Origin of the sequence: Corynebacterium efficiens YS-314 (assembly GCF_000011305.1) — a bacterium.
Classification (GTDB): domain Bacteria; phylum Actinomycetota; class Actinomycetes; order Mycobacteriales; family Mycobacteriaceae; genus Corynebacterium; species Corynebacterium efficiens.
This window is the reverse complement of sequence record NC_004369.1, coordinates 689,500-746,118: the sequence shown is the minus strand read 5'-3', so window position 1 is coordinate 746,118 and position 56,619 is coordinate 689,500. Positions and strand designations below refer to the sequence as shown.

The window sequence follows — 56,619 nt, the reverse complement described above, 5'->3', positions numbered from 1 at the left end:
TTGTTGTTCTCATTGCGTTCCAGGTTGGAGATCGCATTGCGGCTCATGTTGACGATCTCCGCGAGCTCCTCCTGGCTGTAGCCGCGGATCTTGCGGATTTCGCGCACGCGGGCACCCAGGGTGTGGCCGTAACTCGGCCAGTGGAGCTGTTCTCTTCCCTCATACACGCGCCCCAGAATGCCCACTGCGATGGGAATCCACCGCCAACTATAGTGGGCAGAAAAAAGGGGGTTACAGTTCGATGTTACGGGGGCCGTAGAGGCGGTCACCGGCATCACCCAGGCCGGGGACGATGTAGGCATCCTCATTGAGTTCAGGATCGATGGCCGCGGTGACCAGACGGCACGGCAGGCCGGAGTTCTTCAGCGCATCCACACCCGGCTGCGCGGAGACCATGCAGATGGCGGTGATGTCGGTCGCGCCACGCTCGGCCAGCAGACGGATCGCGTGCAGGAGGGAACCCCCGGTGGCCAGCATCGGATCGACGAGGAAGACCGGCTGATCGCTGAGGTCCTCGGGTAGGGCCTCCAGGTACGGGACAGGCTCGTGGGTCTCCTCATCGCGGGCCAGACCGATGAAACCGACCTGGGCATCCGGGATCATGGACAGGGCGGGGTCGATCATGCCGAGTCCAGCGCGGATGATGGGCACGATGATCGGGGGTTTCTCCAGGCGGGTGCCCTCGGCGACGGCGACGGGGGTCTGGGTGTCGAAATGCTCCACGGCGAGATCACGGGAGGCCTCATAGATGAGCATGGCGCCGAGATCGGAGGCGGCGGCACGAAAGGCCGCGTTGTCACTACGCTCATCGCGCATGAGGGTCAGCCGGCTTGCGACGAGGGGATGATTGACGATGGTGATGTCCATGCCCATCATGTTAGGGCATGCGTGGGGGTGGCCAATCCCGTCGAAAAGCATCTCCGGACCGCAACGGGACCACCCTGGGACGATGTGGTACTACTTTCCCACAGCGTGGGAAACACCGGTGTTTCCCCGCCGGTGGGAACCTCTCGGGCGTTTGCGCAGTCCTACCGGACATGAGAATGGATATCGATCACGCCCGCCTACTCGCCCACACGATCCTCCACCAGGAGTTCACACCGGTGGCCGGTTCCCCACCACCGGATGACAGCCCCGGGGAGGGCACCTCCGGTTTCCATGGTGTGGTGGCAAAAGCCCTGGCCACCTACACCGACAACGCCTCCACCCTGACACAGACCACCCGTTCGATGGCCGACAGTGCCCTGCACACCCTCACCGTGGTGGGGTCCATCGATGCCGGACTCGCCGGTGATTTCCACCGGTTGGCGGGACGGCGAACATGATTGATCTCACCACCGCGGTGCGCCTCATCCTGGGACATGCGCCCGCCCCGGCACCTGAGGTGATCTTGCCCACCCTCCCTGATCTCAACCCGATCCTCGACCTGGCCACGGAGCTGGGTACCTCCCCCGCCGCCCTGCTCACCCTCGCCGACGAGCTGGAGGCGCAACGCACGGTGATCATGGGCGCCCTGGGTGATGCCGCACCCCATCTGGAGGCAGCCCGCCTCGACCTGCACCACCTGGCCACCGACCTCCTGCATCAGGTGCCACCGCTGCTGGTGCAGTCCTGGTCCCCCAACCCCGGTGTCGCCCTGTCCGCCCGGACGCAGCTGATGGCCCTGCCCGGGATCTTCATCGACGCCGCCGCCATCCGGGCACTTGAGCTGGTCAGCGCGCTCCACCCGGTGGTCACCCGCCTGGAGAAGAAGGTGGTGGCACTCCGGGCCGGGGAGATCGGGATGGTGCAGGCACCGGAGCTGCCCGGGTCAGCCGCCGTGGCGCAGACGATCCCGGGACCGTCTGCGGGCTCACCTGCAGACGCGCCGGAGGGGATCCCCGACGAACCCGCGGCTCCCCCAGTGCCCACGGCGCACAGCACGGGATCCAGCATGGATTCCGTGGCCGTCGGGGAACGCGCGGTGGCGGCGGCCCGGAGCATGATCGGGACACCGTACGTGTGGGGTGGCACCACCCCGGACGGATTCGACTGCAGTGGCCTGACCCAGTGGGCGTGGCGGGAAGCCGGGGTGGAGATTCCCCGTACCGCGGACCAGCAGGCGGTGGGCCGCTCTGTCGCCTATGAGGAGCTACAACCCGGGGATCTGCTCATCTGGGACGGGCACGCCGCGATGTACGCCGGTGACGGCCAGATCATCGAGGCGGGCAACCCCGTGCAGACCAACCCGGTGCGGACCTCCAACATGGGTATGGCCTTCCACGGCTTCTACCGGCCGACCGGTTAACCCCAGCGGACTGCGGTTTCACTCCTATCAGTAGAGATAGGTGACGGAGAAATATCGCAACGGCTAGGATTTAGCAGCATGGCTGAAAAAGGAATCGTTCCCGTTAGACTCTCCCTCACTGAAGGTGACTTCTATACTCTCTGGGCTCCCAGTTGGAGGGAGCACGGCAGTGAGTGGCAGGCGTTTCTCGGTGCGAATGAGGAGCTGTATGTCTTCACCTCCCCGGAGGAACTGCTCGTCTTCCTCGAATCCGATTCCCGCCACGATCTGACCTCGCACCCCGACTGGGCATCCTTCAACGCGGGTGACGCGGCCCGCGTGGTCCCGGACGACAATGAGCAGCACGACATCGTCGGCGCCCCCGCTCTGCTGGCCGAGCGCCCCTCCTATGTCAATGTCAAGACCATCTCCCGCGTCTTCGCGGTGGTGCGCAGCCTGGGCAACGTCACCTCCGCCATGCCGGTCAGTGGTTTCTTCTCCTCCCATTCCGTGCTGGGCAATGTGGACCGCGGTGCCGACCACTTCTCCGGCCCCAATGGTCTCGGTGAGTGGTCCGCGATCGGTCGTGCGGTCCTGACCAACTGGAACAACGTGGTGGACGCGCTCGACGAGGCCGTCACCGTCAAGGAGGTGGACAAGGTCTTCGTCGATGATGCCGCCACCCGGATCCGCGAGGCCCAGGCCGCCCGTGAGGCCGCCCGCGAGGCGGAGGAGCAGATCGCGAAGGAGGAGGCCGAGAAGGTTGACCCCTATGACACCTCCGCATGGGGCCTGGCCGGCATCGACCCGATCAAGATCAGCATCGACGGTCGTTCCGTCTACACCCTGCGCACCTACATCGAGGGCCAGCCGGTGTTCCTGGGTAAGTTCGGGGAGATCTTCACCTTCAACAGTCAGAAGGCCCTGCTGCGCTGGCTGGTTGAACACGACGACCATGATCTGGCGCGAGCGTCCACCTGGCCGGATCTCATGCTGGGTGTCAACGCCGGTGAGACCGAGCTGCTGGTCCACCGCGACAATGTCTACTCCTTCAACGGCCTCGCCCAGGACATCAACACCTCCGTGGATGCCGTGGACACCAAACAGATGGGCCGTGCCTATGAGCTCATGGCCGACGCCGCCGACTGGGCCGGTGATGATTCCATGAACTCCTACTTCCTGGCCAACCCCCGGATGCAGGATTACATCTCCTACATGCTCGGTTCCGGCGACACCGCCGGTTATGTCCCACACGCCCCCTTCAACGATCACTCCAAGTCCTGGCGTGAACTGGAAGACATGCTGACCAAGCGTTTCTCCAAGTTCTGAACTGACTGTTCATCCGCCCGACGCCCCGCGGCGGGACCACATTAAGGTCCTGTCATGGGGCGTCGGTACTATTTAGTCCCCATGAGGACAACCCTTGTGGCGGTTACCACCGCACTCACCATCGCCCTGTCGCCCATCCTCAGCGCAGCCACCGCCCAGGACACCCTCCCACCGGAGCCCCCGCAGCCGGCGGTGACCGCGGAGAACGCCGAAACCCTGGAGGAACAACAGGACGACGGCCAACCCACCACCCGGGAGCGGGCACCGGACACCGATGACTGCCCCCACCTGGAGTCCCCCGCCACCGCACGCACCACCTCCGAGGCGGTCGTACCCGGTGGTCGGGCACCGGTCCTCCTGCCGGTCCCAGAGGTACCCGCCGGTGGCCCGCTCATGGCCAACTGCGGTGTCATCGCCCCGGAGGGTTTCACCCTGCCGGAGAATCAGACGGCATCCGCATGGATGGTCTTCGATCTGGATTCCGGGGAGATCCTCGCCGCGAAGGATCCCCACGGCCGGTACCGTCCCGCCAGCATCATCAAGGCGCTCATCGGGCTGATCGCCATCGAGCAACTCGACCCGACACAGAAGGTGACCGGTACCTGGGATGCCGCCAACATCGAGGGCTCCCGGGTCGGTGTCGGCGAGGGTGGTGAGTACACCGTCGATGAGCTCCTGCACGGTCTGCTGCTGGCCAGTGGCAATGATGCCGCCTATCTGCTGGCGCAGGAACTCGGTGGTGATGAGGCCACACTGGAGATGGTCAATGAGCGGGCCCGTGAGATCGGCACCGAGGACACCTTCGTGGCCACCTACTCCGGCCTGGATGCGCCGGGGATGTCCACCTCCGCCTATGACATGGCCCTGATCTACCAGCACGCATGGAAAAATCCCCGTTTCGCCCAGATCGTGGACACCGAGTTCATCGACTTCCCGGGCTGGGGCGACAACGAGGGATTCCAGGTGTGGAACGACAACGGCCTGTTCATGAACGACCCGGACGGCATCGGCGGCAAGACGGGGTACACCGACGACGCGAACCACACCTTCGTCGGTGCGCTCAACCGGGAGGGACGCCGCATCGGGGCTGTCATCCTGGACACCACCATCGACAAGGGACGCCCCTGGGAGCAGGCCAGGGAGCTTATCGACGCCTCCCTCATCACCCTCCCGGGCGCGGGTGTGGGGCAGCTCGGGCAGCCGGGCGGGGAGCAGAACACCACCCCCACGCAACGCCCCGAACCCCCAGTCTCCCCCGCCCCGCAGGCGCAGGACGGTGGGGATGGTCAGGACACCACCGCCCTGGATATCGCGCGGGTGGCGCTGCCGATCAGCACCATCGTGGTGCTGCTGCTGGCCGCGCTGGTGTGGACCTTCGGACGCAGGCGCCGGGGGTAGCCCCTACCCCTGTTTCTTCACCACCTCGGCGTTGGCCAACTTGTCGTGGCCACCGCGCATGTTGTTCTCCTCATTGATCTGGCTGCCGTAGTAACCGGCCATCACCAGGGAGACAATGCCGGCCGGGGGCACCAGGTTGAGGAACTTCCACCAGTTGCGCTTCAGGGAGGCCTGGGCGGACAGGCGGGAATGGGTGTCCACATCGCGGACCTCATAACCGAAGAACTTCTTGGCTGGTGTGGCACCCATGATGGTCTCGAAACCCACCACATAGGCGATCATCACCAGGGCCGTGATGATCCACCCGCCGAAGGAGTTCATCCCCAGGATCCCCACGATGATGCCCGAGGCCATGGACGCGAGGATGAAATCCAACCAGGCCATACCCAGGCGCGCACCGGCGGTGGGGCGTTGCACGTTCGCGGTGTACCCGGTGCTGAAGGGTGCCACCTGGGAGGCACTGAATGCCGAGGACCCCGCCATTGAACTGTGGACCTGCTGGTCAAAGGGGTTGAAGGCGGGTGAGGAGTACTCCGCGGTGGGCTGGCCGAACTGGTACCCGAAGGTGGTGTCCGGTTCCGGCTGCGGGGCAGGCTGTGGGGTCTGGTAGCCCTGATGTGTCTGGTGGAATGACTGCTGCGGCGGCGCATCCGGGATGGTGCCGAAGTTGCCGAGGTGCTGGATCTGATCCCAGGTCAGGGGTGTGCCGGAGTCCAGTTTTTCGTCGTAAAGCGCCCGCTTGGTGGGGTCGTTGAGCACCGAGAACGCCATCACAGTCTGGGTGCGGCGGGGATCATCGGGAAGCACACCCATCTGCTCCAAACGCAGATCCCGGGCGGACAGGACAATCCCGAGCGCATCACAATCATCACTGCGATCGAGATCAAACGCTGTGTACAGGTTGGGCAGATTTGTGTTCATACCTTCTACTCTATGCAACAGGGCATCCCCCGGGAATCGGGGAATGCCCTGAAATGTCCACCCAACCTGCACATCCGGGTTGTCACTTCCTCCGCAGCAGCGCGAGCGCACCGGCTGCGGCGGCACCCACGGCCACACCGATGCCGACGTTGCGGGCGGATTCCACCGGCGGGGCCTCGGGGGAGATCTCATTGCGCACCCGGATCACCGCGGGTTCCGGTGCAGGGACCTCGGCCAGTCGCATGGATTCCTCACTGGTGGCGGCCCAGGCGGAGCAGTACATCAGGATGCGCCACACCAGGTAGAGCACCACCATGATGCCGATGATCGGACCGAAGGTGGCACCCGCCGGGTTGGCCAGCGCATTGGAGGCCAACACCGAGGCCAGCTGCTTGACCACCTCGAAGGCCAGCGCACCGAGCAGCGCACCCTGGATGGCGGACTTCAGCGGCACCTTGGTGCGGGGCAGGAATTTGATCAGCCAGAAGAACACCAGGAAGTTGGCCAGGAAACCGACCAGCAGTGCCACCGCCCAGGTGATCACGCTGATGCCGGGGATGTCCCCGAGCCCCACCCATTCCAGCAGGGTGGTGGTCAGACCGGAGGCACCGATCGCGGTGATGCCGAAGGCGATGGACAGCGCGAGGAGCAACAGGATCAGACCGAGCAGGTCATTGAGCTTCTTGAGCACGAAGTTGCCGTCGGTGGGGTCCAGTGACCACATGCGGCTGACACCGAAACGGAGGTTGCTCATCCACCCCAGTCCCGACCACAGGGCTGTCAGACCACCGATGCCCAGCACCGCGCCACGCTGGGCGATCGCGCTTTCCAGGACACTGTTGACGGTGTCACCGACCTCACCGTCGAAGGCCCCGGCGATCGCGTCCTGAACCCTGGTCAGCAGATCCGGGTTGCCGGCGAGGACGAAACCGAGGATCGCGAAACCGAGCATCGCGATGGGGAACACGGACAGCACGGAGAAGTATGTGATGCCCGCGGACAGTTGATTGCCGCCCTTGGAGCTGAACCGCTCCTGCATGCGCATGATGTGGTCGAACCATTCGTGCTTGTCCCGCATCTTGTCGACGAAGCCGGGATCGTCCTCGTTGATGCGCTCGATGCCGAAATCATCGGTGTGGCGTTCGTCGGGCGAGGTTCTTGTGGCCATGAGGGGGTCGATCCTCCGAAGGTCTCAGGGAGATTCCCGAGGGGCTGCCTCGGGCGATTCTCGGCGGGCGGTGTGAACAGGTACCCCCAAGGATAGGAAAATCCGGCCACCGAGGCTCGTCGCGTGGCCGGATTGTAATAATCAGGCGGTCACCAGCAGCGCCGGCACACCTGGGTTGCTACCTGGAACGTGGTGCCAGGAAACCGATCTTGTCGTAGACCTCTGCCAGCACCTTGGTGGCGATCTCCCCGGCGCGCTCCGCGCCGATGGCCAGGACCCGTTCCAGCTCGGCGCGGTCGCTCATGTACTCGTCGTACTTGGCCCGCAGCGGGGTGGTAAACGCCTCGAGCGCATCCGCGGTGTCGGTCTTGAGCGCGCCGTAGCCCTTGCCCTCGTACCCGGCCACGAGCTTGTCGACGCTCTCCCCCGTCAGCGCGGACTGGATGACCAGCAGATTGGACACACCCGGCTTGTTCGCCACGTCGAAGGCGATGACCCCGTCATTGTCGGTGACGGCGGACTTGATGCGCTTGGAGGAGACCTTCGGATCATCGAGCAGGTTGATCAGACCCTTGGGGTTCTCACCGGACTTGGACATCTTCGCCGTCGGGTTCTGCAGGTCGTAGATCTTGGAGGCACCCTCCGGGATGAACCCCTCCGGCACCTCGAAGACCGTGCCGAAGCGGTTGTTGAAACGCTCCGCCAGGGTGCGGGTCAGTTCCAGGTGCTGGCGCTGATCCTCACCGACCGGCACCAGCTGGGGGCGGTAGAGGAGGATGTCGGCGGCCATGAGCATGGGGTAGGTGAACAGGCCGGCGGAGGTGCGCTCGGCACCCTGCTTGGTGGATTTGTCCTTGAACTGGGTCATGCGGGATGCTTCACCGAAACCCGTCAGGCAGGTCAGGACCCAGGACAGCTCGGCATGGGCCGGGATGTGGGACTGCACAAACAGGGTGGACCGCTCCGGGTCGATCCCCAGCGCCAGCAGCTGGGCGGCACCGGAGACGGTGCGGGCGCGCAGCTCCTCCGGGTTCTGATCCACGGTGATGGCATGCAGGTCCGGGATGAAGTAGAACGCGTCATAGGAATTCTGCAGGTCAATCCACTGTTTGACGGCACCCAGGTAGTTACCCAGGTGGTAGGAATCAGCGGTGGGCTGGATTCCGGAGAGGACGCGGGCGGGGGTCTGTGCGGTGTGATCATTATCCTGCGAAGTCATGGTTAGACAGTCTAGTCACCCGCAGGTGACAGACTGGGGTGAGGCGAGGTTAGCTGCGGCGGGGAAGCCGTCGATGCGCCTGGATTTTAAGATGACCTTTCCTCGACGGTCACCCGAAAGTTTGGGATTTTGCTCATCCGGTTGACTAAGCTGGTCGGGTACTCTTTTAAACGTAATTTTCATTAAGGGATGTAGTGTCGCGAACTCACAGCAGGTTGACCACGCCGGTCGTGATCATCGGCTCACTCATTCTGCTCGTGGTCTCCTTCGTGATCTCCCTCATGATGGGCCCGGTCACCGTACCGCTGTCCGATCTCGCCTCCTCCCCCGTGGTCACCGAGATCCGTGCCCCGCGCATCATCATCGCCGCCCTCGTCGGTGCCGCCCTGGCGGTGTCCGGGGCGATCATGCAGACGGTGTTCCACAACCCGTTGGCCGATCCCGGCATCGTGGGTGTCTCCTCGGGAGCCGCGGTCGCAGCGGTGTTGGCGATTGTCACCGGCGCCAGTTTCTTCGGTGAATGGACTATCCCCTTCGCGGCGTTCATCGGTGCCATCATCACGGTGGCGGTGGTCTATCTCATCGCCAGTTCCCGGGCGATGGACGGCCGGGGGGCTGATCCCGCCACGCTCGTGCTGGTCGGCCTGGCGATCACCGCCTTCCTGGGTGCGGTGATCTCCGCGGCCACCGCCAACGCCCCGCAGGATTCCGAGTTGCGGTCGGTGACCTTCTGGCTCAACGGTGATCTGGTGTCCCGGACCTGGGACCATGTGGGGGTCTCGGTGATCCCCATCATCGTGGGTCTGATCCTGGCGGTGGGTGCCTCGCGGGACCTCAACCTCCTGCTGCTCGGGGAGTCCACCGCGCAGACCTCCGGCCTGAATGTCGGACGCGCCCGCATCTTCCTGCTGGCCCTGGCGGCATTGCTCACCGCCACGGCGGTGGCGGTGTCCGGCACCATCACCTTCGTGGGTCTGGTGGTCCCCCACCTCATCCGCATCGTCATCGGCGCGGACCACCGGGCGCTGCTGCCCGCCGCGGCGATCCTGGGTGCCACGTTTGTCATCGTGGCCGACACCGTCGCGCGCATGCTCTTCTCCCCCATCGTCCTGCAGACCGGCGTGGTGGTGGCCTTCATCGGCTCCCCGATCTTCCTCTACCTGCTGCTGACGGTGCGCAAACGCAGGGGGTTGGGCCTGTGAGCGTGGATATCGCCGTGGAACATCTCGATGTCACCTTCCCCACCCACCATGCCGTGCGTGATGTGTCCTTCCGGGCACCCGCCGGTCGGGTCACCGCCCTGATCGGTCCGAACGGTGCCGGCAAGTCGACCGCCCTCAATGCCATCGCCGGCCTGGTCCCCAGTACCGGGAAGGTGCTGATCGGAGGGGTGGATGTGATGTCGCAAAGCACCCCGGAGCGCGCACGGCAGATGTCGCTGGTGCCGCAGAACACCGAGCTGCGGATCGGGTTCGCGGCGCGCGACGTGGTCGCGATGGGCCGCTACCCGCACCGGAAACGGTTCACGGCCGAGTCCGAGGAGGACCGTAGCGCCACCGAGGAGGCGCTCGCCGCCATCAACGCCCTCGACATCGCGGACCACCCCGTCAACGAACTCTCCGGCGGGCAACGCCAGCTCATCCACATCGGACGCGCCCTGGCGCAGGACACCGCCGTGATGCTTCTCGACGAACCCGTCTCCGCCCTCGACCTGCGCCACCAGGTGGAAGTGCTGCAACTGCTGCGCACCCGCGCGGCAGCCGGCACCACCGTGGTCGTGGTCCTCCACGACCTCAACCACGTTGCGCGGTGGTGCGATCACGCCGTGCTCCTGCACCGGGGTGAGCTCGCGGCCGCCGGCAGCGTGGCCGAGGTGCTGCAACCCGGCACCCTCTCCGATGTCTACGGGCTGCCCATCGCCGTGGACAGTGACCCCCTGACCGGCAGCCTGCGTGTGACACCGCTGCCCACCCACCCCGATCCACTGCTGTAACAAGATTGAAGGATGATCCCCCAGTGAAGAAGACCATCGGTACACCCGTGAAGTTCACCACCTCCCTGCTCGCGGCGGTGCTGTGCGCACCACTGGTGCTGACCGCATGCTCCCCAGCGGAGGAGAACCCCTCCGGTGGCGGGACAGGCACTGCCACGGCATCGGCCGACGTGGATGACGCTGAGGCGGCCTACCCCCGCACCGTCACCATCGACGACCAGGAGATCACCCTGGAATCCGAACCCACCCGCATCGCGGTGGTCACCCCCGAGGCGGCCTCCCTCGTGCTGCCCCTGGCCGGTCCGGAACGGGTGGTGCTCACCTCGGAGATGAACCCCGAGGACGAGGACCTCTACGCACTGGCCGAACAGGTCCCGACGAAGGTCAAACCGGGTGGTTCCGTGGACCCTGAGCAGGTCATGGCCGCTGATCCCGATCTGGTGATCATCAGTGCCCGGTTCGACACCGAGCAGGACACCATCGACATCCTCGAGGGTTTCGGGGTGCCGGTGGTCAACTTCGACATCGATGGGTGGAACGGTATCGACTCGATCATCACCCACATGACCTACGTGGGTGAACTCGTCGGTGCGGAGGAGGAGGCCGCCCGGGCCATCGCCGAGATCGAGGAGACCCGCGCCGAGGTCGAGCAGCCGGAGGAGGCACCGCGGGTGCTCGCCCTGATGCAGCGTGGCCCACGCCAGATGATCATGCCGGAATCGTCCATGATAAGTGGTCTGATCCGGGAGGCCGGTGGCATCCCCGTGGTGGATTCCCTCGGTGCGACCGGCACCGTCACCGCCGACCCCGAGCAGGTGGTGGCCATGAACCCGGACATCATCATCATCCAGGACTACCTGGGCCGTGGCCGGGAAGACTTCGCCGACCTGCTGAACAATCCGGCACTGGCGGAGGTGCCGGCGATTGCAGAGGACAAGGTCTTCTACGCCGACACCCGCACCACCGGTTTCACCGCCGGCACCGACATCACCCAGGGCCTGCTGGAGGTCTCGGAGATGATCCGCGCCTAGAGCGTCCGACCGGCCGGTTGACCGGCCGGTTGACCGGCCGGTTGACCAGCCCGCCTGAGGGCACGGACAAGGGAGGAAAAACAGTGGTGCCGCACCCTTTCCCATAGTTGGGAAGAGTGCGGCACCACTGTTTCAACCTCTCACCCGCACCGGAGCGGGGAGCCGGCCGCATTTAGAGCTTGCGGGAGGTCGGGGAATGGATGTCCAGGGCCACGCTGATACCCCACACGATGATGCCGCCACCGAGAGCGATGATCAGCGCTGCGACGATCGCCATCACGGCGTATCCAACCGCTGCCGCGTACCAGATACCTGCGGCCAGAATGACGGCGCCCAGGATGAGAAGAATGAATGCCTTGCCCATGTGCAATCCTTACGTTGTATTCCAACCGGGCCGAGTGCCCCACAGTTGATATAACTCAAAAAAGTTCCGGCTAACACCCTACCCTGTCCTATCAATAACAGAGAAAATCAGGGGTTTTCTTTCATAATCGACCCCCGGGGCCGGTGGCCTACTTCTTCCAGTTCCAGAAACGCCAGATCCGGTTGGTGGGATCACGCTGGACCTCACGCTCCTGGTACTCAAACACCGGCAGGGACCAGCCCCGCCACAGGGCGAGCAGTCGGGCGGTGAAGGCCACCAGCACGGATACGATCACCGTGGTGTTCTCCCCCACACCGAGGTACATCATGAGGAAGTACACGCAGGTGGCCAGCAGGGCGATGGAGGCGTAGAGCTCCTTCTGGAACACCAGTGGGATACGGTCGCACAACAGGTCACGCAGCACGCCGCCGAAGACACCGGTGAGCACGGAGGCGACCACCGCGATGATGAAGCCGTACCCCATCTCCAGGGCGATCTGCGTGCCGATCACGGCGAACGCTGACAATCCCACGGCATCGAGCACCAGGAACAGCACCCGGAAGTGCTGCATCAGGTAGGAGATGGACACCGTCAGGATGGCGGCCCCGATGATCAGCAACAGGAAGTGCGGTTTCTCCACCCACACCAGGGGGTAGTGTCCCAGCAGCATGTCGCGGATCGAACCACCACCGATGGCGGTCACGCAGGCGATGACCGAGACACCGAAGAGATCCATCTTCTGACGCCCCGCAGCCAGGGCACCGGTCATCCCTTCCGCGGTGATGCCGATCACCCAGAGAATTGTCAGCAGCATATTATGAGTAAATCACATTGAGGGGTGAATGATCCGACCATCGCAGATCATAGGCGGCCGCCTTGTCCACCCAGCTGCGCTCGGCGCGCTCACACATGGACTTCGTGGCGGCCTGGTAGTCGATGCGCCACCCGGCGTTCGTGTCGAAGGCCTTACCGCGGTAGGTCCACCAGGTGTACGGGCCGTCGCCCTCCGGCTGCAGGCGGCGTGCGACGTCGAACCACGCCGGGTCGGGGTTTGCTTCACGACGCCCCGCCGTCCCCACATAGTCCACCGCCCCGAAGAAGTCTCCCCCGCCGACCACCTGGGACTGCTCATCCGGGAAGCACCCGAAGACGGAATCCATCCAGGCACGTTCATCGGGCAGGAAACCGGATTTCTTCTGGTTGGTCTTCCAGTTCTTCAGGTCCTCACGACGGTGGCAGATATTCCAGTCGCCACCGATGACCATGTGCGGATGGGTGGCGGCACGCTCGGCGAGCACCTCGGAGAACTCGTCGAGGAAGTGGTATTTCTCATCCTGTTTGTCCGTCCCGGCGGAACCGGACGGCAGGTACAGCGAGGCGACGGTCACGGGCACCCCGAGCGTGGTGTCGGCGATGCTGGCCTGGATGTAGCGGCCGGAGTCGAGGAAGGAACCGAAACCGATGGAGACGTCGCTGAGCGCGTGGCGGGAGAGGATACCCACCCCGGCCCTGCCCTTCGCGGCGGCCGGGGCGCCGACATAATGCCACCCGGCCTCCAGCGCCGGCTGGAGGGCCTTCTCGGTGTCCTTCTCGCTGGCGCGGACCTCCTGGAGGAGGACCACATCACTGCCGGATTCCTCCAGCCACGGGATGAACCCGAGGTTGGTCTCGCTGCGTTCCTTCACGGCCGCCCTGATGCCGTTGACGTTGACGGTGGTGATCTGAAAACTCATGTTCTCAACCCTAACCCGCCAGCGGGGACCCTCCCCCATCCGCACCCCGCGGGCGGTTATGTCCGCCGGCGCAGCCACACCATGGGGAACCAGATGCCGATGGCGGCCGTGGCCAGGAGCGCGCCGGCCAGGGCGGGTGCGCTGTAGGAGTATCCGGCGGCGATCACGGCACCACCCATGGAGGCGCCCACCGCGTTGCCGATATTGAGGGCGGAGTGGTTGAGGGAGGCCGCCAGGGTCTGTGCCCGGCCGGCGACATCCATGAGGCGGACCTGCAGGGACGGCACCAGGGTGGAACCGAAGAAACCGACCAGACCGAAGTTGATGGTGCCGGCCACCGGGTGGTGGGAGGTGAAGTAGAAACCGATGAGCACCACCACGATGCAGATGAGCGCGAGCAGGATGCCGCGGTCGACATTCCAGTCCGCCAGTCGGCCACCGACATAGTTGCCGATGACCATGCCCACGCCGTAGGCCATGAGCACCACCCAGATCAGGGAGTCCGGCATCCCGGCCTGTTCAGTCATGGTCCAGGAGATGTAGGTGTACACGGCGAACATGCCGCCGAAACCGACGGAGCCGATGGCCAGCGTCAGCCACACCTGGCCCTTCTTCAACGCGCCGAGTTCGGTCAGGGGGCTGGTGGCGGCCATCCGGGACATGTGCGGCATGAGGAACCACAGCGACACCAGGGTCACCACGCCGATGGCGGTGACCAGCCCGTAGGCCGCATGCCATCCGAGGCTGGTGCCCAGCAGCTGTGCGGCGGGCACACCGATGACGGTGGCCACCGACAGGCCCATGCCCACGAATGCCACGGCCCGGCCGCGCTGACCCTCCGGTGCCATGGAGGCGGCCGAGAGTCCCGCCACGGAGAAGTACGCACCGTGCGGCAGACCGGCGAGGAAACGCGCCACGAGCAGCATCGTGTAGGAGGAGTCGAATATCGACAGTGCATTGCCCACGACGAACGCCGCCATGAGGATGAGCAGCAGGCGACGCCGGGGAATGCGCCCGGTGAAGGCGGTGATCAGGGGTGCACCGATCACCACACCGAGAGCGTAGAGGGTGATGATCAGACCGGCCTGGTCCTCCGTGATGGGGAAATCCTGGGCGATCATCGACAGCAACCCCATGGAGACGAACTCGGTGACACCGATGCCGAAACCGCCCAGGGCGAGGGCGGTCATGACGATGTAGCGGCGCGTGGAGGAGATCTCCGTCTGGCGGGGCACCCGGCGACGCTGGAGGCGCGGACCGGTACCACCACCGGCGGGTTCTGTGTGGGCGACCACCGTGACGGGGGAGTTTCCTGAGTCGTGCATGGAGGACACACTAACGGACGCGGTGGGGATTCTCTCCATCACCGCTGGTGGCTGTGGGCATCCCACCGGCCGAAATCAAATGTGACCTGCATCATTTAAAGTTCGCACACCTATCGTGTTAATGTTGGACACCCTAACCTAAGTAAGGCTCCACTAAGCAATGAAAGTGACCCTTGGACCATGCGACGATCACGCGGCATCACCGGCCTTCTGGCCGTAACCCTCACCCTGACACTGGCGGCCTGCGCAGATTCCGGCCCCCAGACCAGCGCCCCGGACAACACCCCGCAGTCGGCCGAGTCCAGCGACGGGACCTTCCCTGTCACCATCGAGCACGCCTTCGGCGAGACCACCATCCCGGCGCGCCCCGAACGCGTGGCCACCGTGGCCTGGAGCAACCATGAGGTGCCGCTGGCCCTGGGTGTCACCCCCGTCGGCTTCGAGAAGGCCACCTGGGGTGACGATGACGGCGACGGCGTCCTGCCGTGGGTTGCGGAGCAGCTCGCGGTCCTGGGCGCACCCGAACCGGTGCTTTTCGACGCCACCGACAGCCTCCCCTTCGAATCGATCGCCAACACGCAACCCGATGTCATCCTGGCGGCCTATTCCGGTCTGACCCAGGAGGACTATGACCAGCTCTCCCAGATCGCACCGGTGGTGGCCTACCCGGAGCAGCCCTGGGGCACCACGCTGGAGGATCAGATCCTCATGAACGCCACCGCCCTCGGGTTGGAGAACGAGGGGGAACAGCTCGTCGCAAAGCTTGACGGCGAGGTGGCCGCCGCGATGGACGCGCACCCACAGCTGCGGGAGACCACCCCGGTGTTCGCCTTCTTCGACGAGTCGGACCTGTCGCAGATCGGTGTGTATACCGCGCTGGATCCGCGGATGGGTTTCCTGCTGGACGCGGGCATGCGGCAGGCTTCCATCCTGGAGGAGTACGCCGGGTCCGACAGTTTCTATGAGCAGATCTCCGCCGAGAACCCCGAGGCCTTCGATGATGTGGACCTGCTCATCACCTACGGTTCCGGGGATGCCGCCGTCAACGCCGCGCTCCTGGCGAAACTGCAGGCTGATCCCCTGCTGTCCCGCATCCCCGCCATTGCGCAGGGCCGGGTGGTGTTCCTGGGTGAGAACCCCATCGCGGCCGCCGCGACCCCGTCGCCCCTGTCGATCCCCTGGGGTATCGACGAGTACTTCGCCACCCTCGCCGGGGGACTCGGCTAACCCACCATGACCACCGTCATCCTCTCCCGACGCCCGCTCCCCCTGATCATCCTGGGCGCGCTCCTGGTTGCCGCGTGCATCTGCTCACTGATGTTCGGCGTGCGGTCCATCGGCGCCGGTGACGCCCTGCACTCCCTGGCCGGACACACCGCCACCGCCGGGGAGGCCGCAGCCGCCAAACGGATTCCACGGACCGTGCTCGGTATCCTGACCGGTGCGGCGCTGGCGGTGTCGGGCACCACCCTGCAGGCCGTCACCCGCAACCCGTTGGCCGATCCCGGGATCTTCGGTGTGCTCTCCGGTGCATCACTGGCCGTGGTCACCGGCATCGCCTTCTTCGGCCTGTCCGCGGCGGTACCCACCATGATGGTGGCGGTCACCGGTGCGGCGCTGGCGGCGGTCTTCGTCTACACCGTGGGTTCCATCGGTGGTGCCACACCCCTCAAACTCGCCCTCGCCGGTGCCGCCACCGCCGCCGCACTGTCCTCCCTGGTCAGCGCGGTGCTGCTGCCCCGCCTGGAGGTGATGGACAGTTTCCGGTTCTGGCAGATCGGTGGGATCGGCGGCGCGGACTGGGAACGCATCACCCTCGCCGCCCCGGCGCTGGCTGTCGGTTTCCTCATCTGCTTCGCGTGCGCCCGCGGACTCAATGCCCTGGCCCTGGGGGATGATATCGCCGCCGGCCTGGGCGAGAGCGTCTGGCGCACCCGGCTGGTGGCCTCCGCCGGGGCGGTGCTCCTGTGTGGTGTGGCCACCGCACTGGCCGGCCCGATCGCGTTTGTCGGCCTGATCATCCCGCATCTGTGCCGCCTGGCCATCGGCACCGACCACCGGTGGCTCATCCCCGTCACCGCCGTGGCCGGTGCGGTTCTCCTGCTGCTGGCCGACACCGTCGGACGCGTGCTCACCCGCCCCGAGGAGGTCGCCGTGGGCATCATCATGCCGCTGCTGGGGGCACCGTTGTTCATCTGGATCATCCGTCGGCAGAAGGTGAGGCAGCTGTGACCACCACGATGCGGATCACTGGGTTGCGTCGACAAGCACGGACCCGGCGCGCGGCCACCACCACCGCCCTGGCACTGCTGGTGATGGCCGTGTTCTGCGCCAGCCTGATCTGGGGTGAGGTCATCTACTCCCCCACCCAGGTGTGGCAGGTCCTGTCAGGTGAGCAGGTGGCCGGTGCCAGCTACGCGGTGGGCACCCTGCGTCTGCCGCGGGCCGTGCTGGGATTGGCCGCCGGGTTGGCCTTCGGGGCGGCGGGTGTGGTCTTCCAGACCCTGCTGCGCAACCAGCTGGCCTCCCCGGACATCATCGGTATCTCCTCCGGTGCCTCGGCGGCCGGGGTGATCTGCATTGTCTTCCTCGGGTTGGGACAGACCATGGTCTCGGTGGTGTCACTGATCGCGGCGCTGGGGGTCGCGGTGCTGATCTATGTGCTGTCCCACCGCGGCGGGTTCTCCGGGGCGCGGTTGATCCTCATCGGCATCGGGATGGCCGCCATGCTCAACTCCCTGGTGACGTATTCCCTGTCCAGGGCCGACACGTGGGATCTGCCCACCGCCACCCGGTGGCTGACCGGTTCGCTCAACGGGGCGACCTGGGAACGGACCCTGCCCCTGGGGGTCACCGTCGCGGTGCTGCTGCCGGTCCTGCTCGCCGCACAGCGCAACATCATACTCCTGCGTCTGGGGGATGCCACCGCCACCGGCCTGGGGGTCAATGTCACCGCCACCCGGGTCATCGTCATCATCGCGGCGGTCGCACTCATCGCCGTGGCCACCGCGGCCTGCGGTCCGATCGCGTTCGTGGCGTTTGTCTCCGGACCGCTGGCCCTCCGGTTGCTGGGTCCGGGCGCCCCACCGGTCCTGCCCGCGGCGCTGGTCGGGGCACTGGTGGTGCTCACCGCGGATCTGGCCGGTCAGTACCTGCTGGGCACCCGCTATCCGGTGGGTGTGATCACCGGCGCACTCGGCGCCCCATTCCTTATATATATGCTCATCCGTTCCAACCGGGAGGCGGGATAATCCCATGACCATCCACCACACCCTCAGCGCGAGCGGGATCACCCTGGGTTATGGCGAGCGCATCATCGCCCGTGACCTCACCCTTGATCTCCCGCCGGGCCGGATCACCTCCATCGTCGGCCCCAACGGCTGCGGGAAGTCCACCACGCTGCATGCCCTGTGCCGACTCCTGCAACCGGTCGCCGGCACAGTCCAGCTCGACGGGGCGGCGCTGTCCAGCTACCGGGGTAAGGCACTCGCCCGGGTGCTCGGTCTGCTGCCCCAGTCCCCCACCGCCCCGGAGGGCATCACCGTCACGGAGCTGGTCGGCCGGGGTCGGCATCCCCACCAGGGGATGATGGGTCGCTGGAGCAACCGGGATCATGAGGCGGTGGCCCACGCCCTGGATATCACCAGCACGGCGGATCTCGCAGACCGCTGTGTTGATGAGCTCTCCGGGGGTCAACGTCAACGCGTGTGGATCGCCATGGTCCTGGCTCAGGAACCGGACATCCTGCTGTTGGATGAACCGACCACCTACCTGGATATCGCCAACCAGCTCGAGGTGCTGGATCTGCTCACCGACCTCAACACCCGGCTGGGCACCACCATCGTCATGGTGCTGCATGACCTCGGCCTGGCCGCCCGCTACTCCGATCACCTCATCGCCATGCACGCAGGCGCCATCTACGCCACCGGTACCCCTGCGGAGGTGGTCACCCCCGAGACCATGCGGGAGGTCTTCGGCATCCGGGCGCAGGTGATCCCGGATCCGGTCTCCGGCGCACCCCTGGTGCTCCCCCTCGGCAGGCACCACACCACCACTGGAACGGTCACATCATGAACACCACCACCCGGACCCGTCCCACCCACGCACCGGTGCGTGCCGCGGTGGTGGGCGTCGACAAGCTCTCGGCACACTTCACCCGCATCACCTTCACCGCGCCCGGGGTGGGCACGCCCGGCACCCCGATCTATGACCAGCGCATCAAGCTGATCTTCCCCGTCCCTGGCCACCCGTTGCCGGACCTGACCAGGGACTGGTACGCCAGCTGGTGCGCGCTGCCGGAGGACACCCGTGGTGTTATGCGCACCTACTCCATCCGCGCGCTGGACCTGGGTACCGAACCCGCGCGCCTCACCGTCGATTTCGTCTTGCACCCGGATCCCGGGCCGGCGGCGGCTTGGGCGGAGCAGGCGGCACCGGGGCAGGAGATCATCCTCGTCGCACCGCAACGGGGCGCGGATCCCTCCGGCATCGAATTCGCCCCCGGGGCGGCCACGGATGTCGTGCTCGCCGGGGATGAGACCGCGGCACCCGCCATCGCGCGGATCCTCGAGGACCTCGGGCCCGACATCACGGGGGTCGCCTTCATCGAGATCCCCACCCCGGATGACCTCTTACCTATCGACGCACCGCCCGGCATGGAGGTGCGTTGGCTGCCCCGCGCCGGTGCCGCCCACGGCACGCTGCTCACCCCCGCCGTCCTCGGGCACCTCGGGGTGGTGCTTGTCGACGACGAACCCCCCACCGCCGAACCAGCCGCCGATCTGGTGTGGGAGACACCCGGGTTCTCCTCCCTGGGTGAACAGGTGCCACAACCCCGTCCCAACAGGCACACCTACCACTGGATCGCCGGGGAGAGCAGCATGGTCACACGCCTGCGGCGTGCCCTGGTGAAGGATCACGGCCTGGACAGATCGCAGGTGGCATTCATGGGTTATTGGAGGCAGGGAGTGGCCATGAGGGGTTGATATCGCTTCCCTGAGGGTCCGCAGGCGTGCCTCACCCTGTATTCTTGATAGTTGAACAAAAGAGCCCACATAACAAGGAGACTCATGGCTAAGATCATCTGGACCCGCACCGACGAAGCACCGCTGCTCGCGACCTACTCGCTGAAGCCGGTCGTCGAGGCTTTCGCCGCCACCGCGGGCATCGAGGTGGAGACCCGCGATATCTCTCTCGCCGGTCGCATCCTCGCACAGTTCGCGGACCAGCTCCCCGAGGAGCAGAAGGTCTCCGACGCCCTCGCCGAGCTCGGCGAACTGGCTAAGACCCCCGAAGCCAACATCATCAAGCTTCCCAACATCTCCGCATCCGTACCGCAGCTCAAGGCTGCCGTAAAGGAACTGCAGGAACAGGGCTACGACCTGCCCGAGTACGAGGATGCCAAGGACCGCTACGCCGCTGTCATCGGCTCCAACGTCAACCCGGTCCTGCGCGAGGGCAACTCCGACCGCCGCGCACCGGTGGCCGTGAAGAACTTCGTGAAGAAGTTCCCCCACCGCATGGGCGAGTGGTCCGCCGACTCCAAGACCAACGTTGCCACCATGGGTGCCGACGACTTCCGCAGCAATGAGAAGTCCGTGATCATGGACGAGGCCGACACCGTGGTGATCAAGCATGTCGCCGCCGACGGCACCGAGACCGTGCTCAAGGACAGCCTCCCCCTGCTCAAGGGTGAGGTCATCGACGGCACCTTCATCTCCGCCAAGGCACTGGACGCCTTCCTGCTCGACCAGGTCAAACGCGCCAAGGAGGAGGGCATCCTCTTCTCCGCCCACATGAAGGCCACCATGATGAAGGTCTCCGACCCGATCATCTTCGGCCACATCGTCCGCGCCTACTTCGCCGATGTCTACGCACAGTACGGTGAGCAGCTGCTCGCCGCCGGCCTCAACGGTGAGAACGGTCTCGCCGCCATCTACGCCGGCCTGGACAAGCTGGACAACGGTGCCGAGATCAAGGCAGCCTTCGACAAGGGCCTGGAAGAGGGCCCCGACCTGGCCATGGTGAACTCCGCCAAGGGCATCACCAACCTGCATGTGCCCTCCGATGTCATCATCGACGCCTCCATGCCCGCCATGATCCGCACCTCCGGCAAGATGTGGAACAAGGACGACCAGACCCAGGATGCCCTGGCTGTCATCCCGGACTCCTCCTACGCCGGTGTCTACCAGACCGTCATCGAGGACTGCCGCAAGAATGGCGCCTTCGATCCGACCACCATGGGCACCGTCCCCAACGTCGGTCTGATGGCACAGAAGGCCGAGGAGTACGGCTCCCACGACAAGACCTTCCGTATCGAGGCCGACGGCAAGGTACAGGTCGTCGCCTCCAACGGTGATGTCCTCATCGAGCACGACGTGGAGAAGGGCGACATCTGGCGCGCCTGCCAGACCAAGGACGCCCCGATCCAGGACTGGGTCAAGCTGGCTGTCAACCGCGCACGTCTCTCCGGCATGCCCGCTGTGTTCTGGCTGGATCCCGCCCGCGCACACGACCGCAACCTGACCACACTGGTGGAGAAGTACCTGGCAGACCACGACACCGAGGGCCTGGACATCCAGATCCTCTCCCCCGTCGAGGCCACCCAGCACGCCATCGACCGCATCCGCCGCGGCGAGGACACCATCTCCGTCACCGGTAACGTCCTGCGTGACTACAACACCGACCTCTTCCCGATCCTCGAGCTGGGCACCTCCGCCAAGATGCTCTCCGTCGTGCCACTGATGGCCGGCGGTGGACTCTTCGAGACCGGTGCCGGTGGCTCCGCCCCGAAGCACGTCCAGCAGGTCATCGAGGAAAACCACCTGCGCTGGGATTCCCTCGGTGAGTTCCTGGCCCTGGCCGAGTCCTTCCGCCACGAGCTCAACACCCGCAACAACACCAAGGCCGGTGTCCTCGCCGATGCCCTGGACCGTGCGACCGAGAAGCTCCTCAACGAGGAGAAGTCCCCGTCCCGCAAGGTCGGCGAGATCGACAACCGTGGTTCCCACTTCTGGCTGGCCACCTACTGGGCCGATGAACTGGCCAACCAGACCGAGGACGCCGAGCTGGCTGAGACCTTCGCCCCTGTCGCCGAGGCCCTGAACAACCAGGCTGCCGACATCGACGCAGCACTCATCGGTGAGCAGGGCAAGCCTGTCGACCTGGGTGGCTACTACGCACCCTCCGATGAGAAGACCTCCGCGATCATGCGCCCGGTGGCCGCATTCAACGAGATCATCGACTCCCTGAAGAAGTAACCCCTTCTCCGGAGCCGACAGCCGACGGCCACGCTCCCCCGCCCACGGGGGATCGTGGCCGTCGGCCGTTTCTGGCACTGGAGTGAACACTTCGGTGATAATGGTGAGATGAACAGCCCCCGTGTCCCCGCCATCCTGTCCGCCGTTTCCGCCGTGGGTCTGATCGCTGCGCTGGGCACCCCCGTTGCCGTCGCAGACACCATCACCGCGGACACCGACCGGGAAACCTGCGTGGCCAGCCAGAATGACAACTCCAGCGTGATCAGGTTCTGGGATGACCTGGAGGCCGATGTCCGTGAGCAGCGCCTGACCGAACTGGATGCACAGGACCCCGGCCTCAAGAACGACATCGAGGCCTTCATCGCCGAGGACCCGGTAGCCCCCTCCGCAGCCGATCTCCAGAGACGGCTGGATGCAATCGACGCCGGTGAGGGCCTGGCCATGCTGCTACCTGAATCCCGCACCGACCCCGAGGTGGTGGACCTGCAGAACCGGCAGCGGTTCCAGACCGACTACACCTATGACGAGGCCCAGCAGATCATCGCCGACATCCCCGAGGACCCGGCGGCCAATGTGCAGCACCAACTCGACCAGGCCGCGGACGCCGGTACCCGACTTGCTGAGATCCGTGCCGAGGTGTTCTCCGAGCGCACCGGCGATTACAACCAGACGCAGTTCGAACTGCGCGAGGATTTCCAGGCTTGCGTGGATGCGATCGATGATGCCCGCCCCATCCCGCTGCAGTACCTGATCCTGGGTGGTGCCATTGTCCTGACCCTGGTGGCGCTGGGTGTCCGGGCGTGGGGTAATTCCCGGAAAACCACCCGGCACGGAGGCTGATCCGGGGAGCGGCTGACAAAAAGTGTTGTTTTGTGCTCAGGAGGGGGTTGACAATGCCTGTTTCTGACGCAGAACAACACTTTTTGTCAACAACCCCCATCAATACGAACCACCCCGGCACCTCAACGGGGGAGGGTCGGGGTGGTTGTGCGTCGATAAGCGTACGACAAGCTCAGCAGCAGCGGGCGCGCCGGTACCTACGTTCGGTGGGCACAGGATCACCTGGGTGGTGGGTGACTTTTCTGCCGGTTTCCCACCCACCGGGAGGTCAGTGACGTTAGTGTGGACCGGGACATCATCTGTCGTGGTGTCCGCGGATTTGAGGGTCACTAACGCCGAAAGTTGTCCGTCCACCCACCCCATGCGGGGGCCGAACCGCTCGGTCTATTGCACTAGACCGAGCGGTTCATTAGGGTAGCGGGTATTGCCTTTCCGGCACCACCGACGTGGGGCGCCCCGGGCTTACCGACGAACAACCACCCCCGATACTTCAACAGAGGATGAAAAGACATGGCACCGAAATACGACAACTCCGATGTCTCCGGCTGGGGCTTTGAGACCCGTTCCATCCACGCCGGTCAGCCGGTGGATTCCGACACCGGGTCCCGCAACCTGCCGATCCACCTCACCACGGCCTTCGTCTTCGACTCCGCCGAGCACGCCAAGCAGCGTTTCGCCCTGGAGGACCTCGGCCCGGTGTATACCCGCCTGACCAACCCGACCGTTGAGGCCGTGGAGAACCGCATCAACAACCTCGAGGGCGGCGCCCACACCGTCTTCTTCGCCTCCGGCCAGGCCGCGACCACCGCAGCCATCCTCAACCTCGGTGGCGCAGGTTCCCATGTGGTGACCTCACCGCGTCTCTACGGTGGCACCGAGACCCTCTTCCTGGTCACTCTCAAGCGCCTGGGCATTGAGTTCACCTTCGTGGAGAATCCGGATGATCCCGAGTCCTGGCAGGCTGCGGTGCGCGACAACACCATCGCCTTCTTCGGTGAGACCTTCGCCAACCCGCAGGCCGATGTCCTGGACATCCCAGCTGTCTCCGAGGTCGCACACCGCAACCAGGTGCCCCTGATCGTCGACAACACCATCGCCACCGCCGCCCTGGTCCGCCCGATCGAACTGGGTGCGGACATCGTCGTCGCCTCCCTGACCAAGTTCTACACCGGCAACGGTTCCGCCCTCGGCGGTGCGCTTGTCGACGGCGGCAAGTTCGACTGGACCGTCGAGCGTGACGGCAAGCCCGTCTTCCCCGACTTCGTCACCCCGGACCCCGCCTACCACGGCCTGAAGTACGCCGACCTGGGCGCCCCGGCCTTCGGCCTCAAGGCCCGCGTCGGCCTGCTCCGCGACACCGGTGCCGCCCCCTCCCCCTTCAACGCGTGGGTCACCAACCAGGGCCTGGATACCCTCTCCCTGCGCCTGGAGCGACACAACGAAAACGCCATCAAGGTCGCCGAGTTCCTCAACAACCACGAGAAGGTGACCAAGGTGCACTTCGCCGGCCTGCCGGATTCCCCGTGGTACGCCACCAAGGAGAAGCTGGGCCTGAAGTACACCGGTTCCGTGCTCACCTTCGAGCTCGCCGGCGGCAAGGACGAGGCCTGGGCCTTCATCGACGCACTCAAGCTGCACTCCAACCTGGCCAACATCGGTGATGTGCGCTCCCTGGTGGTCCACCCGGCCACCACCACCCACTCCCAGTCGGATGAGGCCGGCCTGGCCCGCGCCGGTATCACCCAGGGCACCGTGCGCCTGTCGGTGGGTATCGAGAACGTCGAGGACATCATCGCCGACCTCGAGCGTGGTTTCGCAGCCATCTAGGTTGTCCGCGGTTTGACTGATGCCCTGCCGGTGGGGACGCGTTGTCGCGCGCGCCCCACAGGCGGGGCATCGCTACATTCAGTCCCACCCCGCGGGAGTCCTGCATGAAAGACCACCGGAAACTGGCCTAGACAGAGCTGTCCATATAAACTTGGCCCGAGTTCCCACCCCCGGGGCTCCCACCCAGCGAACCTCAACGATGCTCCCACAGTCTGAACAGGCGGAATTCCCGATGCCACAACTTGCCCCCGAAGGTCAGCTCGCCACGCAGCAGATCGGTGACATCCGGACGGAAGCCGGTGCCCTCATCCCGGATGTCACCATCGCCTACCACCGCTGGGGCGAATATGAGGAGAACGCCGACGGGTCAACCAACGTGGTCCTCATTGAACATGCCCTGACCGGTGATTCCAATGCCGCCGACTGGTGGTGTGACCTGGTGGGACCGGGCAAGGCGATCGACACGGACCTCTACTGCGTGATCTGCACCAATGTGCTGGGTGGCTGCAACGGATCCACCGGCCCCTCCTCCCAGCACCCGGACGGCGGGTTCTGGGGCAGCCGTTTCCCCGCCACCGACATCCGGGACCAGGTCAAGGCGGAGAAACAGTTCCTCGATGCCATCGGCATCACCCGGGTCAAGGCGGTGCTCGGCGGGTCCATGGGTGGTGCCCGGACCCTGGAATGGGCAGCCATGTTCCCGGATGTGGTGGATGCGGCCGCGGTCCTGGCGGTGTCCGCCCGCGCCAGCGCCTGGCAGATCGGCATCCAGTCCGCACAGATCATGGCGATTGAAAACGACCACCACTGGCATGAGGGCAACTACTACGAATCCGGGTGCAATCCCTCCAAGGGTCTCGGCGCCGCCCGTCGCATCGCCCACCTCACCTACCGCGGTGAGCTGGAGATCGACGAACGTTTCGGCACCCAGCCACAGAAGGGCGAGAATCCACTCGGCCCCTACCGCAGGCCCGATCAGCGTTTCGCCGTGGAATCCTACCTCGACCACCAGGCCGACAAACTGGTCAAACGTTTCGACGCCGGCTCCTATGTCACCCTCACCGACGCACTCAACCGCCACGACATCGGCCGCGGCCGCGGGGGCCTGAACAAGGCACTGGAGTCCATCACCATCCCCGTCATGGTTGCCGGTGTGGATACCGACATCCTCTACCCCTACCACCAGCAGGAACACCTCTCCCGCAACCTGGGCAATCTGCTGGCCATGGCCAAGATCGTCTCACCGGTCGGCCATGACGCCTTCCTCACCGAATCCCGTCAGATGGACCGCATCCTGCGGAATTTCTTCAGTCTCATCTCCCCTGATGAAGACAACCCCTCGACCTATATCGAGTTCTTCATCTAGATAGGCCGTCCACCCGGGGCACAGGGCTGAAAGACCTGAGCTCCGACCCCCTTGAAGGGGGCGGAGCTCAGGTCCTGTGTCGCCGTGTAATCTGCCTCAGCAGAGGCAGCGGGGCACGTTACTTCTTGTAGAGGGTGTCCACCTTCTCGGCGAGGGTGAGCACGTCGTAGCTGGCGACGATCTCATCGTTCTGGTTGTACAGCACGGCATCCCAGCAGACCTCACCGTAGTCATCGGTGACGCGCGGGGTGATGCGCTTGGCGGTCAGCTCCACGCGGATGGAGTCGTCGTAGGTCACCGGGGTGATGAAACGGAGGTTCTCCAGGCCGTAGTTGGCCAGCACCGGGCCCGGCTGCGGCTCGACGAAGAGACCGGCGGCCCAGGAGACCAACAGGTAGCCGTGGGCGACGCGACGTGGGAAGAACGGGTTGGCCATGGCGGCCTCCTCGTCCACGTGTGCGTAGAAGGTGTCGCCGGTCTTCTCGGCGAATTCGAGGATCTCCTCGAGGCTGACCTTGCGCAGGTCGGAGGCGAACTGGTCGCCGATGCGCAGGGTGGCCAGGTCCTTGCGGAAGGGGTGCACGCCGGTGCCGGCGGTGACATCCGCGCGGGTGACGCGGTTGACGGCGGCACCGCGGTGCCACTGGCCGGTGATGGCGGTGAGGTGGTCCGGGGTGCCCTGGATAGCGGTGCGCTGCATGTAATGCTTGACACCACGGATGCCACCGAGCTCCTCGCCACCACCGGCGCGGCCCGGGCCGCCGTGGATGAGGTGCGGCAGCGGGGAGCCGTGGCCGGTGGAGGTGCGGGCGTCGTCACGGTCGAGGAAGTGCAGGCGGCCGTGGTGGGCGGCGATGCCCATGGCGAACTGGTTGGCCAGGGCCGGGTCGTGGGTGATCACGGAGGCGACCAGGGACCCCTGTCCGCGGGCGGCCAGGCGGATGGCGTCGGCGGTGTCGCTGTAGCCGATGATGGAGACAACCGGACCGAAGGCCTCGGTGTCGTGCACGGCGTCGGCGTCGGCGTTGTCGAAGGTGAGGATGGTCGGGGCGAAGAACGCACCGTCGAGCTCCTCCGGGCCACCGAGGCGCACGGTGCCACCGGCGGCAATGAGCTTGTCGACGGCTGCCGCCACATCATCACGTTGCTCCACGGAGACCACCGGTCCCATGGTGGTCTTCTCATCGCGCGGGTCCCCGACGACGATCTTGGCGGTGATGCGGTCCGCGAGGGCGAAGGCCACGTCGTCGATAAGCCCGGTGGGCACGATCGCGCGGCGCACGGCGGTGCACTTCTGGCCGGCCTTGGAGGTCAGTTCGTTGAAGAGGGTCTTGACGTAGGCGTCGAACTCCGGGGTGTCCGGGGTGGCATCCTCACCGAGGATGGCGGCGTTGACGGAGTCGGCCTCGGCGCTGAAACGCAGGCCGGCGTGCTGGACATTGTCGTGTGCGCGTAGGGTGGCGGCGGTGGTTGCGGAACCGGTGAAGGCGACGTGGTCGCGGTAGTCCAGGTGGTCGAGCAGGTCACGGGCGGAACCGGAGATCAGCTGGATGGAGCCCTCGGGCAGGATGCCGGACTCCACCATCAGTCGCACGCAGGCCTGGGTGACATAACCGGTCGGGGTGGCCGGCTTGACCAGGGAGGGCACACCGGCGATGAAGGACGGTGCGAACTTCTCCAGCATGCCCCAGACGGGGAAGTTGAAGGCGTTGATCTGGACTGCGACACCCGGCAGCGGGGTGTAGATGTGGGTGCCCTGGAAGGATGAGTCCTTGGACAGGACCTCGGTGGGGCCGTCGATGATCACATCGGCGTTGGGCAGTTCACGGCGTCCCTTGGAGGAGTAGGTGAACAGGGTGGAGATGCCGCCGTCGATATCCACACCGTTGTCGCGCTTGGTGGCGCCGGTGCAGTAGGCGATCTCGTAGAGTTCCTGCTTGTGCTCGGAGAGGTAGAGCGCCAGCTCCTTGAGCTTCAGGGCGCGCTCGTGGAGGGTGAGTTCGCGCAGGTTCTTCTGGCCCATGTCACGGGCGTAGGCGACCGCTGCGCCGATATCCAGCCCGTCGGTGGACACCCGGGCCACGATCTCACCGGTGGAGGCATCCGCGACCTCGGCGATGCGGGTGGGGTTGTCAGGGGTGACCCACTGGCCGCTGAGGTAACTGGGGACGATGGCCACCTCACGGTCGAGGGTGGCGGTGGTAGCAGACTGGGTGTCGGTATGAGCAGTGGTCATTGGTCCTGTTTCCTTTCGGGAAGATAGGGCCGAACAAGTGTTAGTTACCGAACGGCCGGTCAGTAATTACTGTTAGTATAGTCACAAATGTGGAAAGCACCAGAGGGTCTTTCACAATAATTCACGCGAAGGAGTTGAAGAAGATGGAACCCTGGAAGATCGTTCTCGGCGAACTGGATGAGAAGATGGGTGTCAAGGTCATCGAGGAATCCGCCGAACGGGTGGTGGCCACGATGCCGGTGGAGGGCAACCGCCAGTCACTGGGGCTGCTGCACGGTGGTGCGATGGTGTCCCTGGCCGAGGCGGTGGGCAGCTGGGCCGCCGTCATCCACGCCTCCACGATGGGCAAGGTGTGCGTGGGCGTGGACATCAATGCCACGCACCACAAGTCCAGCCGGGACGGGCTGGTCACCGCCACCGCCACCGCGATCCGCCTGGGCCGCTCGGTGTGCAGCCACGAGGTGGTCATCACCAATGAGGATGGTGACCGCCTCTGTACTGCGCGGATCACGAATATGGTCGTCGATAAGCGCTAGCTGTAGTCGTAGAAGCCGCGGCCGGACTTCCGGCCCAGCTCACCACGCGCGACCATGTCGCGCATGAGCTGCGGTGGCGCAAAGCGCTCACCGAGGGTGGACTCGAGGTACTCGGCGATGCCCAGGCGCACATCCAGGCCTACGATGTCGGTGAGCTTGAGCGGGCCGACGGGGAACTTGTACCCCAGCACCATGGCGTTGTCGATGTCCTCCGGGGAGGCCACACCCTCCTCCACCATGCGGATCGCCTCGAGTGCGATGGCCACACCCAGACGGGAGGAGGCGAAGCCCGGCGCGTCCTTGACCACGATCGGGGTCTTGCCCAGACCGGCGACCCACTCGCGTGCCAGATCCACCAGGGCCTCCGGGGTGGAGTCAGCCACCACGACCTCCACCAGCTTCGACGCCGGTACCGGGTTGAAGTAGTGCAGACCGATGACGGGGTTGTCCACGGACAGGGCGAGATCGCTCACCGACAGTGAGGAGGTGTTGGTGGCGATGACCGCACCCGGTGCGGCCGCGGCGATCTTCCGGAAGGAATCCGCCTTGAGATCGATGATCTCCGGCACTGCCTCGACCACCACGGGGTGATCGGCGAAGGCTGCGGTGTCGGTGCTCAGGGTGAGGCGGTCCAGCCACTGCTCCACCGTGCCTTCGGCACCACGTTTGATGGACCCCTCGATGTCGTTGGTGATGCGTTCGCGTGCGGCCTCGACCGCGGCGTCGTTGATGTCCACCACGGTGACATGCGCACCGGCGGCCAGGAAGGAATGGGCGATACCTGCGCCCATCCGGCCACCGCCGAGCACGCCCACCACGGTGGGTACACCGGCGTCGGTGGAATCGAAGGTGAGGTTGAAGGTGTCTGCTGGGCTGGTCATGGGTGTGTCTCCTGCTTACTTGTTCTTCTTGCGGTCGAGGAAGGCCTGCATCCGGTCGAACTTGGCCTCGGATTCAAAGAGGATCGCCTGGGCGATGTTGTCCACCTGGGGGTGGGCGCCGGCTGGCATCGCCATGACCTGCTTGGAGATGCGCACGGCGAGGGGATCGAGCTTGGCGATGCGGCCGGCGAGGGCGAGGGCGGCGTCGAGAAGCTCCGCGGGTTTGTGCACCTCGGTGACCAGGTGGACGGCGAGGGCCTCATTTCCGTCGAGGATCTTGCCCGCCAGGAGGATCTCCTTGGCCACGGCCTCCCCGATCAGGGCTTTCAGCCGCCACAGGCCACCGGCGGCCGCGATGATGCCGAGACCCGCCTCCGGCTGACCGAACTTGGCGCCCGGGGTGGCGAGACGGAAATCGGCGGCCAGCGCCAGTTCCATACCCCCACCGAGTGCGTAGCCGTCCACCGCCGCGATGACCGGGGCCGGCAGCTGGGCGATGCGGTGGAAGAGCATGTTGTTGATGCCGCGCAGGGCGTCATCGCGGCGTCGGTCGCGCATCTGGCCGATGTCGGCACCGGACACGAAGATGCCCTTGCCGTTGGCCTCGCAACCGGTGATGATGAGGATCTTGGGATTGAGTTCGAGGTAGGAGCACACCTCATGGAGTTCACTGACCATGGTCTCATCGATGGCGTTGCGGACCTCAGGGCGGGTGATCTCCACCAGGAGGTAGGTGTCGGTCTCGGTGAGGGTCAGTGCGTTGAAATCACCGTTCAGGGCGGTGGTTGTGGTGTCTGATGTCATAGAGGTGGTCATGGAATGTTCTTACCTTTTCTGGGTCGTCCCGGGGAGGGGTTCTGCTAAACCTTCTCGATGGCGATGGCGGCACCCTGGCCGACACCGATGCACATGGTGGCGACACCCTTCGTGCCGCCCTCCTGCTCGAGTCTGTTGAGCAGGGTGATGGTGATGCGCGCACCGGAGGAACCCAGCGGGTGCCCCAGTGCGATGGCGCCACCCCAGGTGTTGACCTTGTCGGTGTCCAGTCCCAGTTCGCGGATGCAGGCCAGGGACTGGGAGGCGAAGGCCTCATTCAGTTCCACGGCATCCACATCATCGATGGACCAGTCGGCGCGTTCCAGCACCTTCCTGGTGGCCGGGACCGGGCCCATACCCATGATCTCCGGGGCCAGTCCGACGCTGGCACCACCGACCACGCGGGCGCGGGCGGTGAGGCCGTATTTCTCGAGGGCACGCTCGGAGACCACCAGGATCGCCGAGGCACCGTCATTGAGGGAGGAGGAGTTACCGGCGGTGACCACCTCTCCCCCACCCACGACAGGGCGCAGCTTGGCCAACACCTCGGCGGTGGTTCTCTCGCGGGGTCCCTCATCGGTATCCACGACGGTGACCTGGCCCTTGCGGCCCTTGACCTCGACGGGGACGATCTCCGAGTTGAAACGTCCCGCCTTGATGGCCTCCACGGCGCGGCGCTGGGACTCCACGGCGAAGGCGTCGGCGTCCTCGCGGCTGATGTTCTTCACGCGGGCGACCTCCTCCGCGGTCTCCGGCATGGAGTAGGTGGTCTTCTCCTGGGCCGCGAACACCGGGTTGGTGAAACGCCAGCCGATGGAGGTGTCAAAGATCTGTCCCGGCTTGGCGAAGGCGGTTGTCGGTTTCTCCTGGACCCAGGGCGCCCGTGACATCGATTCCACGCCACCGGCCACGACGATGTCAGCCTCACCGGCCTTGATCATGTTCGCTGCCATGGTGATCGCGGACATACCCGACGCGCACAGACGGTTGACGGTGATGCCGGGGACGGAATCCGGGTACCCGGCCAGCAGCCACGCCATGCGTGCCACATTGCGGTTTTCCTCACCGGCGCCGTTGGCGTTGCCGAAGATGACCTCATCCACGGCCGCCGGATCGATGCCGGCCTCCTCGACGACTGCCTTGATGGTCAGTGCCGCCAGATCATCGGGACGCACGGCGGACAGGGCGCCACCGTACCGTCCGACAGGGGTTCGACGGCCGGAAACCAGATACGCATTGGGGGTGGACATGGGTGGGGAGCTCCTTGGGTTTGTTGCGGTGTGCAGAGTGCTTGTCGACGCCCGTCCTACCGGGCGTTGCCGTCAGCCTAACGGCCAGCGAATACCGGGGGACGCTTTTCGTTGAACGCGGCGAAACCCTCCGCGTAATCAGCCGAGGAGCACATCTCACCCTGGGCGATGTTCTCCTTCTCCACCGACTCCCACAGGCCGACGCGCTGATCGCGCAGATCCTGGATGAGTGCGCGGCTGGTGAGGAATGCGCGGGTGGCCCCGGTGGCCGCCTTGTGGGCAGCCTCCCGGGTGACCTCCAGGAGCTGGTCAGCAGGGATGGCACGGGAGAACAGACCCGCCTGCACCGCCTCCGCACCGGAGATGAGATCCCCGGTGACAATGAGGTCCATGGCGCGGTGCGCACCGAGACGCTCGAAGAAGAGGGCGTGCCCACCGGAATCCAGGGTGGCGCCCAGGTTGGCGAACGGGGACCCGAATCTGGCGTCCTCGGCCACGTAGACAATGTCGGTGGCGATCACCAGGCCCAGTCCCACACCCAGGCAGGCACCCTGCACGGCGGCGAAGGTCGGTGCCGGGAAGTTGCTCATCTGCTTCAACACCGGGGTGACCTTGTTGGCCAGGTAATCGGTGGCGTCGTCCTCAGCCGGGACCACACCGCGGATGTTGCGGCCCGCACAGAACCCCTTACCCTCGCCCCGGAGGATGAGAGCCCGCACCCCGCGAACCTCGGCCTCGGTGTAGGCGGCCGACAGATCCTTGAGATCGGCTTCTGCCAGGGCATTGCGGGCCTGGGGGTTGTTCAGGACGATCTCGGCGGTGTTGTTCTCGATGTGCAGGTCAATCATGGACTGTTACTCCCTTGCGTATGTGTGCTGTGTCTATGCGTCGTCTATGCGTCGTCTATGCGTCGTCTATGCGTCGTCTATGCGTCGTAGTCCACGACCAGGGTGTCACCCTTGGGTCGGGTCTGGCAGGTCAGGACATAACCGGCCTCAACCTCATCGGGTTCCAGGGCGTAGTTCTCCTCCATCTCGTACTCACCTTCGATGACCTTGGCGCGGCAGGTGCCGCAGACACCGCCGGCGCAGGCGAAGGGAACATCCGGGCGGGCACGGAGTGCGGCATTGAGCACGGATTCGCGGGCGCTGGAGGGGGATTCGATGGTGCCGGACAGTCCATCAAGGGTGAAGGAGATGGTGATGTTGTCACCCTCCGGGTCGGCGATGACAGGGCGTCCGGTGTTGCCCTGGCCGGGGCCGTCACCGGGCTTGCCGGTGGTGAACAGCTCGAAGCGGACGTTGGCGGAGTCCACTCCCCTGCCCTCGAGTTCATCACGGCACAGCTGGACCAGTTCGAAGGGGCCACAGAGGAACCATTCCTTGACCTCGTCGGTGCGCAGCACCTGATCGAGCAGCAAGTTCAGCTTCTCGTCGTCAATGCGCCCGGAGAACAGCGGATTGACGCGCTGCTCACGGGAGAGGACGTGGTGAACCGCGAACCGCTGGGGGTACTTGTCCTTCAGGTCACCGATCTCCTCGGCGAACATGACATCGGCTCCGCCCTTGTTGGCGTAGACGATCTCGAAGGTGGCCTTGGGGTTCTCCGCCAGCACGGTCTGGGCGATGGCCATGATCGGGGTGATACCGGAGCCGGCGGCAACGGCGACCAGGTGGTTGTTGCCGGCCTCCTGGGCGATGGTCTCGGCATCATTGAGGGAGGTGACATGGGTCTTGGAGGTGAATCCGCCCTGGGGGTTCATGACCTCAAGGGTGTCACCGGCCTTGAGCTCCTCATTGGCCCAGGTGGAGAACAATCCACCGAGGTTTTTCTTCACCGCGACCCGGATGGTGCCCGGACGTGGGATGTCGCAGATGGAGTAGGACCTGCGTACCTCGGCGCCGTCGAGCTGGGTGCGCAGTGCCACGTACTGGCCAGGGATGTAGTCGTAGTCCGCCTGGAGTTCCTCAGGAACCTCGAAGCTGATCTCGACGGCGTCGTCGGTGAGTCGGCGCACCTCTGAAACGGTGAGGGCGTTGAACTTTGCCTTTTGCTTGGAGATGGTGGGAGTAGTCATTAGTGCACCTTGAAGTAGTCGAAGGGCTCGAGGCAGTCCAGGCAGTTGTAGAGGGACTTGCACGAGGTCGAGCCGAAGTGGCTGAGCTTGCGGGTATTGGTGGAGGAACACTGGGGGCAGGCGATGGTCTCAGGACGCATGAGGGTCAGACGGACCACCCTGCTGCCCTCATCATCAGTGCGGCGGGCAGGTGGGGCGATGCCATAGTCACGCAGTTGCTGACGTCCCTGCTCGGTCATCCAGTCAGTGCTCCAGGCCGGCTGGAGCACCAGCTCGACCCTGGAATCCTCATATCCGGCACCCTGGAGCGCCTCCCTGACATCACTGGTGATCCGGTCCATGGCCGGGCAGCCGGAGTAGGTCGGGGTGATGGTGATGACAGCGGTGGTCCCCTCGAACCGGGCACCACGCAGGATGCCCAGATCGGCGATGGAAATCACCGGGATCTCCGGGTCAGGCACAGTCGCTGCGAGATCCCACAGCTCTGCTTCTGCTGCCGTGGCCGGTCGCAGGGGGTGAATCACAGTTTCAGTGGTGTCCACGGTTGCTCCTTATATATGGGGTGCGGATATACGGGGTGTGATTAGTTACCAGGTGGCGCCCGGGTGGCGCCGGGCCAGGGACTGCATCTCGGCCAGGATGTAACCGCGGTACTCGTTGTACTTGCCGGTGCGCTGGCTGCTGCGTGCGAAGGGTACCTGCGGGATCTCCAGGCCGGCCTCCTCGAGGACGTAGGAGATGTTGCGGTGGAACTCATCCCAGAGGCTGGAGGGGAGAACCGCCTCGCCGGTCTCGGCGAGTTTGGTGTGGATCGGCAGATCCTCGAAGAGCTCCGCCACGTACGGCCACATGTAGTAGAGGCCCTCGCTGATACGGCGGTGGGACTCCTCGGTGCCCAGACCCAGGCGCAGGGTCCACTGGTTGGCGTGGTCTGCGTGATACTCGATCTCCTTGACGGCCTTCGCCGCGATGGCGGCGAGGGTCTCATCGGTCGAGTTCTCCAGTGCGGTGTAGAGGCCCAGGAAGTAATGGGACATCAGCAGCTGGCGGGCAATGGTCTGGCCGAAGTCACCGTTTTCGGTTTCGGTCAGGCGGGCGGAGCGGAACTCCTCCTCATCGCGGAAGTAGGCGAGATCATCCTCGGTCTTGTTCCAGGCGGTGCCGGCGTAGCTGTAGAGGAATCGTGCATGTCCCACCAGGTCGAGGGCGATGTTGCCGATCGCGATATCCTCTTCCATCTCGGGTGCACGGGAGATCCACCAGCCCAGGCGCTGTGCCAGCATGAGAGCGTCGTCGCCGAGGGAGACTGCGTAGTTGGCCACGTCCTCGGTTGCGACGGCGCCGGCGGCCTGGATGTCTTCTGCTGTGATGCCGTCGCCCTGGGTCTGGCGGGTCGCGGAATCAACGGATGCGAAGCTGCTCACAGGTGTGGCACCCCCTCGGCCTTGGAGTAGTAGGTGGCATGGCGGTAGTTCTTGCCCTGGGAGGACTCGAAGAAGCCACCCTTGGAATCGGGATCGGAGGACACAACGGCCTCGGCGAGAACAACCCACACGGAGGTTCCCTCATTGCGGCGGGTGTACAGATCGCGGGCGTTACGCAGTGCCATGGTGGCGTCAGCTGCGTGCAGGGAACCGGCATGGACGTGGGAGAGGCCACGGGAGGTGCGGACGAACACTTCCCACATGGGCCACGACTTGTTGGACATGATGTTTCTCCTTATATATGGGGCGGTTTAGGCGGTGAGGCGGGTGGCGGCTGGGCGCTGACGCTCGGCGTAGGCGGCGGCCGCCTCGCGAACCCAGGCTCCATCGTTGAATGCCTGACGACGGCGCTGCATACGCTGGACGTTGCAGGGCCCCTCGCCGTTGATGACGGACTTGAATTCATCCCAGTCGAGCTGGCCGTAGTCGTAGTGGCCGCGTTCCTCGTTCCACTTCAGGTCCGGGTCCTCGAAGTGGAGACCGAGTTCCTCCGCCTGCGGAACGATCATGTCGACGAAGCGCTGACGCAGTTCATCGTTGCTGAAACGCTTGATCTTCCAGGCCATGGACTGCTGGGAGTTCGGGGAATCCTCATCCGGTGGGCCGAACATCTGCAGGGCCGGCCCGTAGAAGCGGTTGATCGACTCCTGGGCCATCTGCTTCTGCTCCGGGGTGCCGTTGGCCAGTTCGTAGAGGATCTCCCAACCCTGGCGCTGGTGGAAGGACTCCTCCTTACAGATACGGACCATGGCGCGACCGTAGGGTGCGTAGGAGGCGCGGCACAGTGGGACCTGGTTGGCGATGGCGGCGCCGTCGACAAGCCAGCCGATGGCTCCGATGTCGGCCCAGGTGCGTGCCGGGTAGTTGAAGATGGATGAGTACTTCGCCTTGCCGCTGAGCAGCTGGTCCACCAGCTCATCGCGGCCGGTGCCGAGGGTCTCGGCTGCGGAGTAGAGGTAGAGTCCGTGGCCGGCTTCGTCCTGGACCTTGGCCATGAGAATGGCCTTGCGCTTGAGCGATGGTGCGCGGGTGATCCAGTTGGCCTCCGGCTGCATGCCGATGATCTCGGAATGTGCGTGCTGGGAGATCTGACGGGTCAGGGTCTTACGGTAGGCGGCTGGCATCCAGTCGGTGGGCTCGATGCGGGAATCCTGGGCGATGAGAGCATCGAAGTGCTCCTGGGCCTGGACATCATCGGTGGATGTCAGCTGCTGTGTGGCTGTCGTCATGAGGGTCCTCCTCGTAGTGTCGCGGTCTACCCGCAGGTTCGCCGCTCTCGGGCGAAGGAAGTGGCTGAGTGTAGAGGTTTGTGTGTCGGTTAGCCGGCTACCATTTACTAACCGACCGCCCGGTCAGTATATGGGGGAAGTGTGATCTACGTCAACACTTTTCCGGCCGACGCAGGGGCGGGGGCGACCCCTCCCACACGCTTCCCCAACATTGATGCAGGTCACACTGCTGGGGCGGGGGGTGATTCCGGTACCCCCTACATCCCCTTCACCACGCGGGAGGTGCCACGGAACTCCGCCACGATGCGATCGCCGACGCGGAGGGTGACATCGGTGATGCCATTACGGCCCCAGTTCTGACGGCAGACAGCCTCCGCCTCCACCACCTCACCGACGCGGGCCGGGGAAAGATAATGGATACCCACCTGTGCCGCGACCGCGACATCGCCGGCCGCATTACAGACACCGGCAAACACAGCGTCCGCAAAGGTGAACAGGATTCCACCCTGCGCGGTACCGTGCCCATTGCACATATCCTCGCGGATGGTGAAGTGGCCCCGGGCCTGCTCGGGCGACAGCTCGGTGATCACCACACCGAGCATTTTCGACGCGGCATCATTGGCAAACATGGCGCGGACATGATCATATTCAGCCCCCTCTGCAACACCCGGAGCGAGAATCTGATCGGTTTCAACTGCATTAAGCATGTGTTTTCCCCTTTCGCAGGAAAAGTGGTGGAGATTACTTACCGAATGGACGGTAGTATCATGGGAGTGTACGGATCCAGGCACATTCCCGCGGGGAAATGAGAGCTTCACACCGTCCCCCCTATCAGTCCATTGGTTCCGACAAGGAGAAACCATGCAATCAGTCACCACAGCCACCACCCAACGGGGCAGACCAGGCTATGCACGCGAGGATGTCATCCGCATCGCGGTCAACCAGTTCAACACCCACGGCTATGAGGCGACCTCCATGGGCGCACTCGCCACCACCCTCGGCGTGAGCAAGTCAGCCATCTACCACCACATCAGCTCCAAGGAGGAGATCCTGGTCGAGGCCACCGACCAGGCGCTCGAGGCGCTTTTCGACGTGATCGAGGAGGCCGATGCCATGCCCGGCACGGCAGAGGACCGCCTGTCCGCAGTGATCAGTGGCGCCACCCGGGTACTGTGCGAGAAGCCGGAGAATGTCACCCTCCTCCTGCGCCTACGGGGCAATACAGAGGTGGAGAAACAGATCCTCGAGCGTCGACGGCTAATTACCCGCCGTTTCATTGACTATGTTGCATCCGCCCAGGAGGAGGGTGCCGTGCGCTCCAATCTGGATGCCGGCATGGTTGCCCGACTGACCTTCGGCATGATCAACTCCCTGGTGGAGTGGTATCGCCCCGATGGACCGATCTCCCCCGAGGAGCTCAGCAAGATCATGCCGGATTTTGTGTTCCAGGGGCTCGCAGTCCGCTAACCCCCCTCACCAGGCCCTCCAACCGTGCGCTTTGCGAACAGGGGTACGGGATGGGGGCCCTTTTTTGTACAAAATATGACGGATTTCGTTGTGACTCTGGAAATAGCTGATTGAATAATGTAGCGTCCATCACATACCAACTTACCGACTGGTCAGTTGGTAAATGGGAAACGTACTCAAAGAGGATCCTGCACCATGACGCCATCCCCCTCACAACCGGATGCCACACCGAGTCGCAGGCCAGGTCGCACCACACCCGTTGCGGGTAACGATGCGCGCCAGCACCACCGCGCACAGCCAGAAAGGAATATCCCAATGACCTCCGTCACTGAAATTCACTCCACCCACATCGGTCCTCAGACGGGTATCGAGTACGCATCACGCGATGAGATCACCGCACTGCAGATTGCACGTGCCAAGAACACACTGCGTCACGCCTACTTCAATGTCCCCCACTACCGTAAGGCCTTCAACGAGACCGGCGTGCACCCGGATGACTTCCGCGAGCTGTCGGACCTGGCCAACTTCCCCTTCACGGACAAGGAGATCCTGCGCTCCGAGTACCCATTCGGTATGTTCGCAGTTCCGCAGAGCCAGATCGTCCGACTGCATGCCTCCTCCGGCACCACCGGACGCCCCACCGTGGTTGCCTACACCCGCAATGATATTGAGAACTGGTCCGATCTGGTGGCACGTTCCCTGCGCGCGGGTGGTGTCCGCGCCGGCGACAAGGTTCAGGTCACCTTCGGTTACGGCCTGTTCACCGGTGGCCTCGGCGCCCACTATGGCGTCGAGAAGCTCGGCGCAACCGTCATCCCCACCTCCGGTGGGCAGACTGAGCGTCAGATCCAGATCATGAACGACTTCCAGCCGGATGCGATCCTGGGCACCCCGTCCTACATGCTCACTGTTCTCGACCGGATGCGCGCCGACGGCGTTGATCCCCGTGAGACCTCCCTGCGCGTCGGTGTCATGGGTGCCGAGCCCTGGACCGAGGGCATGCGCCGCGATCTCGAGGACGGCTTCGGCATCGACGCCACCGACATCTACGGCCTCTCCGAGGTCATGGGACCGGGCGTCGCCCAGGAGTGCGTGGAAACCAAGGACGGCCTGACCATCTGGGAGGATCACTTCTACCCGGAGATCATTGACCCGGAGACCGGCGCAGTCCTGCCCGACGGTGAATACGGCGAACTGGTCCTCACCTCCCTGACCAAGGAGGCGTTCCCGGTCGTGCGTTACCGCACCCACGACCTGACCCGCATCCTGCCCGGCACCGCTTTCTCCATGCGACGCATCGACAAGATCAGCGCCCGCAATGACGACATGATCATCCTGCGCGGTGTGAACTGCTTCCCAAGCCAGTTCGAGGAGATCATCGTCGAGGACAAGACCCTGCGTCCGCGTTACCAGTGCATCCTGAGCAAGAGGGGCCGCATGGACCACCTCACCCTGGCCGTGGAGCATGCACCCGGCTGCAGCGCCGAGGACATCACCCTGGCCGCCCAGCGCCTGAGCAAGCAGATCAAGGACCGCATCGGTGTCTCCGTCCAGGTCGACGTCCGCGAGCGTGTTGAATCCGGCGAGGGCAAGGCCAAGCGTCTGCTCGATCTGCGTAACCAGTAACACCCCTCCGGCGCAGTCCCCGTCACCCCCGGGGACCGCCGCACCGGGATCCCGCCCACAGCCACCCCGCGCGGGCCGGGGCCATCCGGCACTTTCTCTCCACACCCAACACTCACAGCATCCGTTGCCTCCTACCGGATGCTGTACTTCACAAACCCCGAAATGACCCCTACACGCCTCCTTTTCGGGGTTTGTCCCCTCTCCCCTTCCGGTAGCACAGCAACTGTGCCCAGCAGAAAGTTCCCCCGATGACCACCAATGAAATCCTCACCACAGGACAGCGTGATGCCGCCGTCCTGACCGGCGCCCCCGCCGACATCACCAGCACCTCGAACGCCTCCAACAACGACACCCCACAGCCAATCACCCCGGAACACCGCAAGGTTCTGGCCGGTTCGATGGTGGGCACCACCATCGAGTGGTTCGACTTCTTCATCTATGCGCAGGCTGCCGGCCTGATCTTCGCCACCCAGTATTTCAATCCAGCCAGCAACTCCAGTGCCTCCATCGCACAGATCATTGCCTGGGCCTCACTGGGTATCAGCTTCCTGTTCCGTCCCTTCGGTGCTGTCATCGCCGGACACCTCGGTGACCGCTTCGGGCGCAAGCCGGTTCTGGTTCTCACGCTGGTGGGCATGGGTGGTGCGACCGTCGCAATGGGCCTGCTGCCCACCTACGCACAGATCGGTCTCGCTGCTCCTCTGATCCTGGTGCTGCTGCGCATTCTGCAGGGCATCTCCGCCGGCGGCGAATGGGGTGGTGCGGCGCTGATCGCCGTCGAGCACGCCCCCACCAACCGTCGTGGTTTCTTCGGTGCCTTCCCCCAGGTCGGAGTCCCGGCCGGTATGCTGCTGGCCACCCTGTTCATGCTCGTCATGACCACCGTCCTGACCCCCGCACAGTTCGAGGCGTGGGGCTGGCGCATCCCGTTCATCTCCAGTGTGGTCCTCATCGGTGTCGGCTTCTTCATCCGCCGTCTGGTTCATGAGTCCCCGGTCTTCTCCGAGATGGAGGACCTGAAGAAGAAGGCCTCCGCACCCCTGTCCGAGCTCTTCCGCAAGCACCTCAAGACGGTTGTTCTCGCCGCTCTGATCTTCGCGGGTGTCAACGCCGCCGGCTACCTGGCCATCGCCTTCTTCGTCTCCTACGGCACCGGTGTACTGGGGATGGGTCGCCCGATCGTTCTGCTGCTGACCTGCCTGACCGCCGTCGCGTGGATTGTCTCCACCCTCTTCTTCGGCGCTGCATCCGACCGCTGGGGCCGTCGCCGCACCTTCGCCCTGGGTTACCTGGCCATGATCATCTGGGCCCTCCCGACCTGGATGCTCATCGACACCGCGAACCCGCTGTTCTTCGGTATCGCCGTGGTGGTTCTCGGTGTGCTGCTCGGTGTCACCTACGGCCCGCAGCCGGCGCTCTACGCTGAGATGTTCCCCGCTCAGGTCCGACTGTCCGGTGTCTCCATCGGTTACGCCATCGGTTCCATCATCGGCGGCGCCTTCGCCCCGATGATCGCGGAGATGCTCCTGGATTCCACCGGCAACTCACTGTCCATCGGTGTGTACATCGCCGTGATCTCCGCGATCTCCCTGGCAGCAGTGCTCATGGTCCCCCGCACCGGTGTCCAGGGCCGGAACCTGCACCACTGATCCACCCTCCCACCATCCCAACCACCGCGTCCCCTGCACCAGGGGACGCGGTGGTTTTCTTTAAAACTGTGGGCAGGTAGAAAATCTGGTGAGGTGTTCACAGCTAATTTAACGGTTTAACCATGGTCAGTGGTTTAAATTATTGGACGTGACTTTGATGATCTCCCCTCGTGGCAGGACCGCCTATGCGCTCATGACCACCCTTGCGATCGGCAGCATGGCCCTGGTGGCCTGTGGTTCCGACCGCGGAGGCGGTCAGACGTCTAGTGAGGAGCCCCCGAAGGTCGCCACGGCGATGGGTACGAGGACCGCGGAGGCCCCATCAGGGATACCCAGTATCCCCCCAACCGCGAGCATGCGCTACACCGCCGCCCGGGACACCACCCTGACTGCGCGGACGCTCATGGAATACCTGGATGGTAATCAACGGGAGCAGATCACCGGCGAGGGTTTGGACATCAACACCCTCACCCATGCGCAGAAACTCACTGTGTTCAAGGTGCTGGAAACCCTACTCGATGATGAGTCCAACAGCATGATGCGCGCGCTTCTCGAGTACATCGACAGCAACCCCGGGGCCGCACCCCACCTGCTGAGGTTCTCCACCGTCCCGGCCCCCAATGAGCGCTGGCGGCTGGATCTGGACGGCCCCCTGCTGGGCCTCCACGCGATGTTCAGCGAGGAGGGCGATGTCGCCCTCGAATCGGCCCGTTTCAATCTGACCAGTAATGATGTCAGAACAATCATGGCGGCCACCGAAACCGGTGTGCCCCCTCATCACGACACCGCCCACGAGCCCGTCGTCGAACTGCTCGATAGTCTCACCGATTCCCAGCGCGCGGCGCTGACCAGCCAGAATCTGTCCGGGAACGGCGGATTGCGGGGGGCTGCTCTCACCGGGGAACAGAAGGAGAGACTGCTCGCCGTCGCCTCCCAGTGGATCTGTGTGGGGCACGAACCCACGGCCCAGGCAAAGCAGGAGCGGATCGCCGCGACCCTCGACGACACGGTGTTCACCCTCGCCGGGGTCACCGAGGAGCGTGACGACGAGGGACTGCAGCTGCGTATCGACGGGCCCGAGGTCTTCATCGAGTTCCAACAGACCTTCTCGGAGGACGGCACCCCCTCCATCCGATCGATCTTCGAGGACCCCAGCGTAGACTCAGCTACCCAATGAGTCCACCGAGGCCGCAAGGAAGGCCATGATGCCTCCGAGCACGGTGCAGTAGAAGGCGTCGAAACGCCGTGACCGCACCGCCAGCAGACCCATGACCTTCGAATCGCATGACAGGCGGAGAACCGCCAGGTAGATCATGGACACGCCGAGGGTGAAGGTGGCACGCCGCCAGTGCTCGGTGACGGCGAACAACGTCGCCACCGCCACTGCGATGACAAACAAACCCACCAATACCCGCTGCGCGGTCACCGGCAGCCGTGAGGGGGCGAGACCCCGGTCATGGGGATTGGCCAACCGCCCGGAGGGGGTGAGGGGGGTGTCCATCAACAACTCCCCCTTAAAGACCCGCCAGCTTCTCTGCACGCTCGACGACATTGTGGACCAGGAAGGCACGGGTCAGGGGACCGACACCGCCCGGGTTCGGGGAAACAGCACCCGCCACCTCCCACACATCGGGGTGGACATCCCCGAGCAGTTTGCCGTCCTTGCGGGAAACACCGACATCGAGCACGGCTGCACCAGGCTTGACCATGTCGGCAGTGAGCATATGTGGCTGACCGGCGGCGGCCACAATGACATCAGCCGCGCGGGTCTCTGCCGCCAGATCCTTCGTGCCGGTGTGGCACAGGGTGACCGTGGAGTTCTCCGAACGACGGGTGAGCATCAGACCGATAGGACGACCGACGGTGACACCACGTCCGATGACGACCACCTTTGCGCCATTGAGCTCGATGCCGAAACGTCGCAGCAGGCTGATGGATCCATTCGGGGTGCACGGCAGCGGGGCGGGCTCGTTGAGCACCAGCTTGCCCAGGTTCACCGGGTGGAGGCCATCTGCATCCTTGGCCGGGTCGATCCGCTCCAGCACCGCGTTTTCATCGAGGTGTTTCGGCAGCGGTAGCTGCACAATATAACCGGTGCAGGAATCATCCGCATTGAGTTCATCGATCACCGCGAAGAGCTCCTCCTGGGAGATATCGGCAGGCAGATCACGGCGGATCGAGTTGACACCGATCTGCTCGCAGTCACGGTGCTTCATCTTCACATAGGAATGGCTGGCGGGGTCATCACCGACCAGCACGGTCGCCAGACCCGGGACAATGCCCTTTTCCTTCAGCGCTGCGACGCGCTGGGCGAGGTCGGCGAAGATTTCATCGCGGTAGAGGTTTCCGTCAAGTTTGATAGCAGTCACCTTCGCCATTATTCCACGATCTACAATCTTTCCCATGTCTGTCCCACCTCTGCATGTTGTCTTCGACAATCCCGTCATCCCACCCAACACCGGAAATGCCATCCGGATGTGCGCGGGAACAGGTGCACACCTGCACCTGGTTGAGCCCCTCGGTTTCGATCTGACCGAGAAACACCTGCGCAGGGCGGGTCTGGATTACCACGACCTTGCCGACGTGACTGTGCATGCAAACATCGAGGACTGCTTCGGGGCACTTCCGGGACGCATCTTCGCCTTCACCACCCAGGCCACCGGATGGTTCACGGATATCACCTACCAACCGGGTGATGCCCTGTTATTCGGCACCGAGCCCACCGGGTTACCCCACGAACACATCATTCATCCGCGCGTGACGGCAGAGGTCCGGATCCCGATGCTCGAGGGGCGCCGTTCCATGAATCTATCCAACTCCGCAGCAGTGGCCACATATGAGGCCTGGCGACAGCTCGGCTTCCCCGGAGCAATCTAAGTAAATTCTCAGTTTCTGTGGTTTTGTCCAAGAATTGCCCTATTAGATCAGGATATTTTCGTTAAGCATTTCTTCAGCAAAAGCTGAATACCAGCTCCGGAGGAGGTATGCCACCTTCCGCGCAAATACCCACCGACGGGGTGGAACTTCGGGGCATTCCCGCCGGGTATATTGCTCTCGGTATTGCTGCTATATCATCATTCACACAGCACCGACGGAGCCCCGTCGGGACCCGTCATAACCCCGTCTCGCTTCGCCCCTCCCGGTGGGCACGTGGCCCACCCCTCGGACCTCCACACCACCGCATCGCATTCCCCCGCCTCTCTGTCGACATCTCCTTCAGAGAGGCACTCCAGTCATCCCCAGATGTTGTTACTTCCCACGCGAAAGAGGGACGTCCATGAACATCCCCCTGTTCCCACCACCACCCGGCCCCACCTGGACCGGAACCAGCTTCGTCCGCCCAGCCTGCACGGGTTAAGCCCAATGCCGTTAAGTTAGTGGGTGTAGTGTTGTGCTATGCCTCGACATGGACGGACACAACCTGATACTGATCGTCGGTTATCGGATTTAATCTCGGTGGGCCTGCTCACCCGGGTGTTTCCGGCCGATGTCGTGGACGAGGTCGTCGCGCAGGCCGGTCGTACCCAGCAACGATCCCGCATCCTGCCCTCCCGGGTGATGGTGTATTACACCATCACAATGGCTTTGAACCCCGATGGATCCTATGAGGATATCTACGCCGATCTCACCGATGGACTGTCCTGGGCCTGCAGGTGGGAGGAACAGGCAGTACCTGCTCCGTCACGCTCCGCGATTTTCCAGGCCAGGGTCAGGCTGGGACATGAACCGATGGCAGCGTTGTTTGCCCGTGTTGCCCAACCATTGGCCCGGCCGGGGTGGGAGGGGGCCTGGCTGGCGGGCAAACGCCTGTTGGCTGTTGATGGCACCACCTTGGATGTCCCGGATACGCCAGCCAATGTCGAGCATTTCGGGCGTCCCGGCACCGGACGTGGTCAGGCCGGGTACCCGCAGGCCCGTGTCGTGGCGATCGCGGAATGTGGATCACACGCGATCCTGGACGCGGTCATCGGCGGGCTGGGCACCGGGGAAACGACCCTGGCTGATGAACTGATCGACCGGCTGGATCCAGGCTCAGTACTGGTCGCTGATCGGGGGTTTTATAGTTTCCACCGGTGGGCTACCGCCCAGGACCGTGGTGCGGATCTGGTGTGGCGGATCCGGAACAATGTGAAACCACACCATGTGCGAACCCTGGAGGATGGAACATGGTTGGCCACGATTACCCCGAGCAGTGGGCCGGGGTGGCGGCAGGTTGCCCCAAGGATGGTGCGGGTGGTGGACTACCACATCGATACCGGTGACGATGAGGCTGGCATTGTCGACCAGCAGCATCGGTTGTTGACCACCTTGTTGGATCCTGATGAGGTGTCGGTGGAGGATCTGATCGCGGCGTATCACGCCCGGTGGGAGATCGAGAACACTTTCGATGAGTTGAAAACCCATCAGCGTGGACGAGAAAGGGTGTTGCGGTCAAAGTCCCCGGAGTTGGTGCGTCAGGAGATCTGGGGGCATCTGTGCTGCCACTACGCGATCAGGACACTGATGGCTGATGCGGCCACTGCCAGTGAGCACCCTCCGGTGCGGGTGTCATTTGTTAAGGCCTTGAAGCTTACCCGTCGTTCGGTGATCCAGGGCTCTTTTCCCCCCCTGACGACCCGCACACCGCCCGAAGTTTATGGGATCAGGCAGCGTCTTGGCTGGCCAGGTACCTCAACCCACCGCGACGAAGGCGGAAGAATCCGCGGGTGATTAAACGAAAGATGTCGAAATAGCCGGTGAAACGATCCCATCATTGTGGTCGGCCACTCGGCCCAGTGGTCACCGTCATCACACCACTAACTTAACGGTATTGGGGTTAAGCGCGGTCGCACGGGTGTTGATCCTGCTGTTCCATGCCTCCGGCGGGGCGGTGCTCCCCGGCGGATTTGTCGGTTTCGATCTCTTTTTTGTGATTTCCGGTTTCGTCATGACGGAACAGTTTTTCCGGATCGCCCTCCGGGAGGTGAGCATCCCGGGAAAGGTGCTCCTGGGAGAGATTCTGGCCCACCGCGCCCGCGCACTTCTCCCCCTGACCACGTTCATGTTGCTCATGCTCACGGTGACAGTGTTGCTGATCTATCCCTCCACACAGTGGGAGAATTTCGGCATTGCGATCGTCGCCTCCGCATTCTTCATCACCAACTGGCTGTTCGCGGGACTTTTCCCGGCTTTTCCCTCCGAGGTCGCCGTCCTGCCTGTGGGCCTCGACAATCCCTTCCAGCACTACTGGGCCATCGCGGTGGACTTCCAGTTCTTCATTCTCTGGACCATCATCCTCATGATGATGGTCTTCCTCGCCCGTCCCCACTCCAGCCGGAGTTCGGGGCGCAGCAGGTGGCGGGTAAACCCGGTTGCTTTGCGACGCAACATAGCCTGGGCGGCCATCATCCTGACCGGGGCGTCACTGATCTGGACTGTCCTGTTCGCCACCGGGGACCAGGGTCCGACCTTCTTCCACACCTCCACCCGGATATGGGAACTGGGGCTCGGAGCCATCCTGGCGGTGTTCGCCACCCCGCTCAGCCGACTCCCGCAAATTACGGGACACCTTGCCTCCGCCATTGGCCTGCTGGGCATTCTGGGGGCGGCGGCCCTCTTCGACAGCTCCATGCAGTACCCCGGGTACCTCGCACTGATTCCCACACTCGGCGCAGCCGCCATGATCATCGGAACACTGGTCAATCCGGGGCTGGGAATGGGCAGGGCCCTGGACAGCACCCCGGTGCGGTGGTTCGGTGAACATTCCCTCGCGATCTATCTGTGGCACTGGCCGGTATTGGTCACCGGTGCCCACCTCCTCGGGACCACTCCCACCGTGGGGCAGGGCATGCTGCTGGTTGCCGCATCAGTCCTGCCGGCATGGCTCAGCCACCGCTTCATCGCCCGGAAGGTACTGCGGTGGCCTGCGGTCAACCGCACCACTGCCAACGCCCTGAGCATGGGTGTCCTGTTGTTGTCCATGCCTATCCTGGCGGGACTGCTGTTGCTCATCATCGCCAGGTTCTGACCACCCCGCGGTCACAGCGTGAGGAAGTACCGGTGGTGGATCTCCTTGAGCTGCCCGGTGAGCTCGGGCACCGGCCCCTCCACGTGCACATCCGGGGCGACCCGGTTGATGGGGAGTTTCGCCACCGGGGTGGGTTTCGCACCCCACTCCCGGTACCACTGCCCCACCTCAGCACCGGATGTCACATAGATGATCCGGCCCAGCCCCACCCAGGCATGGGCCGCGGCGCACATCGGGCAGTGCTCGGTGGAGGTGTACACCACCGAGATGGCACGCTGGTCCGCCGTGAGATTCGTCGCCGCCCACCGGGCGATCTCGAACTCCGGATGCCGGGTATCGTCACCGTTACCGTCGCGGTTGTGATCCTCGAACAACACCTGACCGGTATCGGCAACCAGTACGGACCCGTAGGGGCTATTGCCCTTATCCAGTGCAATCGCGGCGAGGGCCACACTGCGGTTCAGGTAGAACATGTCGGTCTCGGTGAACATCGTCGTGCTCCTTCACGGTGCCGGTTCCTGGTATTCCCCAGGGGCCCAGTCTAGAGGAGTTGTTTTTCGTGGATGCTCAGATCAGCAGGCGGCAGCGCCGGCGCCAGCGGCATCCCCGGACTCGCCGGGATCTTCGGATTCGACGGAACACACCTCACCGGCCTGCATCACCAGCTGGTTACGCCCCTGGGCGTAGTCCTCGTAGGCGGCCTCATCCTCGACCTCGATTTTGCCATCGACATAGTTGAAGATCTCCTCCCGCAGCTCGGTGGTGGTGGCCTCTCCGGGAGGTGCATAGTGGCTGAATTGGACGATGGCCTGGTCATCAGCATCATTGCGGTCGACGAACGGGGCTGATCCCATCTGAACCGGCCGGGGATCCGTAACCAGGTCACCGTCCTGGAAGAAGACGACAAAACCACTGGTGTCCTCCTCCCCCTCGGGCTGGGTGGTGCCGGTCAGTCCCAGCCAACTGATGTGGTCACAGGCGTCATAGTGGTTGTCGGTGACCTCGAAACGGAAGGGTTCATCACCCGTGGTCGGGATCTCGCCGGCGTCGAGATATTTCGCGAACGCGGTGTCCTGCGGGGTCTGATCATTACACGGGGAGGGGTTCTCATTCGGCGGGGAGGAACACGCCACCAGTCCGGCCGTGGTCAGCGCCACCGCGCCGACGATCCCCAGGGTCCTGCCCACACCTGCTGCGAAAAACTTTTCCATGTTCTACATCATGCCCTCTACCCCGCCTGGAGTGGTATCCGCGGGGTGAAGGAGGCGTCGAGAAGCATCCGCTCAGACGCCGAGCCGCCTGACCAGCGCCGGGAGCCCCTCCGCGGCCGTCGCCCGCCACGAATACGTGGCGATCCGTGACAGATCGGTCTCCTTCGGCGTGATCTCGAGAATCGGCACCCCACGCTGGTGCGCCAGAACCGGCAACGACGCCGCCGGATAGACAATCCCAGACGTACCCACAATCACCACCAGATCAGCCTCCCGCATACGACGCTCCGCAACCGCCCACTCCTCCTGTGGCAACGCCTCACCGAACCAGACCACCCCGGGGCGCACCGGATTCCCACACAACGAACACGTCGGAGGAGCAAGCCGCTCCACCGGCTCCCGCGGATAATCCCCGTCATCCCGCCATGGTTTGGAACAAATCGAACACCGGAACTCGAAGAGACTGCCATGCAGATGGGTGACCTCCGTGGAACCAGCCCGCTCATGGAGATTATCGATATTCTGCGTGGTCACATGAACCGCATCCACCAGGTGACTACCCTCCCAGTACGCTATGGTCTCATGCCCCGCATTGGGCCGCGCCTTCATCGCCTGCCCGGCACGCCACCGGTACCACGCCCACATCGGTTCCGGATCCCTCGCCCACGCATCGATGCTCGCCATCGCCTGCGGATCAACCTTCGACCACACCCCGGTCTCCGGGTCACGATAGGTCTCCAACCCTGAATCAGCACTCATCCCGGCGCCGGTGAACACCTCAATATTGCGGGCCCCACGCGCCACGGCCACTGCCTGCATGATCGAATGCTCGTCCATGCCACCCAGGGTAGCGCTACGGCTGCACCCCCGCCGGGCCAAAGCGAACAGCCGGGCGGACACACTTAGCCGGGAGCTGTAAATCCCACGCCCACCACAGGGTCTAAAGTGTGAAAGACAGTACCAACCGATAACAATTTCGAAGGCAGGGATGCACCAATGGTCATGGGCCCCACCCATGCGATGAGCGGTGCCGCGGTCGGCCTGGCCGTGGCCCAGATCCTCCCGGAACAATGGGGCGGCGTCACCACCGCAGAGGAGACATTCATCTACGCCGGACTCGCCGCCGGAGCCGCCCTGCTCCCCGATCTGGACGCCCCCTCCGCCACGGTCTCCCGTTCCTTCGGGCCGGTGACACAGGTGATCTCCCGTTTCACGGAGAACATCGCGCAGACCTTCGTCAATGTCACCCGGGGCCGCAAGGACAAACCCTGCAAAAACGGCCACCGTACCGCCACCCACACCATCTGGGCTGCGCTGGCGGCGGGTGTCGGAGCCACTGCCCTGATCGGTGCCTTCGGTAAAACAGCGGTGATCGGCCTGCTGTTCTTCCTCCTCGGTCTCGGCATCAGGGGGCTGCTGCCGGAATGGTCAAAGAAGACAGACTGGTTGATCGTCACGGGACTGTCCGCCGCCCTCGCCTACGCAGTGTGGAGTTATGTACCTGAGGAATCCTTCGGTGTGTTCCTCGGATCGGCGATCACGGTCGGGTGCCTCACCCACATGCTGGGCGATCTTGCCACAAAACAGGGCATCCCCGCCTTCGCACCACTGCTTCCCCTGAAGGGACGACGCTGGTGGAACCTGAAGCTCCCGAAATTCCTCAGCATCCGCGCCAACGGACCAGCCGACAGAATCCTGCTCGCCGGTTTCACCATCGCCGTGATCGCCCAGATCGGCCTGGTGGCCTCGGGCAACATGCGTGACGTGATGGTAGATCTTCTGCCCTTCGAGGTGGTGGCCCAGGACCCGGGGCAGGACTTGGGGCAGGACTACTTGGGGCAGGACCTCGGGCTGGGCCTGTCGCCGTGACCGACCCTGAGTTCTGCTGATCTGCACTAACCCAGAGATCCTGTTCCCAGAGACCGCGCGACTTAACCCAGAGACCGCGACTGCTTTCTGGGGACAGGATCTCTGGGTTATGGGGAGTTGGAGGTGGCGAGGCCCTGCCCACGGCCCCGCCTACACCTGCACGGTGATCAGGGGCAGTTGGGTGACTGCGAGGGGGAAGCGCTGTCCGGTGTCCTCGACCACGGCTTCGACGATGCCGGCGAAGGGTTCCCTGGCGATGATGATCCGCGAGCCGGGGACCACGTCGTGTTCGGCGAGGTAGCGCAGCAGCTCGGGGTCGATGTCCTGGACGCGGGTGATGGTGACCGTGGTGCCGGGTACGGCCGTGGCGAGGGTGGTGTGGCCGAGGTCGTCGATAAGCCCCTCGGCGGTGGGGATGGGATCGCCGTGGGGGTCGCGGCGTGGGTGGCCGAGGTGGGCGTCGATGCGTGCGATGAGCCGGTCGGAGGCGGCATGTTCCAGCAGGTCGGCGTCCTCATGGACCTCATCCCAGGTGTAGCCCAGCACGTCGTGGAGGAATGTCTCGAGCAGACGGTGACGGCGCACCATCTCCAGCGCGAGTGCCCGGCCGGTGGCGGTGAGGGTGACACCGGAGTAGCGCTCATGATGCACCAGGTCGCGGGTGGCCAGGCGTTTGATCGCCTCGGATGCTGTGGGGGTTTTCTGTTCGAGGATCTCCGCGATCTCACCGAGGGTGGCGGGTTGACCGCCGTTGCGATCGGTGATGTCCCAAATCGTCTTCAGATAGTCCTGGGTCTTGTCGGGAAGATCTGAGATGTGCATGTCGCTAATCGTAGCCCACTGCCCCGGGGCGGTTTTCCCGCTCAACCACCGGTTCATCCAGCACGGGTTCGTCAACGACGGGGCCGGTCAGCTCGGGGAGGGACCTGCGTCGCAGGACGGTGAGCAGCTCCATGCCGTCGGTGTAGGTGAGGTCACTGCCCTGCATGGACACCGGACCGGGCACCAGGTTGAGCTTCACCGTGCTCAGGTCCAGCAGTTTCTGGATGGGGCCGCGCTGGAGGGTGAGTTCCTGGATGTGGCTGACATCGATGAGCGCCATGCGGTGGTAGAACCGGCCGGAGTGGACGATGACTGCTCGCGGGGCTGCATCCCCACCACCGTGGCCGGACTCCCCCACGAGCGTGACACCCTGTTGTTTCCTGTCCACGGGGGAAACCCACCTGGCCTGCGGTGGGCTGGTGTAGGTGGGGTGGGTGATGCCTGCGGGATCGGCGTAGGTCTTGAGATCGCCGCCATCCAGGGGGCCGACCACCTCGACGAGACGGAGCGCCAGATCCTTCGACCCCACGGGAAGCAGGCGCGTGGTGCCGCCCTGTTTGGTCTCCACACCGTAGCCTGCGACCGAGACCGACACCGTCCACCAGCCGAACAGGCGCCACAGCAGCGGCTGGGTCATGGACACCCCGTGGATGCGGCTGAGGGGGATCGACTGGCGGCGTCGATCGGCAAGCCCGTAGGACACATTGAGGATATCGCCCGCGAGATCAGCCTGAAATTTCCAGGATTTGTCGATGAGGTTCCACACCGAGGGAACCAGCCCCACGACCACGGGCACCAAAGCCGTGAATCCGAGGGGGGTGACCGCGACGATCAACAGCGCCAGCACCGTGATGACGGTGTTCAGGGACACCGCGGTGCTGCCCAGGGTGCGCATGATGGGGATGGAGGGCACCACCTGTTGCCCGGTGGCAACCGGTGTCCCCCTATCCCGGGACGGGTCGATCCCCGCCGACCCGACCCCCTCCTGCGTCGGCTCCGGATCAGCACGCCGGGCGTGGGTGGCGTCGATGAGCTGCCGGCGCAGGTCCTCGGCCTCGGCGCGTCTGAGGAAGGCGATCTCGATGGCTGAGTTGTTGCCACCGGCGGTCTCGACGCGGACGGCAGCCACGCGGAAGATGCGGGCGATCACTGATTCAACGAGGTCAACGGCCTGGATGCGGTCATAGCGGGCGGTGCGCAGCTGAGTGTTGAGCACGCCACGGCGGTGCTGGACCTCCTCGTCGGTGAGGCGGAAGCCGGTGGCTTTCCACCAGATCAGGGACAGCAGCCAGATCAGCACGCAGGCCAGCACGAATCCCCCGATGGAGGCCAGCAGGGGCCAGATGACCACGTCGTTGTCCTCGCTCAGCGCAGTCCAGATCGTCTGCAGGGAGGACAGATTGAGGTTGAGGACCAGGCCGGCGAGCACGGCGAGGATGAGTGTCCAGAAGCGCAGCAGCGGGGTGAGGGGGTGGACCCGGCGGAAACCGCCGGTGGTGTCAGCAGGGTTGTCAGCAGGGTTGTCAGCCGTGTTCACAGTCCGCTCATCCTCTCCCGCGCCTTGATGGCCAGACGGTCGCGCAAGGCATCGGCGACATCGGCGGGCAGGCCCTTCACCGAGGAGTCGGTGGTGGCGGAGGCGGTGTTGAGTTTGACCGTCTTCATGCCCAGGGCTCGTTCAATGGGGCCGGCGGTGACATCGACGAACTGGATGCGTCCGTAGGGAATCACGGTGTAGGTGTGCCAGAGTTTGCCGCGGGTGAGCAGGAGTTCATCCTCGGTCTCCAACCAGCCCAGCCTTCTGACCTGCTGGGGGATCAGCCACGCCTGCCAGATCAGCGTCACCACGGCCACGGCGGTGCCGATGTAGAACCACGGTGACACCCAGAAACCGGCCGCTGCGAAGCCAAGGGCGATCAGCACCCACCACGGCAGGCTGCTGATGTACCGGGCCGTGGTCAGTTTCGGCGAGACGGGGTTCATGCCCTCGTGGGGCTCAGGTGTGGTGTGCTTCATGTCCCCCATTGTGCCCGCAGGTCCCCACCCCGGCGACACCGGGGCAGGACCCGGGATCAGGCCTGCAGATCCGCCGGTAGGAGGCGTTTGGGGACGATGGAGGCGTCGACAAGCCCGCGGCGCACGAGGCGGATGTAGACAGGTTCGCGTTCCCACGCTGAGCGGACGGTGTGGAACCCGCGGGCAACGCGGGTCCACAGCTGGCGCAGGCCGAACAGCGCCCGGGGGTGCATCATCACCGTCAGGTCGCGCTGGAACCACACGGTTTCATGCGGGCGGACGAAGAAGGAGAAGTACATGTCCTCATGCACGAAGGTGTTGGCCAGGTCGATGTCATCCCGGACCTCCTCCCACCAGGTGCTGCTCAGTGAGCAGTTCGAGCCGAAGATCGGGTAGTGCCCGAGTGCCTGCTTCGAGGCCCAGCGGTAGGCACCCAGGTAGAGGTCGGCGCTCCACCGCCCCAGGCGCCCCGGGAGCTGGAAGGATCCGACACCGGTCAGTGCCACCACGGTCCGGGTGGGGTCCTGTTCCGCCTGGTCCCAGATGCGGTGGATGCGGTCGAGGTAGTCGACAGGCAGGGTGCAGTCGGCGTCGATGCGCACGATCACGTCGCCGGTGGCGGCGTTGTACCCGGCAGCGCTCGCCCAGGTGATGCCCCGGCGCGGTTCGCGGATGACGGTCGCGCCGCCGGTTTCGGCCACCCGGACGGAGTCATCGGTGCTGCCGTTGTCGACCACGATGATCTCATCCGGTGTGACGGTCTGGGCGTTGATCGAGGCGAGGCAGTCGCGGAGCAGTTCCGCGTCGTTGAGGCAGGGGATAACGACGGTGAGTGTGCGGCGTGGGGAGGGCATTGTGACCCGGGCTTTCTACGCAGTGTGTCTACACATGGAAGGTGGGCGCGGCGGGAGTGCCCGCGCGGTTTATTTTAGACTCGGTCTCCATGAGCCTCTCAACCGCGTCCCCCACCATCGTCTGGTTCCGCGATGATCTCCGCATCCGTGACAACGCCGCCCTGGCCTGGGCCGCCGACCGGGGGCCGGTGATCGGCCTGTTCATCGACGAGGACCAGCCCCGCGCCCTGGGTGGTGCCGCGCGCTGGTGGCGCGACCGCAGTCTGACCCTGCTTGTCGACGCCCTGGCCACCCACGGGGTTCCCCTCCTGCGGCGCTCCGGCGATCCGGTGGTGCTGCTGACGGAGGTGGTCCGTGAGACCGGGGCTGCTGCAGTGACCTGGAACCGCCGCTACCACGGACCACTCCGCGAGAGGGATGCTGAGATCAAGACACAGCTGCGGGAGCAGGGGCTGGAGGTGCACAGTCATGCCGGGTTCCTGCTCACCGAACCGTGGGAGGTCACCAGCGGCGCAGGCACCGGCTACAAGGTCTACACCCCGTTCTCCAAGGCGGCTTTCCCCCTGGCAGACGAATCCGCCGCCCGGCTGGGTGATCCGATGCCCGCTCAGCTGACCGGCCCCGACACCCCGGTGGCGGACACCGGTGGAATCGATGCGCCCGACCCCTTCTGGGCCGCGGAGATGGCCACCCACTGCCGCCCCGGTGAGCAGGCCGCCCTGGACCGCCTCGGAGATTTCCTCGACCGGATGCGTGAACGCGGTGGCTACGCCGACGGGCGCGATGAGATGGCCCGTGCGGTCACCAGCGGATTATCCCCCCATCTGCGGTTCGGTGAGATCAGCGTGCACCGGGTGTGGGAGGAGATCACGGCCGCTGCGGACGCGGGAGACATCGATGCCACCGATGCCCAGGTGTTCCGCAAGGAGCTGCTGTGGCGTGATTTCGCCTGGCACCGCCTCTACGCCCTGCCCGACATGGCCACCACCAACGTCCGCGAACAGTTCAACCGCTTCGGCTGGGCGTGGGATGAACACGAGGCCGCCCGGCTTGTCGACGGCCGCCACCCCCTGTCCCCCACCTCCTCGGATGAGTTCCACGTGGCCCTGGCGGCCTGGCGCGCCGGGCGCACCGGCATCCCCCTGGTGGATGCCGGCATGCGGGAGCTGTGGGCAACCGGCTCCATGCACAACCGCTCCCGCATGGTGGTGGCCAGTTTCCTCACCAAGAACCTGCAGATCCACTGGCGTCACGGCGAGGAATGGTTCTGGGAGACCCTCGTGGACGCCGATCCCGCCTCCAACGCCTTCAACTGGCAGTGGGCTGCGGGCAGCGGTGATGACGCCTCCCCGTATTTCCGCATCTTCAATCCGGAGACGCAGGCGAGGAAATTCGATCCGGATGAGACATATATCCGACGCTGGATCCCGGAGTACGGCACCCCGGAGTACCCCGCCCCGATCGTGGATCTGAAGGAATCCCGGCGCGAGGCGCTGGATGCCTATGAGGCGGTTAAATAACCGAGTCCACCCCGTCGCGGGCCGCCTTGAGGATATTGCGGCGCATGAAGGGGAAGATCACCGAGTGGAACGGTGAGACCACCCACCAGTACAGGTAGCCCTGCAGCCCCTTGGGTTCGAACAGTGCCCGCTGGGTGTAGGTGGAACCACCCTCTTCCTTGTCCTCGACCTCGAAGACCAGCCAGGCGTTGCCGTCGACCTTCATCTCCGCGGTGAGCACCAGCCGGTTGGGTGGGGTGACCTCCGTGACCCGCCACCAGTCGAGCCGGTCACCGGCCTTGAGGGTGCGGGGATCACGTCGTCCGCCCAGGCCCGGTCCGCCGATGAGACGGTCCGCGATACCTCGCAGACGCCACAGCAGTGGTGCGGAATACCATCCGTTGGGCCCACCGAGCCCCTCGATGATCGGCCAGACCTGTGCCGCGGTGAGGTCGGTGGTCTCGGTGCGGACATCCTCGTAGAGGGTTTTACCCGCCCACTCGGGGTCGGTGGGGTGGCTGGCCCAGGCGGGTACCCCTTCCTCCTCCTCGGTGTCACCGAAGCGTGTCCAGCTGCGGTCCCAGGAGGTGGGCACCCCGCGGTCCCCCTCGGCGGCCAGGGCGAGTTCCACCGCCCGGCGGTAGTCGATGAGCCCTCCCGGGGGATCCGGGATGATATCCCTGATGCTGTGTTCCTCGGTGACGGCATCCTCCGCCATGGACTGCGCCAGCGGGAAGGTGAGTTGGAAGGGCACCGGGGTGACCAGGCTGATCCAGAATCCGCTCAGCCTGTCCATCGGCAGATTGAGCGGGATGGAATGCACCCGTCGCTTCAACCCGCGCACATCGGCGTAGATGCGCAGCAGATCGGCGAATTCGTAGGTCTCACCGCAGCCGATGTCACAGGCCTGGTTCACCGGTTCATCCAGGTCCGCCGCGGAGACCAGGTAGTGCAGGGTGTCACGGATGGCCAGCGGTTCAATTTGATTGGTGATCCACTGCGGTGCAGTCATGATGGGCAGGCGTTCGGTGAGGTGGCGGATCATCTCGAA

At 64.6% G+C, this 56,619-nt stretch carries 56 protein-coding genes (2 of these 56 cut by a window edge); 26 read left to right on the top strand and 30 right to left on the bottom strand.

Features of this window, described 5'->3' with window-relative positions; translation table 11 throughout:
- Together CE_RS03645 and upp are read right to left on the bottom strand one after the other, a co-directional pair.
- A protein-coding gene (locus CE_RS03645; protein ID WP_035109785.1) for a helix-turn-helix domain-containing protein crosses the window boundary here: on the bottom strand, nt 1-167 show its beginning. The gene continues 232 nt to the left of window position 1, outside the view; the window shows 167 of its 399 coding nt (coding positions 1-167); it begins with the start codon at nt 165-167; the stop codon falls past the left edge of the window.
- 64 nt (nt 168-231) lie between these two features.
- The gene (gene upp / locus CE_RS03640) at nt 232-867 is read right to left on the bottom strand and encodes a uracil phosphoribosyltransferase (RefSeq protein WP_035109787.1); all 636 of its coding nucleotides are present in this window, start codon (nt 865-867) and stop codon (nt 232-234) included.
- Nucleotides 868-1,043: 176 nt separating this feature from the next.
- On the opposite strand from upp, the gene CE_RS03635 reads away from it, so the two are divergent.
- From CE_RS03635 to CE_RS03620, 4 genes are all read left to right on the top strand, one after another.
- Nucleotides 1,044-1,325 carry a hypothetical protein gene (locus tag CE_RS03635; RefSeq protein WP_231295147.1) on the top strand — a complete coding sequence of 94 codons (282 nt, stop codon included), beginning with the start codon at nt 1,044-1,046 and terminating at the stop codon, nt 1,323-1,325.
- A complete protein-coding gene (locus tag CE_RS03630) occupies nt 1,322-2,287 on the top strand; it encodes a C40 family peptidase (RefSeq protein ID WP_006769620.1) in 966 nt (321 codons plus the stop codon). The genes CE_RS03635 and CE_RS03630 overlap by 4 nt, the downstream gene beginning before the upstream one ends.
- A 78-nt stretch (nt 2,288-2,365) precedes the next feature.
- Nucleotides 2,366-3,595 (top strand): hypothetical protein, encoded by a 1,230-nt coding sequence (locus CE_RS03625; RefSeq protein ID WP_006769621.1) that lies wholly within the window; start codon nt 2,366-2,368, stop codon nt 3,593-3,595.
- Between the two features lie 81 nt (nt 3,596-3,676).
- Nucleotides 3,677-4,993 carry a D-alanyl-D-alanine carboxypeptidase family protein gene (locus CE_RS03620; RefSeq protein WP_006769622.1) on the top strand — a complete coding sequence of 439 codons (1,317 nt, stop codon included), beginning with the start codon at nt 3,677-3,679 and terminating at the stop codon, nt 4,991-4,993.
- A gap of 3 nt (nt 4,994-4,996) precedes the next feature.
- Here the strand turns inward: CE_RS03620 and CE_RS03615 are convergent, their stop codons facing one another.
- From CE_RS03615 to trpS, 3 genes are all read right to left on the bottom strand, one after another.
- Nucleotides 4,997-5,914, bottom strand: coding sequence for an RDD family protein (locus tag CE_RS03615; RefSeq protein WP_006769623.1), 918 nt, complete (start codon nt 5,912-5,914; stop codon nt 4,997-4,999).
- Nucleotides 5,915-5,996: 82 nt separating this feature from the next.
- Nucleotides 5,997-7,082 (bottom strand): YhjD/YihY/BrkB family envelope integrity protein, encoded by a 1,086-nt coding sequence (locus CE_RS03610; RefSeq protein ID WP_006769624.1) that lies wholly within the window; start codon nt 7,080-7,082, stop codon nt 5,997-5,999.
- 178 nt (nt 7,083-7,260) lie between these two features.
- Nucleotides 7,261-8,301 (bottom strand): tryptophan--tRNA ligase, encoded by a 1,041-nt coding sequence (gene trpS / locus CE_RS03605; protein ID WP_006769625.1) that lies wholly within the window; start codon nt 8,299-8,301, stop codon nt 7,261-7,263.
- 194 nt (nt 8,302-8,495) lie between these two features.
- Between trpS and CE_RS03600 the strand changes: the two genes are divergently transcribed.
- The 3 genes from CE_RS03600 to CE_RS03590 are packed head-to-tail and all read left to right on the top strand — an operon-like array spanning nt 8,496 to nt 11,325.
- Nucleotides 8,496-9,503 carry a FecCD family ABC transporter permease gene (locus tag CE_RS03600; RefSeq protein ID WP_011075103.1) on the top strand — a complete coding sequence of 336 codons (1,008 nt, stop codon included), beginning with the start codon at nt 8,496-8,498 and terminating at the stop codon, nt 9,501-9,503.
- Nucleotides 9,500-10,294 carry an ABC transporter ATP-binding protein gene (locus tag CE_RS03595; protein WP_006769628.1) on the top strand — a complete coding sequence of 265 codons (795 nt, stop codon included), beginning with the start codon at nt 9,500-9,502 and terminating at the stop codon, nt 10,292-10,294. Before CE_RS03600 ends, CE_RS03595 begins: the two co-directional genes overlap by 4 nt.
- Before the next feature lie 23 nt (nt 10,295-10,317).
- Nucleotides 10,318-11,325 (top strand): ABC transporter substrate-binding protein, encoded by a 1,008-nt coding sequence (locus tag CE_RS03590; RefSeq protein WP_006769629.1) that lies wholly within the window; start codon nt 10,318-10,320, stop codon nt 11,323-11,325.
- Between the two features lie 172 nt (nt 11,326-11,497).
- Here CE_RS03590 and CE_RS03585 read toward each other — a convergent pair whose 3' ends face one another.
- From CE_RS03585 to CE_RS03570, 4 genes are all read right to left on the bottom strand, one after another.
- Nucleotides 11,498-11,689: a hypothetical protein gene (locus CE_RS03585; RefSeq protein ID WP_006769630.1), complete on the bottom strand. Its 192-nt coding sequence runs from the start codon at nt 11,687-11,689 to the stop codon at nt 11,498-11,500.
- A 148-nt stretch (nt 11,690-11,837) separates the two neighbouring features.
- Nucleotides 11,838-12,503 carry a trimeric intracellular cation channel family protein gene (locus CE_RS03580; RefSeq protein ID WP_006769631.1) on the bottom strand — a complete coding sequence of 222 codons (666 nt, stop codon included), beginning with the start codon at nt 12,501-12,503 and terminating at the stop codon, nt 11,838-11,840.
- Between the two features lies 1 nt (nt 12,504).
- Nucleotides 12,505-13,422 carry an exodeoxyribonuclease III gene (locus CE_RS03575; RefSeq protein ID WP_035109705.1) on the bottom strand — a complete coding sequence of 306 codons (918 nt, stop codon included), beginning with the start codon at nt 13,420-13,422 and terminating at the stop codon, nt 12,505-12,507.
- 56 nt (nt 13,423-13,478) lie between these two features.
- Entirely contained in the window at nt 13,479-14,747 is a 1,269-nt protein-coding gene (locus CE_RS03570) for an MFS transporter (protein ID WP_011075100.1), read from the bottom strand.
- A 180-nt stretch (nt 14,748-14,927) separates the two neighbouring features.
- On the opposite strand from CE_RS03570, the gene CE_RS03565 reads away from it, so the two are divergent.
- The 9 genes from CE_RS03565 to CE_RS03525 all read left to right on the top strand — a co-directional run bounded on the left by CE_RS03565 (nt 14,928) and on the right by CE_RS03525 (nt 26,039).
- Nucleotides 14,928-15,974 carry an iron-siderophore ABC transporter substrate-binding protein gene (locus CE_RS03565; protein WP_006769634.1) on the top strand — a complete coding sequence of 349 codons (1,047 nt, stop codon included), beginning with the start codon at nt 14,928-14,930 and terminating at the stop codon, nt 15,972-15,974.
- 6 nt (nt 15,975-15,980) lie between these two features.
- Nucleotides 15,981-16,979 carry a FecCD family ABC transporter permease gene (locus CE_RS03560; protein WP_006769635.1) on the top strand — a complete coding sequence of 333 codons (999 nt, stop codon included), beginning with the start codon at nt 15,981-15,983 and terminating at the stop codon, nt 16,977-16,979.
- Nucleotides 16,976-17,998 carry a FecCD family ABC transporter permease gene (locus tag CE_RS03555; protein WP_006769636.1) on the top strand — a complete coding sequence of 341 codons (1,023 nt, stop codon included), beginning with the start codon at nt 16,976-16,978 and terminating at the stop codon, nt 17,996-17,998. Before CE_RS03560 ends, CE_RS03555 begins: the two co-directional genes overlap by 4 nt.
- Nucleotides 17,999-18,002: 4 nt before the next feature.
- Nucleotides 18,003-18,821, top strand: a complete 819-nt coding sequence (locus CE_RS03550; RefSeq protein ID WP_006769637.1) for an ABC transporter ATP-binding protein — start codon at nt 18,003-18,005, stop codon at nt 18,819-18,821.
- The gene (locus tag CE_RS03545) at nt 18,818-19,732 is read left to right on the top strand and encodes a siderophore-interacting protein (RefSeq protein ID WP_006769638.1); all 915 of its coding nucleotides are present in this window, start codon (nt 18,818-18,820) and stop codon (nt 19,730-19,732) included. The genes CE_RS03550 and CE_RS03545 overlap by 4 nt, the downstream gene beginning before the upstream one ends.
- Before the next feature lie 84 nt (nt 19,733-19,816).
- Nucleotides 19,817-22,006, top strand: coding sequence for an NADP-dependent isocitrate dehydrogenase (locus CE_RS03540; RefSeq protein WP_006769639.1), 2,190 nt, complete (start codon nt 19,817-19,819; stop codon nt 22,004-22,006).
- A gap of 108 nt (nt 22,007-22,114) precedes the next feature.
- Nucleotides 22,115-22,846: a hypothetical protein gene (locus CE_RS03535; protein WP_006769640.1), complete on the top strand. Its 732-nt coding sequence runs from the start codon at nt 22,115-22,117 to the stop codon at nt 22,844-22,846.
- Between the two features lie 510 nt (nt 22,847-23,356).
- The gene (locus CE_RS03530; RefSeq protein WP_006769642.1) at nt 23,357-24,673 is read left to right on the top strand and encodes an O-acetylhomoserine/O-acetylserine sulfhydrylase; all 1,317 of its coding nucleotides are present in this window, start codon (nt 23,357-23,359) and stop codon (nt 24,671-24,673) included.
- A gap of 232 nt (nt 24,674-24,905) precedes the next feature.
- Nucleotides 24,906-26,039, top strand: coding sequence for a homoserine O-acetyltransferase MetX (locus CE_RS03525; protein WP_035109711.1), 1,134 nt, complete (start codon nt 24,906-24,908; stop codon nt 26,037-26,039).
- Between the two features lie 118 nt (nt 26,040-26,157).
- On the opposite strand, the gene paaZ is transcribed toward CE_RS03525, so the two are convergent.
- Nucleotides 26,158-28,275, bottom strand: a complete 2,118-nt coding sequence (paaZ, locus tag CE_RS03520; protein WP_006769644.1) for a phenylacetic acid degradation bifunctional protein PaaZ — start codon at nt 28,273-28,275, stop codon at nt 26,158-26,160.
- Nucleotides 28,276-28,418: 143 nt separating this feature from the next.
- Here paaZ and CE_RS03515 point away from each other — a divergent pair, with 143 nt between their 5' ends.
- Nucleotides 28,419-28,811: a PaaI family thioesterase gene (locus CE_RS03515; protein WP_173362563.1), complete on the top strand. Its 393-nt coding sequence runs from the start codon at nt 28,419-28,421 to the stop codon at nt 28,809-28,811.
- On the opposite strand, the gene CE_RS03510 is transcribed toward CE_RS03515, so the two are convergent.
- The 10 genes from CE_RS03510 to paaI form a co-directional block, all read right to left on the bottom strand.
- Nucleotides 28,808-29,692: a 3-hydroxyacyl-CoA dehydrogenase family protein gene (locus CE_RS03510; protein WP_006769646.1), complete on the bottom strand. Its 885-nt coding sequence runs from the start codon at nt 29,690-29,692 to the stop codon at nt 28,808-28,810. The two genes, CE_RS03515 and CE_RS03510, sit on opposite strands and share 4 nt — an antisense overlap.
- Nucleotides 29,693-29,707: 15 nt before the next feature.
- Nucleotides 29,708-30,508, bottom strand: a complete 801-nt coding sequence (locus CE_RS03505) for an enoyl-CoA hydratase/isomerase family protein (protein ID WP_006769647.1) — start codon at nt 30,506-30,508, stop codon at nt 29,708-29,710.
- A gap of 44 nt (nt 30,509-30,552) precedes the next feature.
- Nucleotides 30,553-31,758 (bottom strand): acetyl-CoA C-acyltransferase, encoded by a 1,206-nt coding sequence (locus CE_RS03500; RefSeq protein ID WP_006769648.1) that lies wholly within the window; start codon nt 31,756-31,758, stop codon nt 30,553-30,555.
- A gap of 77 nt (nt 31,759-31,835) precedes the next feature.
- Nucleotides 31,836-32,606, bottom strand: coding sequence for an enoyl-CoA hydratase/isomerase family protein (locus CE_RS03495; protein WP_006769649.1), 771 nt, complete (start codon nt 32,604-32,606; stop codon nt 31,836-31,838).
- 77 nt (nt 32,607-32,683) lie between these two features.
- Nucleotides 32,684-33,835 carry a 1,2-phenylacetyl-CoA epoxidase subunit PaaE gene (gene paaE / locus CE_RS03490; protein ID WP_006769650.1) on the bottom strand — a complete coding sequence of 384 codons (1,152 nt, stop codon included), beginning with the start codon at nt 33,833-33,835 and terminating at the stop codon, nt 32,684-32,686.
- Nucleotides 33,835-34,377, bottom strand: coding sequence for a 1,2-phenylacetyl-CoA epoxidase subunit PaaD (paaD, locus tag CE_RS03485; protein WP_006769651.1), 543 nt, complete (start codon nt 34,375-34,377; stop codon nt 33,835-33,837). The genes paaE and paaD overlap by 1 nt, the downstream gene beginning before the upstream one ends.
- 45 nt (nt 34,378-34,422) lie before the next feature.
- A complete protein-coding gene (gene paaC, locus CE_RS03480) occupies nt 34,423-35,259 on the bottom strand; it encodes a 1,2-phenylacetyl-CoA epoxidase subunit PaaC (RefSeq protein WP_006769652.1) in 837 nt (278 codons plus the stop codon).
- On the bottom strand, nt 35,256-35,543 hold the full coding sequence (gene paaB / locus CE_RS03475) for a 1,2-phenylacetyl-CoA epoxidase subunit PaaB (RefSeq protein ID WP_006769653.1): 288 nt from the start codon (nt 35,541-35,543) through the stop codon (nt 35,256-35,258). Before paaB ends, paaC begins: the two co-directional genes overlap by 4 nt.
- Nucleotides 35,544-35,570: 27 nt before the next feature.
- Nucleotides 35,571-36,548 (bottom strand): 1,2-phenylacetyl-CoA epoxidase subunit PaaA, encoded by a 978-nt coding sequence (gene paaA, locus CE_RS03470; RefSeq protein ID WP_006769654.1) that lies wholly within the window; start codon nt 36,546-36,548, stop codon nt 35,571-35,573.
- Nucleotides 36,549-36,805: 257 nt separating this feature from the next.
- Nucleotides 36,806-37,255, bottom strand: a complete 450-nt coding sequence (gene paaI, locus CE_RS03465; RefSeq protein WP_006769655.1) for a hydroxyphenylacetyl-CoA thioesterase PaaI — start codon at nt 37,253-37,255, stop codon at nt 36,806-36,808.
- Nucleotides 37,256-37,409: 154 nt separating this feature from the next.
- Between paaI and CE_RS03460 the strand changes: the two genes are divergently transcribed.
- The 4 genes from CE_RS03460 (at nt 37,410) to CE_RS03445 (ending at nt 42,467) form a co-directional block, all read left to right on the top strand.
- Entirely contained in the window at nt 37,410-38,015 is a 606-nt protein-coding gene (locus CE_RS03460; RefSeq protein ID WP_006769656.1) for a TetR/AcrR family transcriptional regulator, read from the top strand.
- 315 nt (nt 38,016-38,330) lie between these two features.
- A complete protein-coding gene (locus CE_RS03455) occupies nt 38,331-39,641 on the top strand; it encodes an AMP-binding protein (protein WP_006769658.1) in 1,311 nt (436 codons plus the stop codon).
- 248 nt (nt 39,642-39,889) lie between these two features.
- Nucleotides 39,890-41,290: an MFS transporter gene (locus CE_RS03450; RefSeq protein WP_006769659.1), complete on the top strand. Its 1,401-nt coding sequence runs from the start codon at nt 39,890-39,892 to the stop codon at nt 41,288-41,290.
- Between the two features lie 157 nt (nt 41,291-41,447).
- Entirely contained in the window at nt 41,448-42,467 is a 1,020-nt protein-coding gene (locus CE_RS03445) for a DUF3500 domain-containing protein (protein ID WP_231844067.1), read from the top strand.
- On the opposite strand, the gene CE_RS03440 is transcribed toward CE_RS03445, so the two are convergent.
- Nucleotides 42,453-42,791 (bottom strand): DUF3017 domain-containing protein, encoded by a 339-nt coding sequence (locus tag CE_RS03440; RefSeq protein ID WP_006769662.1) that lies wholly within the window; start codon nt 42,789-42,791, stop codon nt 42,453-42,455. The two genes, CE_RS03445 and CE_RS03440, sit on opposite strands and share 15 nt — an antisense overlap.
- Nucleotides 42,792-42,804: 13 nt before the next feature.
- A complete protein-coding gene (locus CE_RS03435) occupies nt 42,805-43,659 on the bottom strand; it encodes a bifunctional methylenetetrahydrofolate dehydrogenase/methenyltetrahydrofolate cyclohydrolase (protein ID WP_035109791.1) in 855 nt (284 codons plus the stop codon).
- A 34-nt stretch (nt 43,660-43,693) separates the two neighbouring features.
- Between CE_RS03435 and CE_RS03430 the strand changes: the two genes are divergently transcribed.
- The 3 genes from CE_RS03430 (at nt 43,694) to CE_RS03420 (ending at nt 47,297) form a co-directional block, all read left to right on the top strand.
- Nucleotides 43,694-44,167, top strand: coding sequence for a tRNA (cytidine(34)-2'-O)-methyltransferase (locus CE_RS03430; protein WP_035109715.1), 474 nt, complete (start codon nt 43,694-43,696; stop codon nt 44,165-44,167).
- Between the two features lie 519 nt (nt 44,168-44,686).
- On the top strand, nt 44,687-46,000 hold the full coding sequence (locus CE_RS03425) for an IS4-like element ISCef4 family transposase (RefSeq protein ID WP_011075089.1): 1,314 nt from the start codon (nt 44,687-44,689) through the stop codon (nt 45,998-46,000).
- 100 nt (nt 46,001-46,100) lie between these two features.
- Nucleotides 46,101-47,297, top strand: coding sequence for an acyltransferase family protein (locus CE_RS03420; RefSeq protein ID WP_162096711.1), 1,197 nt, complete (start codon nt 46,101-46,103; stop codon nt 47,295-47,297).
- Nucleotides 47,298-47,308: 11 nt separating this feature from the next.
- Here the strand turns inward: CE_RS03420 and CE_RS03415 are convergent, their stop codons facing one another.
- From CE_RS03415 to CE_RS03405, 3 genes are all read right to left on the bottom strand, one after another.
- The gene (locus tag CE_RS03415; protein WP_006769666.1) at nt 47,309-47,788 is read right to left on the bottom strand and encodes a nucleoside deaminase; all 480 of its coding nucleotides are present in this window, start codon (nt 47,786-47,788) and stop codon (nt 47,309-47,311) included.
- 81 nt (nt 47,789-47,869) lie between these two features.
- Complete coding sequence (locus CE_RS03410) at nt 47,870-48,508, bottom strand: LppP/LprE family lipoprotein (RefSeq protein WP_006769667.1); 639 nt, start codon at nt 48,506-48,508, stop codon at nt 47,870-47,872.
- A gap of 72 nt (nt 48,509-48,580) precedes the next feature.
- Nucleotides 48,581-49,345 carry an NAD-dependent deacylase gene (locus tag CE_RS03405; protein ID WP_006769668.1) on the bottom strand — a complete coding sequence of 255 codons (765 nt, stop codon included), beginning with the start codon at nt 49,343-49,345 and terminating at the stop codon, nt 48,581-48,583.
- A gap of 159 nt (nt 49,346-49,504) precedes the next feature.
- Here CE_RS03405 and CE_RS03400 point away from each other — a divergent pair, with 159 nt between their 5' ends.
- A complete protein-coding gene (locus tag CE_RS03400; protein WP_006769669.1) occupies nt 49,505-50,377 on the top strand; it encodes a metal-dependent hydrolase in 873 nt (290 codons plus the stop codon).
- 150 nt (nt 50,378-50,527) lie between these two features.
- On the opposite strand, the gene CE_RS03395 is transcribed toward CE_RS03400, so the two are convergent.
- The 4 genes from CE_RS03395 to CE_RS03380 form a co-directional block, all read right to left on the bottom strand.
- The gene (locus CE_RS03395; RefSeq protein WP_035109718.1) at nt 50,528-51,199 is read right to left on the bottom strand and encodes a metal-dependent transcriptional regulator; all 672 of its coding nucleotides are present in this window, start codon (nt 51,197-51,199) and stop codon (nt 50,528-50,530) included.
- 4 nt (nt 51,200-51,203) lie between these two features.
- Nucleotides 51,204-52,736: a PH domain-containing protein gene (locus tag CE_RS03390; protein WP_006769671.1), complete on the bottom strand. Its 1,533-nt coding sequence runs from the start codon at nt 52,734-52,736 to the stop codon at nt 51,204-51,206.
- Nucleotides 52,733-53,182: a PH domain-containing protein gene (locus CE_RS03385; protein ID WP_081447252.1), complete on the bottom strand. Its 450-nt coding sequence runs from the start codon at nt 53,180-53,182 to the stop codon at nt 52,733-52,735. Before CE_RS03385 ends, CE_RS03390 begins: the two co-directional genes overlap by 4 nt.
- A gap of 89 nt (nt 53,183-53,271) precedes the next feature.
- Nucleotides 53,272-54,069, bottom strand: a complete 798-nt coding sequence (locus CE_RS03380; RefSeq protein ID WP_006769673.1) for a glycosyltransferase family 2 protein — start codon at nt 54,067-54,069, stop codon at nt 53,272-53,274.
- 89 nt (nt 54,070-54,158) lie between these two features.
- Between CE_RS03380 and CE_RS03375 the strand changes: the two genes are divergently transcribed.
- Nucleotides 54,159-55,589, top strand: a complete 1,431-nt coding sequence (locus CE_RS03375; protein WP_006769674.1) for a cryptochrome/photolyase family protein — start codon at nt 54,159-54,161, stop codon at nt 55,587-55,589.
- Here CE_RS03375 and CE_RS03370 read toward each other — a convergent pair.
- On the bottom strand, nt 55,582-56,619 hold the 3' portion of the coding sequence (locus CE_RS03370; protein ID WP_006769675.1) for an SDR family oxidoreductase. 525 nt of this gene lie beyond the right edge of the window; only the last 1,038 of its 1,563 coding nucleotides appear in the window; its start codon lies beyond the right edge, outside the window; its stop codon occupies nt 55,582-55,584. The two genes, CE_RS03375 and CE_RS03370, sit on opposite strands and share 8 nt — an antisense overlap.

Excerpts from the sequence above, each read along its gene's own strand:
- CE_RS03620 (WP_006769622.1), top strand. The coding sequence starts at position 3,677 with ATGAGGACAACCCTTGTGGCGGTTACCACCGCACTCACCATCGCCCTG.
- CE_RS03385 (WP_081447252.1), bottom strand. The coding sequence starts at position 53,182 with ATGAACCCCGTCTCGCCGAAACTGACCACGGCCCGGTACATCAGCAGC.
- CE_RS03375 (WP_006769674.1), top strand. The coding sequence starts at position 54,159 with ATGAGCCTCTCAACCGCGTCCCCCACCATCGTCTGGTTCCGCGATGAT.
- CE_RS03580 (WP_006769631.1), bottom strand. The coding sequence starts at position 12,503 with ATGCTGCTGACAATTCTCTGGGTGATCGGCATCACCGCGGAAGGGATG.
- trpS (WP_006769625.1), bottom strand. The coding sequence starts at position 8,301 with ATGACTTCGCAGGATAATGATCACACCGCACAGACCCCCGCCCGCGTC.
- CE_RS03440 (WP_006769662.1), bottom strand. The coding sequence starts at position 42,791 with ATGGACACCCCCCTCACCCCCTCCGGGCGGTTGGCCAATCCCCATGAC.
- CE_RS03565 (WP_006769634.1), top strand. The coding sequence starts at position 14,928 with ATGCGACGATCACGCGGCATCACCGGCCTTCTGGCCGTAACCCTCACC.
- CE_RS03575 (WP_035109705.1), bottom strand. The coding sequence starts at position 13,422 with ATGAGTTTTCAGATCACCACCGTCAACGTCAACGGCATCAGGGCGGCC.
- CE_RS03510 (WP_006769646.1), bottom strand. The coding sequence starts at position 29,692 with ATGACCAGCCCAGCAGACACCTTCAACCTCACCTTCGATTCCACCGAC.
- CE_RS03425 (WP_011075089.1), top strand. The coding sequence starts at position 44,687 with ATGCCTCGACATGGACGGACACAACCTGATACTGATCGTCGGTTATCG.
- CE_RS03400 (WP_006769669.1), top strand. The coding sequence starts at position 49,505 with ATGGTCATGGGCCCCACCCATGCGATGAGCGGTGCCGCGGTCGGCCTG.
- paaA (WP_006769654.1), bottom strand. The coding sequence starts at position 36,548 with ATGACGACAGCCACACAGCAGCTGACATCCACCGATGATGTCCAGGCC.
- CE_RS03380 (WP_006769673.1), bottom strand. The coding sequence starts at position 54,069 with ATGCCCTCCCCACGCCGCACACTCACCGTCGTTATCCCCTGCCTCAAC.
- CE_RS03455 (WP_006769658.1), top strand. The coding sequence starts at position 38,331 with ATGACCTCCGTCACTGAAATTCACTCCACCCACATCGGTCCTCAGACG.
- CE_RS03610 (WP_006769624.1), bottom strand. The coding sequence starts at position 7,082 with ATGGCCACAAGAACCTCGCCCGACGAACGCCACACCGATGATTTCGGC.
- CE_RS03635 (WP_231295147.1), top strand. The coding sequence starts at position 1,044 with ATGGATATCGATCACGCCCGCCTACTCGCCCACACGATCCTCCACCAG.
- CE_RS03415 (WP_006769666.1), bottom strand. The coding sequence starts at position 47,788 with ATGTTCACCGAGACCGACATGTTCTACCTGAACCGCAGTGTGGCCCTC.
- CE_RS03450 (WP_006769659.1), top strand. The coding sequence starts at position 39,890 with ATGACCACCAATGAAATCCTCACCACAGGACAGCGTGATGCCGCCGTC.
- CE_RS03550 (WP_006769637.1), top strand. The coding sequence starts at position 18,003 with ATGACCATCCACCACACCCTCAGCGCGAGCGGGATCACCCTGGGTTAT.
- CE_RS03535 (WP_006769640.1), top strand. The coding sequence starts at position 22,115 with ATGAACAGCCCCCGTGTCCCCGCCATCCTGTCCGCCGTTTCCGCCGTG.
- paaI (WP_006769655.1), bottom strand. The coding sequence starts at position 37,255 with ATGCTTAATGCAGTTGAAACCGATCAGATTCTCGCTCCGGGTGTTGCA.
- CE_RS03570 (WP_011075100.1), bottom strand. The coding sequence starts at position 14,747 with ATGCACGACTCAGGAAACTCCCCCGTCACGGTGGTCGCCCACACAGAA.
- CE_RS03505 (WP_006769647.1), bottom strand. The coding sequence starts at position 30,508 with ATGACCACCTCTATGACATCAGACACCACAACCACCGCCCTGAACGGT.
- CE_RS03445 (WP_231844067.1), top strand. The coding sequence starts at position 41,448 with ATGATCTCCCCTCGTGGCAGGACCGCCTATGCGCTCATGACCACCCTT.
- CE_RS03585 (WP_006769630.1), bottom strand. The coding sequence starts at position 11,689 with ATGGGCAAGGCATTCATTCTTCTCATCCTGGGCGCCGTCATTCTGGCC.
- CE_RS03540 (WP_006769639.1), top strand. The coding sequence starts at position 19,817 with ATGGCTAAGATCATCTGGACCCGCACCGACGAAGCACCGCTGCTCGCG.
- CE_RS03395 (WP_035109718.1), bottom strand. The coding sequence starts at position 51,199 with ATGCACATCTCAGATCTTCCCGACAAGACCCAGGACTATCTGAAGACG.
- paaZ (WP_006769644.1), bottom strand. The coding sequence starts at position 28,275 with ATGACCACTGCTCATACCGACACCCAGTCTGCTACCACCGCCACCCTC.
- CE_RS03430 (WP_035109715.1), top strand. The coding sequence starts at position 43,694 with ATGTCTGTCCCACCTCTGCATGTTGTCTTCGACAATCCCGTCATCCCA.
- paaE (WP_006769650.1), bottom strand. The coding sequence starts at position 33,835 with ATGACTACTCCCACCATCTCCAAGCAAAAGGCAAAGTTCAACGCCCTC.
- CE_RS03625 (WP_006769621.1), top strand. The coding sequence starts at position 2,366 with ATGGCTGAAAAAGGAATCGTTCCCGTTAGACTCTCCCTCACTGAAGGT.
- CE_RS03560 (WP_006769635.1), top strand. The coding sequence starts at position 15,981 with ATGACCACCGTCATCCTCTCCCGACGCCCGCTCCCCCTGATCATCCTG.
- CE_RS03495 (WP_006769649.1), bottom strand. The coding sequence starts at position 32,606 with ATGATTGACCTGCACATCGAGAACAACACCGCCGAGATCGTCCTGAAC.
- CE_RS03530 (WP_006769642.1), top strand. The coding sequence starts at position 23,357 with ATGGCACCGAAATACGACAACTCCGATGTCTCCGGCTGGGGCTTTGAG.
- paaB (WP_006769653.1), bottom strand. The coding sequence starts at position 35,543 with ATGTCCAACAAGTCGTGGCCCATGTGGGAAGTGTTCGTCCGCACCTCC.
- CE_RS03410 (WP_006769667.1), bottom strand. The coding sequence starts at position 48,508 with ATGGAAAAGTTTTTCGCAGCAGGTGTGGGCAGGACCCTGGGGATCGTC.
- CE_RS03460 (WP_006769656.1), top strand. The coding sequence starts at position 37,410 with ATGCAATCAGTCACCACAGCCACCACCCAACGGGGCAGACCAGGCTAT.
- CE_RS03500 (WP_006769648.1), bottom strand. The coding sequence starts at position 31,758 with ATGTCCACCCCCAATGCGTATCTGGTTTCCGGCCGTCGAACCCCTGTC.
- upp (WP_035109787.1), bottom strand. The coding sequence starts at position 867 with ATGGACATCACCATCGTCAATCATCCCCTCGTCGCAAGCCGGCTGACC.
- CE_RS03405 (WP_006769668.1), bottom strand. The coding sequence starts at position 49,345 with ATGGACGAGCATTCGATCATGCAGGCAGTGGCCGTGGCGCGTGGGGCC.
- CE_RS03630 (WP_006769620.1), top strand. The coding sequence starts at position 1,322 with ATGATTGATCTCACCACCGCGGTGCGCCTCATCCTGGGACATGCGCCC.
- CE_RS03545 (WP_006769638.1), top strand. The coding sequence starts at position 18,818 with ATGAACACCACCACCCGGACCCGTCCCACCCACGCACCGGTGCGTGCC.
- CE_RS03525 (WP_035109711.1), top strand. The coding sequence starts at position 24,906 with ATGCCACAACTTGCCCCCGAAGGTCAGCTCGCCACGCAGCAGATCGGT.
- CE_RS03515 (WP_173362563.1), top strand. The coding sequence starts at position 28,419 with ATGGAACCCTGGAAGATCGTTCTCGGCGAACTGGATGAGAAGATGGGT.
- CE_RS03615 (WP_006769623.1), bottom strand. The coding sequence starts at position 5,914 with ATGAACACAAATCTGCCCAACCTGTACACAGCGTTTGATCTCGATCGC.